This is a genomic window from Veillonella tobetsuensis (genome assembly GCF_001078375.1).
Lineage (GTDB): Bacteria > Bacillota > Negativicutes > Veillonellales > Veillonellaceae > Veillonella > Veillonella tobetsuensis.
This window is the reverse complement of record NZ_BBXI01000022.1, coordinates 1-40,717: the sequence shown is the minus strand read 5'-3', so window position 1 is coordinate 40,717 and position 40,717 is coordinate 1. Positions and strand designations below refer to the sequence as shown.

The window sequence follows — 40,717 nt, the reverse complement described above, 5'->3', positions numbered from 1 at the left end:
AATCTTACCCTAAAGGAGTAACTTTTCGAAGACGCAACGCTAAAGCTTTTACTGAACCCCCGGACTATCCGGGGGTTTTCTATATACAAAAAGCTGGTGAAAACAAGTTTCGCCAGCTTTGTATTCTTAATTAAATCTAGAAAAAATATGTAATCGCAACCATTCAAGCACTGAACATACTGCAAATATTAAGATTGATACACCAACCATATGTAAAAGAAAAAATGGTGAATCAAAATAGTTATTTGCTTGAATTACCGTATTCCATAACCAATCACTAATAATAGGATTATTATGGATTAAATATACTGCAAATGTAGTAGATGCTACTGTATTAATAAATGGACTATATGAAATTTTTATATTCTTAAATATTGTAAATATGCCAATAGCAGTCAATAATCCAACTACAGAGTTTCCTTTATGGGCTAAATACATAATATACAGACCCTCATACATATGAATATCATTCCACAAGATAGAGGCCAATATAAGTATAATACTCATAATACCAGCATATATAGATATCTTATCTAATTTTGCATCTCCATATTTACGAATATAAGCACCAATCATATACATAATGCCAAATGTAAAATAGGATGTTAGATATCCACCACCACTGATAAATGTACTAATCAGTGTAGGAACGGTATAGAATATAGTGGTTAATACAATTATGATTTGCCCCAATCGAGCTTTACTAACACTATTAATGATTTTATTAAATAAAGGTATTGATATATATAGTAATAAATACGATCTAGCAAACCAGTTTAGTGGTGTTAGTGGGAATAAGGATTTATATATATAATCTGTTTTTATTGAAAGCCCTAATGCAAAGCCCAATAGTAATACGATAATTCCCCAAAAATATGTACAAGATAGTAGTTTTAATACCTTTTTCCATCTAAACGTTTGATTCACGAGAAAATAGCCTGTAATGATGACAAAAATATCAACGGCTACCTTACTCCATGCCCCTAAAAACTGCATGCCAACTAAATTAAACGATACAGTATCAATATCTCCAAAATAACTTAGTACATAATAGTGTCCCAACAACACCATAAGCATACTAATCACTCGTAGTAACTCAATGTTAGATTGACGTTGAGTTACTATGTCTCCCTTATTCATGTTTTCCTCTATCCCCTATTTCAAATATAGTTTTAAATTCTCTTGTACTTCCTCTGCATATTGATCTAATAAATCATAGCGTTTTCTATATTGACTACGCTTTTGAGATTTAATTTCTTCAATCGGTTTACGGTATTCCTCTAATGGAACAATGTAAAATCTTGGGTCTTGTGAAAGCTCTCCACCGCTTTCTTGCCACAAGGAATCTAGCTCTGCTACTTTCGCACGATGCCCGCGTACTAAATGTGTATTTGCATAAAACCCTTCATCAGATACTGCATAGATAGTTTCTACTCCACATTGCTGTGCAATCAATCTAAGCAAATACATAATAAAGTTTTTAGGACGATAACCAAACATCTTTTTAGTAGCTGTTTTTGCATTGGCTAAACCGTCCTTATATCCCTGAATGGTGCCAATCCACATGGCTTTTTCCCCACTAAGACCTTTACCAAATCGGAAATTAGCATGATATACACCTTGTGATTCCAAGGTTAATAATAATGTTAACAATCCTTCCTTGCGTTGCCCTGCGCCGTAATATAGTTGAGCTTTCATATTAAGATCTTCTGATTGCCATACTGTAAGACCACGCTTAATACGGCTCACATCATCTAGAAAATTATCCATATCCACAGAGTACATGGACTGAATAGCTTGATTAGTGAACACATTTTGTATGTAATCAAAGTGATTGATGATAGCATCTAAGCGCTCATCTACTGTAGAATCTTTATAGAAAAAAATACGCGTCATCAATTCATATAAACCAATTTGGCGTTGTAACAGCTCTGGATCTGGTTTATAGTTAGCAAAATAGTTTTCTAAACGATTCATTTGCTGACGGCGACTCATAGAGCGGACGGTATGTAATACAACACGACGTGTTTCTCTCCAGCTACGCTTACCATATATTTTTCGGCCTTTTGCCCATTGATTTTGTATATACTGTAACACCTTATCACCTCAAATTACGAATAATTGTTACTATGGAATCCACCATCTTAGCAATGGTAAATGTAGATTTCACACGCTTATACCCCTGTTCTACCATAGATACGCGAATTACATCATCCTGCATTAACTTTTGAATAGACTTAGCAATTGCTTCACTATTAACCGCATCAATAAGAATACCTGATACGCCATTCTCAATAATTTCTTCCTGTGCTCCTGATGTACTTGCTATAACAGGAACTTTACAATACATAGCCTCACATAATACAAGGCCAAATGCTTCTCGTACTTTTGATGGAGCCACTAGACAATCGATAGACCGATAAAAACTATTCATATCCTGCTGAAAACCAATATATTCCACATAGTCTTTCATATCATATTGCATAATATAATGATGCAATTCTTGAATATCATCATGAATACCATCACCACATATACGCAATCGAATATTATTATTACTATTATGTATTATTTTAATGGCTGCTAATAACTCATATATACCCTTGTTTTCTGTAATACGACCCGCATATCCTACGATAAACTGCTTTTGTTCTTTATGTTCACACTCAATACTAGGAAAGCGATGCGTATTAATACCATTATAAACTAGATGATATTTCTGAGAAATCGAAGGTATAACTTGTGCATCATACACTTGTTTAGATACGCAAATAAAAGCATCTACATGAGATTGAATCCAACGATGGTATATATCGGTTTTAGCCTGTACCACATTATGTTTATAAAAAATTAGTTTTGCACCCGTTAAACGTTTTAATGCCAAGCATAACAAGATATATTTACCAGAATGGCATTGAATAACATCAATACCATATTGGTTCATTTGTTTAACAATAGAGCTAATAGATAAAAAACCTTTACACGAATAAAGATTAGCTGTAATGATTTCTGCTACTAATGTAAATCGGTCTTGTAGTTCCTGATTTGTTTCATCTACTAAAACAAAAGAGGGTATCTGCCATCGATGTAGTTCGTCGCACATATCATATACATATTGCTCTCCGCCGCCCCATACTTTGGCGCCTACTACATTTAGTATCGACATAGATACCCTCCTTAAAATATATATTGTAATTAACTATATATATTTAATCATATATGTATTTATTTTTCATCTACTTTTTAGAAAATAGTATCTTTTCATGATTGATCAACCAAGTTGTTAGTAAAGTCCAATCACGTGCTTCATCAGCATGATTATCGATAGGTCGAACTTGTTCCACAGGCTCAGTTGAAGGCATATTACTTTCACCATAATCCATACGGACATCACCCATCATAGTATCAGTCATCCATTGATAAGGAGTTACTAAGGTTTCAGGCTGCTCCTCAAATAACGATGGAGTAATAGAATAATACTCAAATCCTTTAGGTGCAATAGCCTCGATAATCGTTGGCATAATGCTCATATGGGTACCTTTTTTAGTAACAATCATATTATCTTCTAACTCAGGATGTTGTAATAAACCAACCGTACAGAATGTGTCACGCAATGTATAATCACGATGAATAAGCGACGTATTATTCAAAGAACCAAATAGATTAGAATGATCACCGGTCACCACAAAGAGACTGTCTGGATAGGCATCTTTCATAGATTTAACGAAATTAAATATAGCCTTATCACTATAACGGTAAGTTGCCAGTTCCTTATTACGTGTTTTATTAGAACGCAAATCTTCCCCCACATCTGGCATAACTTTTTCTGGAGCATAATCGAGTAATGAGTCCTCCATCTTATACGGACCATGATTAGAGGTTGTATAAATAAAATGGAATGTAGGTTCATCAATTGATTTAATTTGTTGCTCAATATTCTCTAGGAATACATGATCATAAACACCAACCCATGTTTTAGGAGCATCAGGTCCACAGAAAATAGAAGCACTTTCTACTTTATCAAAACCTTGTGCTTTACCAAAGTGATTAAAGTTACCATACGATGCATTACCACCATACCAATATATAGTTTGATATCCTAATTGCTTCATTTGATGTGCAAAGGATGTAGGAAATGCACCCTTCCAGAAACTTTCTCTTTCATTGATTTCTAATCCCGCATCATAGATACCACTCATAAGGCTTACGATAGATGGTCTTGATACATTACCTGCCGGTAAAAAATTAGGAATTTGAACTGTATGCGATTGCTCTTTAAAATTCCATAAACCGGTGCATACATTAAGTAATCTATGTGTTTCGTCTAACGACCACTGTGTGATACTTTCACCAACAATAAAGAAAATATGTTTAGGTTTCGTAATCTTAGGTCCTTTAGCAATTTTTTTGAAAGCATATAACGGATTATCTAGCTCATGCCAATTCTCTTTATATTCACTAGGTACAACACGACTAACAGCGTGATTAATAGCTTCCTCAGATGCAGTATATTCTGAGCGTAGAGGATGTTTATAAACCGTTTCCAATGCACATAAATCAGGTACTGTCGCACGAGCAAAGAAAAGGTCTTCTTTTACTATGGTAGGAATCGTATCCCATTCTGGCTTATCATCATGAGATAAAGTACCACCATAGCGGAACCAATAAAAACCAACAACCGATACAATGACTAAGAATACATTCCACAATACTGTCATCCATGTACTCTCAAAAGCAGGATAAGGGATAGATGGTAAAGATAGAAAAGCACTTCCTGCCAACCATGAAATAATAGCTACTGGAATAAATCCAACCAATACCAATAGGCCTCTATCTTGGTTGAAAAATACATCGATAAGATTATTTTTTTCTGCATGTTTGCCATAGTGGACCATATAGTTATACGTATCGTGAAAATGCTTGTAAAATATCATCTTACCTGCAAACGCAGCATATAATACACAAGAGTAAAGAGTTAATCCAATAAGGCGCACTATATCTTCATATTGATGATATGTACCAAAGAATAATGCTGGTATAGTAATGAGAACTAAAGGTACTAAAAATACATAGGCATCAAAGTCCATGCCCCACCAAAATCCATAGCGTAGTGCACCTAGAACAGATTGCCAACGTCCTTGCCAAGTAGGATATGGATTATAGCTACGCATAAATATTATACGGAATATAGTACTTAATATAGGGGCCCATATCATTAATTTTATATTTTGTTGTAATGATAAGAAAAATTGTTCACTCATTATATTTTACAGCTTTCTCTATCTTACATTTTTGTATATTTTCTAAATACTTTTTATAAATAAATCACAATATCCCATTAGATTTATTTAAATAATACAGTTTTACATATTTTGTTACAGTATACATATAATGATATAAAGATAAGATGAAACCTATTTTGCCATCAAGGAATCCCTTTTGCAAAATATATATCTTAAAGAATGCCCAGTGAGGGCGAAGTATAATATCCTTCCAAAAAGAACAGGATTTACCTTGTTCATGATATTTCTCAGCAGCTGCTGATGTATATTTATTGAACTTATTGAAATACTGAGTCCAATTATCGTAGGTATAATGAAACAGTTTTCCTTTTAACGAATCTTGTGGAAATGGGCTAATAAAGGTTTCATGTACAAAACCTTCAACAGTCGCCCCTTCTGTTGGCATCAAACGTAATACCTTATCTGGTCGCATAGAGCCATGAGTTGCAGAGTTATGATGAAATATATTATGACGAGATAACCAATATGCTTTTTTCTCTCTACATTGTACAGCTTGTCTTATTTCATCATTTAATTCAGGCGAAATCCGTTCATCAGAATCAATAAATAGTATCCAATCACATGATGCCTGACTAATACCAAACCGTCGTTGTTGAGACCAGTCATTGTTTAAAGGATGTGGTATCACCTTAGCTCCTAAGCCTTCTGCTAATTCTACAGTTCTATCCGTACTACCATCATCTATGACGAGTATTTCATCTGCACATTGAATGCTTTTTATGCAGTCTGCTATATGCTGTTCTTCGTTGCGAGCTAATATAATAGCTGTAATTGTTGACATAAGTTGCCTCAATATTCATATAATTTCAAATATATATATAAAATTACATATTCAATTATAAAGATTTTTTAATTCGTTCTAATCCAAACATCATATGCCCATACAGTTTTGAGATAAATGGAGCATGGAGTGCACCGTATAATAACACCTGATATTTGGCACCAATAGCAGGCATATCAGAAGACTGTTCCTCTTGTTTTAAATACTCTAGCATATGCTCTACCTGTTTTTCTTGTAGTTCTGGTTTCGCTAAATTAAAACCAATTCCCCCTACAGCACTGCGAATGGCTCTATGACGACAGTATTGTACAAAGTCTGTCATACCTAATTCTTCAGCTAATGGTTGACGATATAAATAGGAACAGAACAATCCATATTTACTCTTTGCACTCCAATTACTCGTGATAGAGTTTTCATTATCACAGTTATAAAAATAAAGCGATTTCTGTAAATAGTATACAGATGAAAGGTTTTTAAAAACCAACGGCATAATCATTAAATCCTCAAAATCTGTATTTTCTTTTAATCGAATTTCTTTCCAAGCATTTGCTTTAAAGAATTTATTACATAAATAATTTGGAATTTTGTCCTCTATCAAAGCAGTATATGCACTTTTTATATCTACAAAATAGTTTTCATCCATATGCCGAGGACTAGTCTTACCATTTTCTACAACAGAAATATCAAAAACCACTACATCTACTTGCTTTTCTTGAATGGATGTTAAGCACTCTTCAATCATTGTAGATGCTACATAATCATCACCATCTACAAAAGCGATATAATCACCTTTTACAATTGCCAGTCCATCATTACGAGTCTTACTAACACCCATATTCTGTTTATGATGTATAACGGTAATTCTATCATCCTTAACAGCATAATCATCACAAATACGCCCACTGGAATCGGGTGATCCATCTTCAATTAAAATAATTTGTAAATTACTATATGTTTGATGCTGTAAACTTTCAATACATTTACCAATATAGTTTTCTGCTTTATACACAGGAATAACAATTGATACTAATGGTCTATTCTGATTCTCCATAATTATATACCTCCTTGTTTATATGCCTGTGCCGCTTTATATCCCTGTTTATATTTCGATTTAATCCTTATATAAGCCAATTTATCTTGTAATTGATTCCATTTTAAAGAACACCAATCCTTAAAACTGCCCTTACGAATCGTAGACTCACAAAATACCAATCCATCACTAGACTCTAATCGTAATTGTAAAAGACTAGTACTTAATTCTCGCTCAATTGTACTTTGTAAAGCAGAAATATCAACATATTTATTATTAATTAGCCACCTATAAGAGTTTTCTCGTATTGATTCACCATATGTAATCATATCTTTTCTGAGACTTTCAATATAAGGGGTAATCATCGGAATTTTCTCACCAGGATATACAACCCAATCATACATAAACTGATTATCTGCTAATATATGACAATAATCATATATATCATTATTATTACTATATAACTCTATTTCAGATAAACCTAGGCATTGTTTATCTATATATATATCAATCCATTCTAAAGACACAGGTTCATCAAAAACATAAGATATACCTTGTCCCATATAAGTAATTTCTTTTAATAAAATCTGCTTACCATTACTCATTTCTATACGAATAGAGCAATAATTATAAGTATTATATACATTACCAAATAATTGTATAACCTGTATAGCTGTAGTTTTGTTAAACGCAATATGGACCTTACGTTCCATATCATCTATCGTTGGTATCCACATATAATCCTCAGGATTATATGAATTTAATTTTACATTTGCTATATTAAAACGTAAGAAATCATTAAGATATGAAGCCTCGCCAGAAGATACAGTTATATCTGCATATAATACTAAATTATCTGTTCTTCTCCTCCAAAATACTTGATCACCATTTATAAGGCGTACCCCCCTTTTATAACCTTCTTGGCTCATATGGGCCGCCATTGCCTTAAAAATAGGATTAGTTACTAATTCTCTATTTCGACAATCATAAGGTACTGGAATTCGAAGGCGATGTACCCAAGATAGAGTAGGATTTCCCGTACTAAACTCATTCGATGGCAATGCCCGCTTATTAATCACTGTAGATAATAGATTATTTTCATAGTAATCATCAACTGTTTCATATCCTGTTGAATAAGCAAAACCATTAAGAAACTGAGGTCTAAATTCGGTATATTTTATAATCCACTCTATCGCACACGCCACTGTAAAGGTACATAATCTATGATCTACATGAGTATCATAATCCGTGGCAATAATTGTATCTGGTTTAAAGTGCAGTATAACATCAATTAAAGACTGAATAATACCAGACCAAGAATAAGGTTGAGTCTCATTCATAACAAGACTAGCAAAATCAAATCCATAGGTTTTATTATGATTAGCACGACTAGTGATAATAGCCGATTTATTCTGAATAATTTCATGACCTATAAAATCGCCAAATCCTAAGAAAATAATATTCTCTTGAGGTAATCCAATTTCTTTAGCCATTTGATATGTCTCATTACATCGCACATCAAAAGTATATTCATAATCACCATTTGTGAGAAAAACTACATATACCTCTAGCCCTTCTTGTATCGCCCCATATATAGTGGCACCAGCCATATTAATCTCGTCATCTTCGTGAGGAACAATAAACATAACTGAATGACCATGAAAGAATTGTTCATAAGAAAAACTAGATATATTCATAAATAGAAAAACTCCCGATTACTAATTCTATATATTATTTACAATTACTGTATAACATCCCCATGTTTCAACCGCCAAGCCGTTAATTCTCGCATGGTTTTCATAGAGTTAGCATAGTCTTGTGGCATTTGCTCATTTTCTAAATAAATACCATTTGTATCCATCCACAAACGATGGTTAAACACGAACGACCCTTGATTAAATAGACTCGGTACCATAGCCTCATAGGTTTGCCCCGTGCGACCTACGAGTTCCGCCAAGGTCGGAATGATTTGGATGCTCATACCGAATGCATCTTGTGAAAGCCATTCTTTTTTGATGCCTTGTCCATAGAAAATAATCGGAATCGTAGAGAACACATTAGAACTTTGTTCACGAGCAAAGGTAAAGCGTTCGCTATGGTCACCGGTGATAACAAATAATGAAGTTGGATCAGATTGTTCCTCTTTGCTGATAAATTCGCCCATCACATGGTCTGCATACCAAATATGACCCATTTCGTTGATTTGTTTATCCGTATTGGCAATGGAATCTGGCAAGTTCTTACGAACCTTATCCGCATCATAGCCTTCCTTCGCCACATTCACACTATATGGAGGATGATTCGACGTAGTCATGATGACATTGATGATCTTTTCGCCACGATGTTTGTCCATATATGTACTGATAGCCTTGAACATATCTCCATCGGCTACGCCCCAAGCATTTGTTTCGTTGCTCGGCATTTCAGATGCATCGTGGAATTCATCAAAACCTTGTTCTAATGCAAAATTCTTAACATTTTGCCAAGTACTAAAACCGCCATACCAAAATACGGTCTTATAACCTAGTTTTTTCATAACCGATCCAATACCTAGGCCATACGGTTCTTGTAACATACCTACGCTATAATTTGGATACATCCCCGTATCCGGCATCCCCGTTAATAAACCAATAATGGCAGGCATCGTACCTGTTCCTTGGGCCAAGGCCATTTGTGTACCCATCGCCTGAGGACTGCCTGCGTATTTACGACCTTGCTCTACAAGATAAGCACCAGGTTCATTGAATTCAGCAAGGAATGGCCATAAACCATAGGATTCACCGAGAATGATATTAATAGATTGCGGTTGTTGTTGTAATCGCTCTGTTGTTATCGTTTTTGTGAAAGCTTCATCAAATCTTGTACTATTAGGATTACCGCCAATGGATTGTATTTTTTCATGTAACTCAGCAGACGTTAAATGAATATCCTCTAGCTCTGAAGTCCGTTTCGCAATAGATTTTACACGGTATAACGCTTGTGCATCGTCTAATATTGTTTCATTTAATAGATTTGAATTAAGTCGAGCTGCACTTTCCCAGTTAATGGAATTCGTATAGCTCAAAGCACCACCGAAACGGAATACTACAAATATCAAACTAAATACAATCAATAAACCTATTCCTGTTATCCACTGAGCAAGTTTTGTCTTTGGATACCATTTAGTGCTAATTACCTTATTAATACTATATTTTTTTGTACTAGTAGATAGTACTTTTAACAAAAACTCTGTTAATATAACACTTATAACAATAGCACAAATAAAATAAAAAAAAGCATTATACTCATTAATAGCTGTGTTGACAATAGCGCCAATATCATCATGTTTACCATTAATAAGCATCATATTATAAGAAGAGTTAAAGATTTTATAAAATGGAATTCGTCCCAAAAATAAAAATGTCAGTAAAATAGTTGCAATTGAATATATAATTTGTTTAAGACGTAAAGACGGCCATTTAGGTACAAAAGTTTGTACTAATGTACCTAATATAAATCCAAATAAACAGATGGTACCAACTGTTTTAAGGCTTAATCTAAAACCAAACCATAGGGATTTTAGTATTTCCTCTATAGGAACCGTAGCTAACTGTGACTGAAATATCCAAAGAAATACCACTCTAAAGATAGTTAATAAAACAGAAAAAAATAAAAAAGCCATAATTTCTGTTTTTATACCTTCAAATAACCGTTGCCATCGATTCATAACTACCTATCCTCTTTAACCTAATTATAGTAATTAGTAATTTAAAATATTATTTACTAATTACTAATTATCTATGGTATTTATTTTCCCTCTATAAATTGTTATCTATAAAATTATTTTAGTAATCTAAACCTTCAAACATCTTGTAACATGCTTTTTCAAATCGTCTATACTGACTGATAATTTTACTTTTTAGAGACAATTGTCTATATAATTCTTTATAAGCACTATTTTTCTTTGCTGTACGTTGAGACTCACCACTAGAATCTGAACTTGTCCCAGAATCTACAGTAGATGCCATTACTTCTTCGTCCTGTTGTAGTATAAGATCTTTATCTAAACAATACAATTTACAAAGATTTAACCAATAATAAAACTTAAACGCATCAATTTCAAAGCGCACAGGATTTTGAATAGATGTAATATTATGGGCTGCAGCTCTATTAATAATATAGCCATGAGTACAAAATAAATTTCTAGCAGAGTAAATATTCATATTCTCAGATATATTTTGTACGCGTTTATGATGATAAATACTTTTTTGTAGTACTACTAAACGTGGCTCATCACTAAATTCAACAAATTCTCTAATTTTTTCTATAACAGTTTTATCAAAGTATTCTGTAATGAATATATCATCTTCACAAATCATAATACTTTTTTGATTAGACTCAAGAAATTTCTTATATACACCAATATGACTTAAAGCACATCCAATTTCGCTAGGAGTCAAAAAAGTGTCTTTCAATGCTTTTGTTGTAAGCTCTTCTTTTGACATTTTATTCGCCATAATAGCATCAAAGAAACTGAATTCTAGATTATATTTACCAAATTCATTACAAACATTTTCCCTACGTTCAGCATTCTCTTTATCAGATATAACTATGATATTCATATGTTCCTCTATTCATACTAATATCGACAATCGATTTAATATCTTCTACACCGCGGCCCCTTGCACCGCTTGCATTTTCCACAGCCTTTATCCGTAGTTTTCTGGCCGTGGTTATTTATGAAATCTACGGTTAGTCCTTTTTTCCAGATTTTTTGGATTCCTTTTTCAAGGATTTTTCAAGTTTCTTAGCCTCTTTATCCTTCTTGGATTTTTTATCTTTATTCTTATCCTTGTCTTTTTTGTCTTTCTTTTTGTCCTTGTCTTTCTTTTTGTCTTTATCTTTCTTTTTCTTATCTTTTTTATCCTTTTTACCTGAAATCTTCGCCCATTCTTCTTCTACGCGTTTCAGTTGTTTTTTGATAAGCTTGTCGATTTCCTTTTGTTGTTTAGTTTTATCCTTATCGCTCATGGATTGTTTGGAATACAACAAGGAATTTACCATATCATAAGGATCTAAAGACGTACGTATATCTCTGTCTAATAAGCTTTCATCATCAAAATTGTCCTCTTCGTCATCAAAGTCATCATCATTGACGTCATTACGACTAGATGTTGTTTTCTTATTGGCTGAATGCTCATTAAAATAAACAGCATCTTGATTATCTATAGGATATTCCTTAGAAAGGTCAATATCTTCGAGGTCATGATCTATATCATGTAATTTAATTTGCTCCATCGTATAATCTAAGTTATCTTGATTTGATGCACCGTAACCCATCGGTTTATCAAAGGAAAGAACATCGCCAAATAAATCGCGTTCCAAGCTTTCATAAGAATTAAGCATGCTCATGCGATCCTGAACGACCTCAATTTGATTCCACAATTCCATCAAATTCGCCGTATACTGCATGCGTTCCTTAACCTCTAAATAAGCCTGGTGAATAATAGACAATTCTTTTTCGTTAAGACCTTCTTCAGCACCGATTTCTTCAATCATTTGCTGAATTTCTTGATCACGATTATAACGTTCTATTAAGGCACTGCGAATTTCTTCAATAAGACTTGCTGACACGCGTTCCATACGTTCCTCCTTTATGGTATATACTCAGCCCTAATCACTACGATTAATCATTACGAATCAATACATACCATGGTGAATAGAAAAAATAAATTTTTATACTCTCTAATCTATTATTATATCAAAAAATACGCGGATTTTCTGCGTGTTTTAGTGAAAGTACTAAAACATATTCACCCTATACACCAATATTCGTTCTTTTTCATCAGTTTCTTGAAATAAATCACCACACTGTATAGGTTTTTCTGCTTCGAGGCGCACGTGGTTATTTAGGAAATTCTCTACTTCTTCGTTAACATAATAGAAGAATAGTAAAATTTCTCTTGGATGATGATATAAAGAATCAAAGATATTACCTAGTACGCGTTTAATGGTGTGAAGTGCAAAAGGATTAAAGAAAAAGCATCGATCTGCATTGTCTGGCAATGCATAGGTAGCAGCATCGCCAAGGACAAAAGATACGCGGTTCTTGGCAGCTGGGCTTTCACCATTTACGATGGCACGTTCATACAAACGTTCATCGTATTCGATACCAATGGAATGGCACCGCGTCTGATTCGCCATAAATATGCTAACGCGCCCCTTGCCACTGCCGTAATCGATGAGGGTATTTTGTTTCGTAATATAACCGCTATTTGCAAGGCGCTCAAGAACACAATAGTCCGTCGGTTCATATGGATGATGCTCTGCATCCGAACGGCTATCATCACGGCCTGTAGTTTTGATTTGTAACACTTGTTCCCATTCCTGTTCGCTTGTCATCGTATCCTTCTCCCTATCGCTTATATGCATGTACATTATAGTTCTTATCAATCATTGTATACATAGATAACATCATTTACAAATGTTAGATAATCATGTATCATAATATATGACAAAGGAAGTCAATGTGAGACACGTTTTCACGCAAACAAAAAAGGAGGGTGTCGGCCCTCCTTTTTTTGTGCTAGTTACTGACGAAAGTATCTATCTAGCCACTTGCAGATGTAGTGACAGGTTACACCTGCTATGATAGATACTATTAAAGAAGTCAAAGTGTCAAACACGTTTTCACCCCCTTTCTGTTACCAGTATGGGGCAGTAACACCTATAGTATACAACAAAAGCACCTTATATGGGTGCTTTTGTTGTATTTACCATATATAATTCGAATATGGTATACTAAAGAGTAATATTTCAATTTTCTCATGTGCAGAATTATATCTCATAAAAAGGAGTATTTACTTACATGGACAGTGATCTGACCTTAGATTTTATAATTATTATAATATTAATCATCGCCAATGGCTTATTTTCCATGACAGAGTTAGCCATTGTTAATGCTAAAAAACGCCGTCTCGAAGAGATGGGTGAAGCAGGTAATGAACGAGCTAAAAAAGCCTTTGAATTAGCAGAAAATCCTAATAATATGTTTTCTACCATTCAAATTGGTATTACCCTCGTTGGTATTTTAACAGGTTTGTATTCTGGTGCAACCTTTTCCGCTCCATTAGAAGAATTTTTAGTAGCTCATGTTCCAAGTATTGAACCGTATGCTACATCTCTTAGCTCATTTATCATCGTTGCGATTATTACCTATTTATCCCTCGTTATTGGTGAACTTGTGCCAAAACGCTTGGCTTTAAATAGTCCTGAAAGTATCGCAGTAGTGGTGGCAAAACCAATTTACTGGCTATCAGTAGCATTAAAACCAATCGTTAGCTTCCTCGGTGTTTCTACAGAATTTTTATTAAAATTATTAGGCGTTACTATTAAAGAAGAAGCTCCTGTAACAGAGTCTGAAATCAACAAAATGCTCACCGAAGGCGTAGCCATGGGTGCTTACGAAGAAGAAGAACCTATCCTCGTAGAAAATATCTTTCACCTAGCCGACATGGACGCATCTGACGTCATGACACCGCGGACGCAGCTTAAATGGATTGATTTAAACGCTTCCGAAGATGAAATCATGGAGGTTCTTAAAACGGCAAACCATTACCGCATTCCTGTAGGTGAAGATTCCCTCGATGAATTGCAGGGTATGATTAACGTAACAGATGTTATGGTTGAATGTTTGCAGGGTGAAAGCCCCCTTCACCACGTCATCCGTTCCTGTATGACAGAACCATTGCTTGTACCTGAAAGCATTTCTCTTATGAAATTGCTCAATACATTGCGTAATGAAGGCGTTCACGAAACCATCGTCCTCGATGAATACGGTGGCTTTAGTGGCCTCGTAACATTACATGACATCATGGAAGAAATCGTAGGCCTCATGCCATCTGGTGAAGATGAACGCCAAGAAGAAGAAAACCGTATCATCGAACGCGGTGACGGAACATGGCTTGTAGATGGTCTACTCAACATAGACGAATTTAAAGAATTCTTTCACATCGACAAAGAACTTCCTCGCGAAGAAGATGATCTATACAAAACATTAGGCGGTCTCATGAACCTACTATTCGGTAGAATCCCACGAGAAACAGACAAAACCTATTGGGAAGGATACACCTTTGAAATCGTAGACATGGATAATACGAGAATCGACAAAATTTTGGTTAGTTATGTTGAACCAGTTGTGGAACAAACAGAAGAATAAAAATGGATGAGAGAACCCCTCTTGAAAGCCGACACGCTACTGCGCTACGCGGAGCCCGAAGTCGTTTTCAAGAGGGGTTCTCTCATCTTCTATTCTACGTTTGTTGCACAACTATCATCTAAAGCTCTTTTTAGTTCTTCTAACGTTTTATAACTAGGGTATTTCAAATCTCTAGCTATTTTCTTTGCTTCTTTCATTACTTCTAATGTTTTTTGATTATATACTTCTCTGTCTTTTTCTTGTTTCATAATTCCACCAACCTTTATCAAAACTATTATAACCTAAATTTCTCCCCGAAGGTCCCCTCTCTCCAATTATTAGAAAATATATATGTTTGTATAGGCTCTGGTTTATGATATTTTTTAACGAAGAGGCACCTTTCTAAAACCGACTTTACTAGGTCAAGCCATCAGGCGCAGACCGTTAAGGTAGCTGGAGGTTTTAGGAAGATGCCTCGCAGTTACTAAATTTAGAAAACATATATATTTTCTAATATAATTAATATACATATAGAATTTTTGTTTAATATATAGTATTATTTAATTGTATAAAATATATATTTCATAGTAGTTATTGCTTTCACAATAATCTCTATAATGTGTGTGAAGGAGAGAATTATGAATCGTAGTGTATTAGGATTGACCACGGCGCTACTGATGAGTGCACTAGTCATCGGCGGTTGTGGTTCGAATCAAGAAGAGCATGATACGAGTCTCAAAGTACGGACGATTACGATTGGCGAGGAGGCTGGCACAACGAGTGCTGGGTATTCGGGAACAATCCACAATAAAACGGAAACAAATTTAGCGTTCCAAGTTGGTGGCCGTATTATTAATAAATTCGTCAGTGTAGGTTCCCCTGTTCAAGCGGGTCAAGTTATCGCCCAAATTAACGGCGCTGATACGGCTAGTCAAGTACAAAATGCACAAGGAGCCGTTACGGCAGCTCAATCGGCATATGAGCTAGCCAATACGAATGCGGAACGATTCCGTACTTTATATGAACAAAATGCGGTTAGTAAATTACAACTAGATCAAGCAGAAAATCAATTGAATGCTGCCAAGGCTCAGTTACAACAGGCTCAAGCAGGTCTCAATTTGAGCAATAATCAAAATAGTTATACTACTCTTGTTGCTCCAGATAGTGGCCTCATAACGGCGCTTAATCTCGAGGTCGGTCAAGTGGTCTCCGCTGGTCAACCAGTAGGCACCTTGGCGGCTGGCCATGAACCAGAGGCAGTTATTTCGTTGCCTGAACAAGAAATGAGTAAGATTCGCATAGGTAGTACTGCTACCATCAGTTTCTGGGCTTTACCTGATGTGAAAGTACAAGGGATTATCCGAGAAATTTCACCAGTACCAGATCCAATTGCACGGACCTATACGGTAAAAATTGCCTTACAAAATCCACCAAAAGAGGTACAGCTTGGCATGACCATCAACGCGGTCATCAATCAAGTAGAGACAACGGATATTTCTATTCCATTGACAGCTTTGGTGAAAGACAAACAAGGTAATAATGCGGTCTATATCATTCGAGATAAAAAAGCGCATCTTGTACCAATTCAAACGGGCGATTTCGGTAATAATTCGGTTATCGTTAAAAGTGGCCTCGCTAAAGGAGATATCGTTATCACCGCAGGCACCCAACAATTACAAGAAGGGACGGCGGTGCATGAATGAAGAACTTTAACTTAGCCGATTGGGCGTTACGCCACAAATCTATTATCTATTACTTCATCGCCGTACTCCTCACCTTTGGTATATTCTCGTTCACCCATATGGGACGCATGGAAGATCCAGACTTTACGATGCGTACCATGGTGGTCGGCATTTCTTGGCCAGGTGCATCACCGCAAGAGATGTCTGATCAGGTAACGGATAAACTGGAGGAACGACTACGGGATCTACCGGGTGTAGATTATACTAAGTCTTTCACAGATGGCAGTAAATCTGTTATATACATCAATCTAAAAGAAGATTTACCATCAAGTAAAATTCGTCCCGCCTGGGAAGAAGCACGTAACATGATCAATGATGAATGGAAATCCTTACCATCTGGCGTTCAAGGTCCAGCTATCAACGATCGATTCGACGATGTATACGGCACGATTTATGCCCTTTCAGGTGACGAATTTAGTTACGAAGAAAAACGGCAACAAGCGGAAAATTTAAAACGACAATTGTTATCCGTTCCAAATGTAAAAAAGATTACCCTTATTGGAGTGCAAGAAAAGTCCCTTGATATAACTATCAATAAGGATAAATTGGCCTCCTATAAGGTAACAGTTCAACAAGTATTAAACGCGCTCAAACAGCAAAGCGCCATGGTGCCAGCTGGTATGGTTAACACCGATACGAACAATGTATATATCCGTGTAAATGGTGTATTCGATAGCGTCGATGCTGTCAAAAATATGCCAGCCCGCATCAACAATCAAATCGTACGACTTGGCGATGTAGCGGATGTAACAATGACCTATAAGGACCCATCTAGTCCTCAATTTTACTACGAAGGCAAGCCTGCTATCGGCATCGCTATTTCCATGGATGCTGGTGCGAATAATATCGAATTTGGCGAGGCTATCGATAATAAACTAAAGGAATTTAAAACGACGATTCCCGCTGGTTTAAACCTCGATCAAGTATCGAATCAGCCGCACATCGTTAAGGAATCCATCGGTGATTTCTCACAATCTCTATTCGAAGCCATCGCCATCGTATTGCTCGTAAGCTTTGCATCCCTTGGCATTCGTACCGGTGTTGTAGTGGCGCTCACCATTCCTGTCGTTGTATCCACCGTCTTTGTGTTGATGTACGAAAACGGTATTTATCTACATAAGGTTAGCCTTGGTGCCCTCATCTTGTCACTGGGCCTCCTCGTAGATGACGCCATCATCGTTGTAGAAATGATGAGCGTTAAGCTTGAAGAAGGCTTTAACCATTGGCGTGCAGCCACCTTTGCTTATGAATCTACAGCCTTTCCGATGCTGTCCGGCACGCTCATTACCTGTGCTGGTTTCTTGCCTCTCGCCTTGGCAGAGGGCATGGTTGCAGAATTTACTAAATCCTTGTCCATCGTTGTGTTCTTAGCCCTCGTCCTATCTTGGATTGCATCTGTTCTGGTCAGTCCTGTACTGGGCTATAAAATCATCGAAAACAAGGCTGAAAAACCCGAATCCGAGTGGACTCGTCGCGATCATATTATGCATCGTCTGAAAACGATTTTTTATGCACGTTTTGAAAGTCTCCTCCACTGGGCACTCGGTCATCACAAGACCATATTACTCGCCACATTAGGGGCTTTCATATTGTCCCTCCTATCATTTCCGCTCATCAAACAGGAATTTTTCCCATCATCAACGCGGAATGAAATCATTGTATCTATGCAATTTCCTCAAAGCTCATCCATCGATTATACGCAAAGCCAAGCTAAATTATTGGATGCTTTGTTAAAGGACAATGAGCATATCGATCATTACACAACCTATGTAGGTGAAGGGTCGCCGCGGTTTGTATTGACCTTAGAACCGGAATTACCACGTGCTAATTTCATGCAAACCATCATCGTCACAAAGTCCTTAAAGGATCGTGATGCATTGTTCAAGGATTTACAAGATCAGTTAAACGATCAATATCCATCTGCCCTCATCAATATGCAATTCGTTCAAATTGGTCCTCCATCTAAATATCCTGTTATGCTTCGTGTATCGGGACCTAATGCATCTGAGGTAAAAACGATTGCTAATGATGTGAAAGCCATGATGCAGCAAGATAAGGACTTACAAAATATCGCCTTTGACTGGCCGGATACAGAGCCTGTTGCACAGGTTCATATCGATCCAGATAAGGCTCGTATGCTTGGCATCAATAGCTATGCTGTATCGCTTCATTTACAAAGCTTGTTAACGGGTACAAAAGCGGGTGAATATTACGAAGGTAACCAAACAATTCCTGTTACTTTCAAATTAGGTGGCAATGAAAACCACAATCTAGCGGCACTTTCATCACTACCAATCCAAACAGGCAATGGTTCCTATGTACCGCTCAGCCAAATTGCCACGATTTCTATGACCCAAGAGGAAGGGATTATCTGGCACCGCAACATGATGCCGACCATCAGCATCCATGCTAATGTTGGCCCTGGCGTACTTGGCAATGCTAAGACGAAAGAAATCTACAAGAACCTTGAAGAATATCGTCAAAACTTGCCAACTGGATATACTATCGAGCTCGATGGCGCCGCTGAAAAGAGCGTTACAGCCGTTAAAAAATTACTCGTCCCAATTCCTATCATGCTTTTTGTGATTATGACCATTCTCATGTTCCAATTGAAGAAAATTGCACTCATGCTCATGGCCTTATTCACGGCTCCTCTAGGACTCATCGGTGTTGTACTAGCCCTAAACATTACACGTACACCACTTGGATTTATGGCCATTCTCGGTGTTATTGCCCTCTCTGGCATGATCATTCGTAACTCCATCATCTTGTTGGACCAAATCGAAATCCACCGTGCTGAAGGCCAATCTCCACGAGAAGCCATCATCAACTCTGCTACATTGCGGTTTAGACCAATTATGCTAACTGCTATTGCAGCCATCCTTGGTATGATACCACTCATGGGATCCGTATTCTGGAGCCCACTAGCCATCGCCTTTAGCGGCGGCCTACTCGTGGCAACGGTACTCACACTCATCGTATTACCAGTTATGTACGCAACATGGTATAAGGTAAAATAAATAATAGATATGTATTATACCTAACAATTGATTGACTACTAATTCTGATAGTATTAATATATCTTTGACAAGGGAAATAAGTAAGTTGCAATGTATTCACGCAACAAAAAAACAGCAGGGTGGCGGCCCTGCTGTTTTTATATCACATAAAAATATAATCAATTTAATTTATCTATATTCAATACATAGGTTTGTAATTCATTATATTGAGTATTTGTAAGTAATTCAAAACCAAATTTCTTATAAAATTGAGTTAATGAATCTATATCTTTACACTCAATGGCAATAGCTCTACCTCCTACAATATTACTAGCATTTATAATGGCCTCTAGTGCATAACACATTAAATCATCTCCATTAATCTGATTATGATTAATATTAAAGTTTTTACCTATTTGCCCAATTAGATAAACAGTAGTTTCTTTTTTATTAGAATATCCAGATACTATTTTTTTTAATTTATTTGATACACTAGAATCTAAATTTAGTACTTTTAAAGCTAGTGTAAAATATCCTAAAAGTAATTGTTCTGTATAAGTATTATGTATAATTAAATATGTTCTAGAAAAATTTTTTTGTTCAAATTTTATAGATTTCTCTTTAAGAAATATTTCAATATCATTATTTACAGGACATGAAAATGTACTCATAAAATGTTTAATTTCTGATTCATTAGCATAAGTTAAATAAGAATTTAATGGTACAACATCATGTTCCATTTAATTATTCCTCCGCATTTTCTCAACCAATGACTTTACTTCATTATCATTTAAAAATTTATAATTTTTATTGGTTTTCCATTTTACTTTTTCTTTTGATTCAAAAACTTTAATCATAGCATCTTCGTCCTCAGGTTTTACAACCAATGGCGTAAAAAAACTTGATGTTGCCATAATATACCTCCTAACATAATTATTTTGATACGAACTAAACTATTGATTAATTATAGCAAGTCTATCATATAAAAATCTAGCTATGTGATGTTACTAATAGAGTCAAGGGTGATTAATAGGAGCATAGGTGACTATTAGTCACCTATAAATCAATCATAGAATCTTATATACACCTATTTTGAAATAGTACACGCCTATTCTATTTCTTAAGAGATACTTTATTACATACTAAAAGGTAGCAGATCACAAAATCTGCTACCTCATACCCTACTTATGGCCCTTCTCACTCAAACCCGACCGATGGAAATTTTAAGCAAAATAGAATAAGTAGTGTTTCCGAACGACTTTTTCTTTTTCTAATCCAGACTGTTGTATTTAATAGAAAATAGATGGGACCACTTGTTTCATGACTTTGGCCCTGCGGAGGCCGTAGGCCGGAGTCAGACCCGGCCGGTGGAATGAAACAAGTGGTCCCATCTATGAATTCTTATTAAATTACAACGGCCGTCCCATTACATGTCACCATAAGCATGCCATTTTGTGCTCCTACGGTACTGTATTGGAATGATACGCCAATAACGGCATTAGCGCCGATTTTGCTAGCTCGTTTTGCCATTTCATCGATTGCTGCTTGGCGTGCATTCATTAGTGAATCTTCATAGCTACCGCTACGACCACCAACAATATCACGAATACCAGACATAAAGTCTTTTACAAAGTTACGGCCTTCTACGACCTCACCAAATACGATACCTTTGTATTCTTGTACAGGTTTATTTTCAACATGCATAGTTGTAGTAATAATCATAATTGTATCCTCTCTAATTGACAACAATATATTTTGATTCATTATAGCAAGGCTTTTATAGAAAAACAATCTCATAATGATAGCTTTCATATAAAAACAATTACCTAATACTGCATGTACAATAAAAGACCTATTCACTACTTTCATAATGAATAGGTCTAATTGTATTACATTTTTATTTATCAAAATCGCGATCTAAGTTTACTTCTTTCAACGGAACGAGTTTAGTTTTGTTGATATATTTGTAACCTAGGTATACAGCGAAGAAGATTGGCAATCCGATGTAAGCAACGGATACGCCGTACCAGTCGATTGTATCGCCTGTGAAAGCGGAGTAGTTTTGACCAGCAATGATGAAGATACATAGAATTAACGCCAAGATTGGGCCAATTGGGAATAACCACGCTTTGTAAGGCAATTCACTAAGATCTCTACCTTGTGCAATGAATGCACGGCGGAAACGATAGTGAGAAACTGCAATACCAACCCATGCGATGAAGCCACAGAGGCCAGAGATATTAACAATCCAAGTGTATGCAGTACCTTCACCGATGAAGCTTGTAAGGAATGCAAATAAACCGATGGCTGTAGTTACTACCAATGCAGGAACTGGAACACCACGTTTATTAAGTTTAGCGAAGATTTGTGGCGCTTGACCTTCTTTAGCCAATGCGTAAAGCATACGAGTTGAAGAATACAAGCCGGAGTTACCAGCACTCAATACAGCTGTTAAGATAATAGCATTGATAAAGCTAGCGGCAAAAGCGAATCCAAAACGGTCAAATACGAGTGTAAATGGAGAAATGGATACGTTTTCAATGCTAGAATTCAATAGATTTGGATCAGTGTAAGGAATGAGGAAACCGATTACTGTGAAAGCCCCAATATAGAACAATAGGATACGCCAGAAGATGGAATTAATCGCTTTTGGCACGTTCTTTTCAGGGTCTTCTGCTTCTCCAGCGGCTACGCCGATAAGCTCAGTACCTTGGAAGGAGAAACCAGCTACCATGAAGATAGCAAGGATGGATTCCCAACCACCTACAAATGGAGCATCACCTGTTGTCCAGTTTACAAATCCTGGAGATGTGCCACCAATGCCTAGGATAAGCATTGAACCACAGAATAGGAATACAAAAACTGTAATTACCTTGATGGATGAGAATACGTATTCACTTTCACCAAAGGAACGAGTGGACAAATAGTTGAGTCCAAATAGAATTAATAAGAATAAAGCGGACCAGACGATGGCCGGCACATCAGGAAACCAATATTTCATGATCAGCGCCCCTGCCAGTACTTCGGCAGCCAATGTAATAGCCCAGTTAAACCAGTAGTTCCAACCTAAGGCAAAACCAAAGGCAGGATCTACATAGCGTTTTGCATAAGTCCCGAAGGAACCAGGAATCGGCAAGTAAGTAGCCATTTCCCCAAGAGATGTCATGAGGAAATACACCATGAGGCCAATGAGGCCGTAAGCTACGAGAGCACCACCAGGGCCTGCAGTACTTACTACTTCACCACCAGCTACGAATAAGCCAGTACCGATAGCACCACCTAGAGCAATCATATTCATATGACGCGCTTTCAGGGTACGTTTTAGATGTTGATCTGTGTTAGACGTAAACTCTACGTTATTATTTTGATTATCAGCCATGGTGCACCTCTTATAAGTCTAGATTACGCACATATTTTGCGTTATCTTCAATAAATTTACGACGAGGTTCAACCTTATCACCCATAAGTACGGTAAAGATTTTATCAGCTTCGATAGAATCTTCTAAGCTAACTTGTAAAATTGTACGATTTTCAGGGTTCATTGTTGTCTCCCACAATTGTTCAGGATTCATTTCACCTAAACCTTTATATCGTTGGATTGTAATACCATCGCGGCCTACTTCATCAAGTTTTGCTGTGAGCTCTGCATCAGAGTATACATACCAATGGGATTTGCCTTTTTTAATTTGGTATAAAGGCGGTTGAGCAATATAAATATGTCCTTCCTCTACCAAAGGTTTCATATATCGATAGAAGAATGTGAGAAGCAATGTACGGATGTGAGCGCCATCAACGTCCGCATCTGTCATGATAATAATTTTATTATAACGGGATTTAGTAATATCGAATTCTTCACCAATACCAGTACCGAAAGCAGTAATCATAGAACGAATTTCGTTATTCGCCAAAATCTTATCAAGGCGTGCCTTTTCTACGTTTAGGATTTTACCACGCAATGGCAAAATCGCTTGGTAACGACGGTCACGACCTTGTTTTGCAGAACCACCCGCAGAATCACCTTCGACTAGATAAATTTCAGTCATAGATGTATCTTTTTCGGAGCAGTCCGCCAATTTACCAGGAAGGCTAGATACCTCTAACGCGTTCTTTCGACGTGTCAAATCGCGGGCCTTACGAGCAGCCTCACGAGCACGGCTCGCCATCGTTGCTTTTTCGATGATCTTCTTCGCATCTTGTGGATGTTCTTCAAAGAATGTTTTAAGACCTTCGGACACGATAACGTCAGTAATACCTTTTACTTCGCTATTGCCAAGCTTAGTTTTAGTTTGACCTTCAAACTGTGGTTCTAATACTTTCACAGAAATAACAGCAGTCAAACCTTCACGTACATCCTCACCGGAAAGATTGCTTTCATTTTCCTTGATAAGACCAGATTTACGGCCATAATCATTGAGTGTACGCGTCAATGCGGCACGGAAGCCAGATAAATGTGTACCACCATCAACGGTATTGATGTTATTTACGAAGGATAACAAGTTTTCGCTGTAACTATCATTATATTGCAATGCAACGTCAACAACTACGTCATCCTTTGTATTTTCAATGTTGATAACAGTTGGGTTAACAACTTCCTTGTTTTCGTTCAAGAATGTGATGAAAGAACTTAAACCACCTTCGTAGTGGAAGCTTTCAATACGAGGTTCCTCTTGGCGCAAATCGCTCAATGTAATGCGAAGGCCCTTGTTAAGGAACGCCAATTCTTGTAAACGGAACTTCAATGTATCAAAGTTGAACACTGTAGTTTCAAAGATTTCTGGATCTGCTTTAAAAATAACTGTTGTACCGGTGCCTTCAGCTTTGCCAATTTCATGCAATTCAGATGTTTTATGGCCACGAGCAAAGGAAATTTCTTGAATGATGCCATTTTGAGAAACTTGAACCTTAGTCCATTCACTCAATGCATTTACAACGGAAATACCTACGCCGTGAAGACCACCGGACACCTTATAGCCGCCACCACCAAATTTACCGCCTGCATGCAATTTAGTTAATACCAATTCCACTGCGGACATGCCAGATTCATGCATGCCTGTTGGAATACCACGGCCATCATCTACAACGGTAATACTATTATCTTCATTAATGGACACTTCGATATGCGTCGCATAACCTGCGAGCGCTTCGTCCACTGAATTGTCTACAACTTCATAAACGAGGTGATGCAAACCACGCACAGACGTACTACCAATGTACATCCCCGGGCGTTTACGCACCGCGTCTAGACCCTCAAGAACCTGTATATTCTGAGCGCCATAATTTTCTTCAGCCATTAAACAAACTCCTCCTAACGACATAAACCGCAATATGCTTATGCACAACACGTCTACGGTTATAGTTTATCTCATTATTATACTATATATTGCTAATAACTTGAAAGCTATATATTGCTAATTACTTATTCTTCAAAATTGAGTAAAACTCATCAATACGTTTTTTCAAAGTTTTTAGTGATATACCAGATGCATACACACAATCATCTGTTACGATATATGTTTTTATCTTGTCTTCAGGCACCACGTTTATAACCTCAGCATCATAATACGATATGCCCGTCCTATGCGATTTTCCTGAATCCGCATGAATCATAGTAATGATTGAATTCATAGGGATACTCAAATTATCGCCAATATGAAGATACATATTTCTCCTCTTATTTTCATCTAAGTAAGAATGCTAAATAAACTCCATTTTTCTCTGTCCTACTATTGAATAGATGACCATTAATTTCGCAGCGACTTTGGCCCTGCGGAGCCCGAAGGGCGTAGTCAGACCCGGCCGGTGGAGCGAGAAATAATGGTCATCTATTCCAATATCCCCCTAAGCATATTGAGCTCTTTTTGTTTTTCTTCACTCAAGAATTTTGATCTATGTTTATTACACAGGTTAATCACATGTTGATCTGTTAATTCTTCAGGTGGTTTATGGGTAATGAGCATGGCTGCCATATACATGTGATTACGGCTAGTTGAACCATGATATACCTTGTCTAAATAAAAATAAATAAGTTCTCTCATAGCCATGGCAAAGTCATCAAAAGTGCAGTTTATATATTTACAACATTCTTTGTATTTTATATAAGGAATCCGTCGAATTTGCCGTTTAATATTGTTGATATGCTCACGATGAATTTCATATTCACAGGTAACACAATGTTTAGTAGCTCGATTCATCAGAATTCGACAGCGTTCACAACGATGATAGCCATGTTCTAATAAATAAATTTCTTTTTTGCGACTGCTAATAATTACGTTTCTGAAAGTATCTTTTAATGTGTCATCAGAGATTTTGTTAACCATATTGTCGATAACATTTATATCATCATCGGATAAGATGATTTTTGACATATCTATATAGCCTTCTATATCAGGCATTTCTATATGATATATCTCCGGACCAGACGATTCTTTCACAAAGCTCTGACGATGCATCATAAGGCCCATTTCGGTGATAATCTCACCTTGATAATAATCATTAATGGCCTTAAGAATGCGTTTTTGGTTCATCTTAACCTCTTGCATCCATTGCGAATTATCAGCGCTAAGCACAATTTTAGGAGGTTTAATGTCGATGATGCGCGTATGGGCTGCATAAATTGGACCTACCACATCACGCCAATGATGAATCAGAGTATTCAGTTTAAATTTTTCAAGTATACCTAGCTCATCAAGACCACCAGCTAAGCACATATTAAGGCTTTCCATAATGGACTTGCCCCTCCTGACATTGAATAAATTGAACACCTTGTAGGTTTTCAAAATCGTGTATATCCGTCGTAGTTATGACGGTTTGAATGCGTTTATGGATGAACTGCAATAAATTATTCCGTCTCGCCTCGTCAAGCTCGCTCAACACATCGTCTAAGAGCAATACGGGATATTCGCCTACTTCGGATTTGATAAATTCTAATTCGCTCAATTTTAGTGACAGTACCGCCGTCCGTTGCTGTCCTTGAGATCCAAATCGCTTTAAATCAATAGAATCCGAAAAGAACCGCAAATCATCACGATGAGGACCTACGCTTGTGGTCATGCGATGACGATCCTGCGGCAACGACTCTTGTAATAAATCATAAAAGGCTTCCTTTGTATATACAAGATGATTGTCCTTCCCATAGGGTTGTTCATAACCGATGGTGAGATTTTCAAGACCGCCTGTCAATTTACGATTCATCAAATCGATGAGCAAATTGATTTTCTTTAAACTTTCCATTCGTTTTTTTACGATGAAAGCCGCCATATCCGCTAGCTGTATATCCCATTCAGCAAGAGGTATATTCTGCTTACCACGATATTCCTTCAACAAGGTATTGCGTTGTTGTAATAAGCGATTATATTGCAACAATTGATGATAATAAGTAGCGCTGGTCTGAGATATTTCCATATCAAGAAATCTACGACGCCCCGATGGGCTGCCCTTGATGAGCTGTAAATCTTCCGGACAGAATATAACTGTATTTAAGGTACCAATTAATTCCTTCTGAGATATTTTAGTATCATTTAAGCGAATATCTTTTGGTCCTTGGCGAAATAGCTTAATATTTACCTTCTGCGGCGTATCCTTTTTCTCAAAGTTCACCACAATGCCTGCTTCATCAGCATTAAATAAAAGCATATCCGACGTATCATTTGTACGATGACTTTTACCAATGGTACCAACGTAAATCGATTCCAATATATTGGTTTTACCAGACCCATTGGTGCCGTATAAGACGATGATTTCAGGATGTAAGGATATATTTAATTCCTTATAGTTGCGAAACTGGAACAATTGCAGTGAGTTGATTCTCACCGATTATGCCTCCTCTTTGGTAACGATGAATTCTACATCGAGACCATCTACACCTATCACATCGCCAACGCGACATTTTTTGCGTTTTTCTGTAACGATAGTGCCATTTAATGTAAGTACTTGATCATCGATAAGTCTTTTTACTTGCCCCCCTGTTTCGATGACACCTTCTAATTTAAGTAGTTGATCGATTTGAATGTACTCCGTATGGATAGGTACATGTTGTTGTTTCATAACGTCCTCCTATGGTGGACAAATTACTGTATGTGACGATTAAGCATTCGTACGAACAGGTGTTACTACGTACGTATAGTTCGGATTATTATCTTGGCGAATCACAACAGGACCATTTTGTTTTAAATACATATGGATATTATCGCCTGTGCTGTGACGCAAGATATCAGAAATGTAGCGACCATTAAAGGAAATCGTGAATGGTGTGCCCTTAAATTCCACAGGAATTTCTTCCTTCGCCATACCGATTTCAGCATTTTGGCTGGACAAAGTCACTTGTACCTCGGACCAGTCATAGCGAATTACGTTGTAACTCATATCTTTTGCCAATAAGGATACACGATCAACGGCGCCTGCAAAATCTTTGCGGTCTACAATCGCACTAGAATCGAATTGAGCAGGAATTACCTTTTCATATTCTGGATATGTACCTTCGATTAAGCGAGAAATAATATAGATGGATTCAAACATGAACACGATTTGTGTGCGATTCCAAATGATTTTAATAACAGATGGATTGTCTGTTGGCAATAAACGAGATACTTCTGCTAAAGCCTTTGTTGGAATGATAACGCGCATTGGATTAGTTGCTGGTTCATCGATAGTTACTTTCTTAACCGCCATGCGATGTGTATCTGTAGCAACCATAGTTACTTCTTTGTCGTTTGCATCTTTAATTTCAAGTAAAGCACCAGCAAATACAGGGCGATCATCATCGCTGGCTGCTGCATAGTTCGTAAGGTCGATAAGTTCTTTCATTGCTTGGCTGTCCATAGTTACATGATCTTGGTCATGAATTTGTTCAACTAAGGAAAAATCGTCTGGATGCAATGTGACAAGATTAAATTCAGAGGAACCTGATGTGATTTTTAAGGAATTGCCATCTTCTGGTTTGCTCAATTGAATTGTTTCACCTGGCAATTTGCGGATTAATTCTTGGAAGTAACGAGATGCAACCACCAAAGTACCTGGTTCTAAGATTTCTGCATCGATAGTAAGTTTGATGCCCAATTCAAAATCGTTACCTTGTAGTTCCACTTGATTATTTTTTGTAGTGATATAAATGGAACCTGGTAGATTGGAACTTGTTTTGTTTTGAGATACTTTTTGTAAAACGTTAATGGCTTTTTGGAGATTGGCCTTTGGAAATTTGATATTCATATCGTAAATACTCTCCTTGTTTGTAATATTCGTTGTGTGATTTACGTTGGTCCTCTATAGATAATCAACGATAGATCGGTTTTCTGATATGTTTTTGATTGTTTTGTAAGTTTAGTAGTATTTGTAGTAGGCGTTGTGAATGTGTGCAAATGTGAAAGTTTTTTAGATTTTATGCCTTTCTACAGGTGTGGATAAGTGTGTGTATACATTGTTTTAGGTTATCCACATACTCACAGAAAATCTTAAATTCTGCATTATCCACAGATTTATACACAATCTATCCACAGAGTTATCCACACCCATTTTAGTTGAGTGATGAAAGCTTGGCTTTGATGTCTAGGATAATCTGTTTTGTTTCAGGATTCTTGTCGATTTCTTTGCTAATCTTATCGTACGCATGCAAAATCGTCGTATGATCCCTCGAAAAGGCTGCTGCGATTTGTGGATAGCTTTCATTAATCACATCGCGACACAAATACATGGCAATTTGACGTGGGAATGCAAATTGAGCCTTACGTTTCTTGCCTAACAAATCTTGTTTCTTAATATTGAAATAAGTACTGATAAAATCTTGAATGGACTCGATATCAATCAGTGTCACCCGTTCCGTCGTGATGATGTCGGATAATGTTTTTTTCGTGTATTCTAGGTCGATACTGCTAGTTCGTTGTTCAAGGGATGCAGTACCAATAAGCTTGTTGAAAGCCCCTTGCAGTACGCGGATGTTTTCATCGAATTGCAATGCCACGTAGTTGATGGCATCGTTGTCGATAACGAGATTCCGATTCTTGTTGTTTTCCTTTTCAACGAGGGCTTTCAAAATGGCGATGCGCGTTTCCAAATCTGGATTTTCCATGGTCGCTACATAACCTGCTTGGAACCTAGAACGCAAGCGATCTTCGAACTGATCCATGTCGTTTGGCATGGTATCGCTGGTGAGGACGATTTGCTTGTTATTGTCCAATAATTCGTTGAAAGTATTGAAAAATTCTGTTTTCGTACCCTCTTTATTTTCCAAGAACTGAATATCGTCGATGAGCAATACGTCGATATTGCGGAAGGTGTTACGGAATAGTTCGCCTTGTCGCTTGCGAATGGATTCGATGAACAAATTCATGAATTTTTCGCTCGTTGTACACATCACCTTAAGATTTGGATATCTTTCGACAATGGCATTGCCAATAGCGTGCATAAGATGCGTTTTACCGAGGCCAGACGGGCCATAGATAAATAGCGGATTATAGTCGCCACCTGGATGTTCCGACACATTTTGAGCGGCTCCAAAGGGAATGCGGTTCGAGTTGCCTGTAATGTAATTATCGAATCGATAGCCATGGTTGAGCTGAGACGACGACAAATCGATAGGAATATCAGTAGACTGTAGCGTTTGCGCAGTTTTTGTCTGTTCCATAGGGAACATCGGCTCATCAGGAATTAACTCATACGTTTCTTTTCGTTGAATATACACAGGTTCATCATAGACCGGCGTGTAAAACTCCTCTTGATAAGGAACCTCTTGTTTCGTAGGTTTTGTAAGTTCCGTACCATTTTTCAGCGTACTCAATGCAGTACTTACGGAGAAAGTATCCGTTACTTGCGGTGGCTCTACCGGTGTTTCCTCTTTGGGTGGAAATAAATCAAGTAAAACCATATTTAATTGTTTGCCCGTCACTTGCTGGATGGCATCTGTTAACATCTTACTCACCGTTTGCTGAGATTCAATGACATTTTTTATAAAACTCTGCATAACCACAATGTGAATAGAATTGTTATCTATACTCATCGGTATGAGAGATGTACTTAAACTTGAATAAATCGCAGGTGGCAGTGTTTGTTTCGCTACTTGTAATATATGTTCCCATATATCATTAAGATCAGTTGCTTGCATTTTATGCCTCTTGTGTATAAATTTTACTAAAAATGTGGATAACTTTTGTAATTATGTGTATAACTTATTCAAAAGCTGTGGAAAAATTAAAAATACCTGTGAATAACATGTGCACAACTTGTGAATAAGAGAAAATAAAATTCCCTTCCAACCTTATAAACACTAGGTTTTTACTATTCATAGGTTAAAAGAGAAAAAATGTGGATAACTTTTGTAAGCTATCTATAAAATACTTATAAAAACATATATTTTTTACCAATTTCAGTTATAATTGTACCAAAAAATAGGGGGATTGTCATTTAATCTGTGGATAACTTTTATGGAATTTGTTTATTTTAGCATTTTGAGTGAAATCCGGTTTGGTGGTCACTTTTTAGCTCCACCGGCCGGGTCTGTCTCCGGCCTACGGCCTTCGCAGGGCCAAAGTCGCTAAAAAGTGACCACCAAACCTACTTTAATCTAAAATTAGCTAAAATAAACAAATTTCATATGGGTAGAAGGACACCGGCCGGGTCTGACTCCGCCCTGCGGGCTCCACAGGGACATAAGTAGGGTGTTTGGGAAAATAGAACAGGCCTGTTTTATTTCAAAAGAGGTGTATGTATGTTGCTCTAAAATAGTAGATTCTGTCTTCCCCGCCAAGGGAAGGTGCGCGCAATCTGTTTCAATAAAAAAACAGGTATTTTATTATTTGTTTTTATTGATGCGAAACCGATAGGATGATCTTTGAATGGAATATAATTTGTTTGACGTTTTCATAGTTACAGTAGAATGAGGAAAGGGCCATAATTTTGCAGAGACTTTGGCCCTGCGAAGGCCGCAGGCCGGAGACAGACCTGGCCGGTGGAGCGAAAAATTATGGTCCTTTCCTCATTACTAAGTTATGAAAATGTTGGCAGCAAACAAATTATATATTCAAAAATAGTGTGATATCGGTTTCGCACATACTAAAAATGCTAAGAAAACACCTGTTTTTTATTGACAGATTTGCGTTTTCCCTCTATAATTACCCTGTTATGGTATAAGTAAAACAAATATATAACGAGGAGGTGTTTTACTAATGAAACGTACATATCAACCAAATACTCTTTGGAGAAAACGTACCCATGGTTTCCGTGAACGCATGAAAACTATTGGTGGCCGTCTCGTATTAAAAAGAAGACGCGCTAAAGGCAGAAAACGCTTATCTGCATAATATAATGGCTCAGCAAGAGCTTTCAGAAAACTTGGCGCTCTTGCCAAGTTTTTCTATTCTATAGGACTCGGACGATACAATGGATTACCGCTTAGATAAAACGAGACGTATTATAAACAATAATGAATATCGCCTTGTGTATAAGCATGGTAAGTATGAGGTAGGACGCCTATGCGTTCTATATCGTATGCCTGTAGCGAAGCAAAAGACTCGTATCGGATTTGTGACGGGGAAAAAGGTGGGCGGTGCTGTACAACGCAATCGTGCACGACGCCTTATGAAAGAGGTGTATCGCCTCAATCAGCATCAACTTCGCGAAGGGTATCATATTGTTATCGTTGGACGTGGCCCTCTGAAGGACGCAACCTATGAACGAGCGGAAAAGGAAATACTGTACTTATTGCGTAAAAGCAAGCTCTTAGTATAATCCTATATAGGACCACAAGCATGGACAGCGCTATGCTTTGGTCCTATTCGCGTATTATGAGGCCTATGGTTTAAATGTATATGCAATTTTAGACCTTAAGCCTAAATGGTGAATTCTATGAAAGATACATGTATAACTATATCCAACCTTATAAAACGAGGGGTAACCTTTGTTTTATGGCTCGTTATCCGCTTCTATCAGATTGCCATATCCCCTCTCAAACCGGGATGTTGCCGATATTATCCCACTTGTTCCGCATATACTCTGCAGGCCATTGAAAAATATGGACCCTTGAAAGGTAGCTGGCTTGGGCTAAAACGCATTTTGCGTTGTCATCCATTTCATAAGGGCGGCTATGATCCCGTTCCTTAATTTGGTATTAGTGAAAGATAAGACTAGTACAACTTTCACAATTGACATTAGTTTGAGTTAGCACAGTTTTGGAAATACCTGAGCATCTGTATGGATGAAATTTAGACCATACCATAACGATATATGGATGCGCAATGGTGTCCTGTTTAGGCCTACATTCGAAGGAGAAACAATGGAAATTTTTAACTATTTAGTTGAATTTATGCGCACGCTTGTGACATATGCATTCAACTTGACTGAAATGGTCGGATTCCCAAGCTATGGGATGGCTATCATCATCCTTACTGTTTTTATCAAAGCGATTCTAGCGCCGTTGACAGTAAAACAAATCAAATCTATGAAAGCTATGCAAGAGTTGCAACCTCGCATGAAAGAGCTTCAAGATAAGTACAAAAATGATCCTGCAAGAATGCAAGCTGAAATGGCTGCTATGTACAAAGAATTGGGTGTAAATCCACTAGCTGGTTGCTTGCCTTTATTGGTTCAAATGCCTTTCTTGATTGCTATCTTCTATGCATTGCAAGGGTATCCTTACAATCCTGCATTCGAACATTTCCTCTGGCTTCCTAGCCTTGGAGAAGCAGATCCATACTACATCTTGCCTGTATTGAGTGCTTTGTCCACATGGGTTATGTCTAAACAAACTGGTATGGGCGCTTCTGGTGCCGCTGCACAACAACAAAAGATTATGACAATCTTTATGCCATTGTTCATCGGTTACATTTCCTTGAACTTCCCATCCGGCCTTGTTATTTACTGGATCGTATCCAATGTGTTCCAATTTGTGCAACAACATTTCATTTACAAAGGCTTAGAAGCTAATAAATAGGAGGCACTATGGAATTTATCGATGTATCTGCTAAAACAATTGAAGATGCCATCGCTAAAGGGGTTGCAGAACTCTCTATAGATGGTCGTGAATTGGTAGAAACAAAGGTTATTGAACAACCTTCTAATGGTTTTTTAGGCATTGGCCGTAAACCAGCCGTTGTTCGTTTGTTTTATACAACAGTAGCTGCTACGGCTACAGTAGAAGAAAAAGAAGAAATCGCTGAAACTTCTGTTGCTGTATCTAATGAGCCTGTGGCTACTTCTGAAAGTAATGTTACTGTTTCTGAAAGCTCTGCTGATGATTCTGAAATCGACGAAGTTGAAGATGAAACAGAAACTACTAAAGAAACGAAAAAAGAACTTTCAAAAGAAACACAACAACTTATCGCTGAAAAAGGTAAGAAATTCCTTGAAGATATGTTCGGCCAAATGGGCCTTGTTGTGATGATTGAAAAAATGTTTACCGCTGATAAAATCACGTTCCAAGTACATGGTGAAGACCTCGGTATCTTGATTGGTAAACATGGTCAAACTCTTGATGCTATCCAATATTTAACTAATTTGGTAGCTCATAAAGAAGTGTCTGGCCACTGTCACATCGTGGTTGATGTGGAAAATTACCGCTCTCGTCGCGAAGAAACGTTGATCAATCTTGCAAAACGCCTTGCTTCTAAGGTAAAACGCAATCGTCAAAAGGTTTCCTTAGAACCAATGAATGCATTTGAACGTAAAATCATTCACACTGCGTTGCATGATGATAAACATATCGTCACAGAATCTGCTGGTGATGAACCATTCCGCCATATCGTGATCTCTTACAAAAAATAAAAGTGTTTGGTGGCGATAGCATTCTGATAACCTCCACCGGCCGGGTCTGACTCCGGCCTATGGCCTCCGCAGGGCCAAAGTCGGTTTTAGAATGCCACCGCCACCACCATTTTATTTATACGTAATACGATAGGTTATGGTGAAAGCTAACCTAAGGTAATCTTCGCGTGCGTAGATTGGTTTAGTTTAACTTTCACAGGCGAAGAAGATATAAAAGTTAATCGAAATACGGAGATTTTTATGTATATAGATGATACAATAGCGGCCATTGCGACTCCGCCCGGCATCGGCGGGGTTGGTATTATTCGGGTCAGCGGCAAGGATAGTTTTCCTATTGTAAATAGCCTGTTCAAGAGCGCTGGCATCGTTCCGTTAATGGACCGCCAAAATAGAACGATTCAATACGGGACTATTGTGGATCCAGCGACGAACAAGACCATCGACGAGGTTCTTGTGTTATTAATGAAGGGTCCTCATTCCTACACGGCAGAGGATGTGGTGGAAATTCAATGTCATGGCGGTATTGTGCCGGTTCGACAAATCTTGAAATTGCTCGTCAATCATGATGTGCGCATGGCAGAGGCCGGCGAATTTACGAAGCGTGCCTTTATGAATGGACGTATCGACCTCACCCAAGCGGAGGCGATCATTGATATTATTGAAGCAAAAACAGAGGACTCCCTTTCTCTCGCTGTATCGCAGCTGGACGGCACAGTTTCGTCCTTTGTAAAAGATGTGCGTGAACAGCTCATCGCTATGATTGCTCATTTAGAGGTAACTATCGACTATCCAGAAGAGGATATCGAGGATGTAACGAGCCAAGAGGTTCGCGAGCAGCTAGAACCTATTTTGAAAGCTATGGATGAACTCTTGTCCACAGCGAACACAGGACGCCTCATTCGTGACGGTATTACGACGGTTATTGTAGGCCGTCCAAATGCAGGTAAATCGAGCCTTATGAACGCTCTCTTGCGCGAAAACCGCGCTATTGTAACGGATATTCCGGGGACGACGCGGGACAGTATTGAAGAATATATGACCGTAGAAGGCATTTCATTGCGCCTCATCGATACGGCAGGTATTCGAGACACACAAGATACGGTGGAAGCCCTTGGTGTGGAGCGTGCTCGCGATTATATTAACAAAGCAGATATCGTGCTCTGCGTTATTGACGGGTCTACCCCATTGACCCCTGAAGAAATTGAAATTTTGACCTCTGTTAGCGGTTTGAACACTATCGTACTCCTCAATAAGTCCGATGTGGCACAAGTCGTTACAGATGAAACTATTAAAGAACACGGTACTTTTACAGCTATCGAACGCATTAGTGCCAAAGACGGCGAAGGCTCTGCAGTTCTCTCTAAATGGGTGCAAGAACTCGTCTATGGCGGTCGTGTAAAACAAGACAATAGCGCCATGATCAGTAACGTGCGCCATATCAGCCTCATGGAACAAGCGAAGGCTCAAGTCGAAGAAGCCCTCTCCTCCATCGACATGGGCATGCCGGTGGACTTTGTCGCTACCGACCTGCGCAGCGCCTGGGAACTACTAGGCGACATCACGGGTGATACAATTCGTGAAAGTATGATAGATGAATTATTTAGTAGATTTTGTCTCGGTAAGTAATGTAGATATGGAATGATGGCTTTCAAAAAACGACTTTGGCCCTGCGAAGGCCGTAGGCCGAAGTCAGACCCGGCCGGTGGAGTTTCTTGGAAGTTATCATTCCATATACATTTCATAATAAGTAGTAAATATAAGGAAATTCATATGTACACAGTAGATAATTATGATGTCATCGTCATCGGTGGCGGTCATGCTGGTTGTGAGGCGGCCCTCGCCTGCGCCCGCATGGGTCATCGCACGTTGATGGCGACCATCAGTTTGGATAATATTGCACTTATGCCGTGCAACCCTGCCGTTGGCGGTCCTGGTAAAAGCCATCTTGTGTATGAGCTCGATGCGTTGGGCGGTCAAATGGGTATCAATGCGGATGCTACGGCCATTCAAATGCGTATGCTTAATATGGGTAAAGGACCTGCCGTGCATTCTTTGCGTTGCCAATCTGATAAGGTTAAGTACCAACATTTGATGAAACAAACTGTAGAGAATACAGAGAACCTCAATGTTAAGCAAATCATGGTAACTGAGCTCAAGGTTGAGGATGGCAAGGTAACGGGCATCGTTACTGAGCTTGGCGAATTCTATGGCGCTAAGGCTGTTATTCTTTGTACAGGTACCTATTTGAAAGGCAAAATCCTCATCGGCGATATCGACTATGTAGGTGGCCCAAATGGGCAACGCGTAGCGGAACAATTTTCTCAATCCCTACTAGATAATGGCGTTGAATTGATGCGCTTTAAGACTGGCACGCCAGCCCGCGTAGATAAACGAACGCTTAATATTGAAAATATGGCCGTTCAAGAAGGCGATGCACATCATCATGCCTTTTCCTTTATGGACGAATGGATCAACCGCAACGAAGATGTGTGCTGGTTGACGTATACGAATAAGGAAACGCATGAGATTATTAAAAGCAATATTCATCGTGCTCCTATGTACAGCGGTAAAATTGAAGGTGTTGGCCCGCGCTACTGCCCTTCCATCGAAGATAAGGTGGTGCGCTTTGCTGATAAAGAACGTCATCAACTATTCGTGGAACCAGAAGGTACAAGCACAAACGAAATGTACGTACAAGGCATGAGTACATCCCTTCCTATGGACGTACAATACGCATTCCTTCGCACCATTCCTGGTCTTGAAAACGTCGAAATCATGCGTCCTGCCTATGCTATTGAATACGATTGCTTGAACCCAACACAATTGACGCCAGCTCTTCAAGTGAAACATATTGAAGGCCTCTACTCTGCAGGTCAAGCCAATGGCACATCTGGCTATGAAGAAGCCGCTGCACAAGGTCTAATGGCTGGTATTAATGCAGCGTTGTGGCTTCAAGGAAAAGAACCTTTCATCCTTGCTCGCTCCGAAGCATACATTGGCGTTCTCATCGATGATCTCGTAACAAAAGGTACCAACGAACCATATCGCATGATGACGAGCCGTAGTGAATACCGTCTATTGCTTCGTCAAGACAATGCGGACATGCGCCTTACCGAAAAAGGTCGTGAAATCGGCCTTGTGAAAGATGATCGTTGGGCTAAATTTACAGCTAAAAAAGCGGCCATCGAAGAAGGCATGGAATTGTTGCGCAACACACCTGTCAATCCGTCCAAGGAAACGCAAGCCTTGCTTGAAAGCTTGGGCACAGCCCCTATCAAAACAGGCATCCACGCATATGATTTGGTAAAACGTAACGAACTCTCCTATGCTACCGTAGCTGATGCATTCGGTTTGAAACGCTTTACACCTGACGTTGAAGAAGCTATGGATATTGCCATTACCTACGAAGGTTACATCAAAAAGCAAATGGACCAAGTCGATAAGGTTCGTAAATTAGAAGAAAAAATTCTTCCAAAAGAATGGGACTACACACAAATTAAGGGTATCTCCCTTGAAGCGCAACAAAAGCTCAACAAAATTCACCCTCACTCCATCGGCCAAGCAAGCCGTATTTCTGGCGTATCCCCAGCGGACGTGTCTGTTCTGTTGATTCAACTAGAACAATATTATAGGAACAAATAGAATATGTGATTACATAGAAAAAAGCTAGCTAATCGTTTGATTAACTAGCTTTTTTCTATTGGTTTATGTTGTATTAGCTTAATGGTTTAGACCAATCTTCTACATTTAAATGATTAACTCTTTTGAATTCTTTTGTATTGTTAGTTACAATAGTTAGACCTTTCGATTTAGCATGGCTAGCTATGAGTAAATCCATAGGACCAATAATTTTTCCTTGTGATTGTAAATCAGCTTTTATTTTTCCATATTCCTCAGCAGCATGACTGTCAAAATCAACAATTTCTATAGGCGATAATAAAAGCGTTAGTGCTAACCTATTTTTATCTTTGGCTTGGCTTTTTTCAACACCATGCATTAATTCAGCATATGTAATTGATGAAATGCATATGTCTGATGGATGATGTTTTAAAATTTTTTGTAGTACAACTTCTGGCTCTTGTTTGATAGCATAAATACAAATATTTGTATCTAACATATACTTCATAAAGTTTCACGCTCCTGATGATCGATTTCTTCCCGTCCGTTACACATAAAATCATCTGTAAATAATGATAAGCCTGCTACAAAACCTGTCCACTCATCATCTTTTGGCATTAGTAAGACTATATTGCCTACTTTGTTGATGATTACTTCATCACCATTAAACCGATACTCTTTTGGTAATCGTACAGCCTGGCTACGGCCATTTTCAAATAGCTTTGCTGTGGTCATACACATCACCTCCTTGTTAAGAAAAGTATATACCTTGATATATATTTTTACAAGTATTAGTTTTACAAATATAACAGATAAATCTTTGCATAAATATATGGATATTTATAACTGTAATATATGTAAAAGTAAAATTTTGTACATTCTAGACGTACATAAGGTGTACACACAGAAAAGACAAATTATAAGATAAAATAAAGATATTTTCATATAGGAAATAAAATTTGGAGTATAGTATTTGGTAAGTGTTAAAATACGAAGAATTATAATTGATAGTTAATTGAGAATATCATTAATGGGATCATATTGATATAAGATTTTTATGCGTACCTCCTCTTTTTGCATTTTTATCTATATAATAAATGAGAATATATTGAGAATATGGTATAATAGATACAAATATGACTCTTATATTTCGCTTGTATGCTCTTTTTTAAGTGCTTTGTATATAATTTATCCTAGAAGTACATAAATAGGTCTTATAGCGCGAATAAATGAATTTTAGCCTGAATTACATACATATAGTTAGGAGCACCGATGAAAGAAAAATATGATGTGCCTATCGCTAGTGAATCTGAGTTTGTAGAATATATGCTTTCACAAATGGTATCATTTGGATTGCCATGCACACTGCAGCAAGCAAAAGATTTCTACGTGTACTATGCACGCATGATCGAAACAAATAAATATCTTAATCTGACGGGTATTACGGATATGAAGGAAGTCGTGGTTAAGCACATGATTGATTCTCTATCTTGTTATGATCCGAAAATTATCAAATCTGGATCCTCTATTATCGATGTCGGAACCGGTGCTGGTTTTCCTGGCATTCCATTGGCCATCTATGATAGAACCTTGCACGTGACCTTGTTTGACTCTCTCAAGAAACGCCTTACTTTTCTTGAGTCCGTTATCGACGAATTGCAATTGACGAACTGCAAGACCTTACATGGACGCGCTGAAGATTTGAGTCATCAAGATTTTCGTGAAAGCTTCGATATCGCCACGAGTCGTGCAGTGGCACGTTTACCAATCCTATTAGAATGGACTGTTCCCTATGTAAAAGAAGGTGGTTACGTAATTGCTTTAAAAGGCGCTATCTACGAAGAAGAAGTCGGCGAATCTGATAAAGCCCTTAGCACATTAAAAGCATCCATCGAAGATGTAAGAACCGTTACACTCCCTACCCTAGATGATAAACGAGCTATTGTGTATATCAAAAAGACTGGAAAAACACCTGGAAAATATCCTAGAAAACCAAAAGAGATAAGGGATAAACCGTTATTATAATATGCTACAATCTTTTTCATTAATGTAAGCAATCTAAAAACACCTTCCAAAAAGCCTCCACCGGCCGGGTCTGACTCCGGCCTATCGGCCTCCGCAGGGCCAAAGTCGTTTTTTGAAAGGTGTTTTTAGATTAAACTTATATTATGAGTAACAATAAATAGGAAAAGATTGTGGCATATTAATACTAACGGCTATAACGAAAACAAGGGGCTGTAACAAAACAGCCCCTTAACTTTTTTATATTTCTAAGCAAAAAGGGTCCCGAGGGACCCTTTTCGTTGGTATAATTAAATTATGA

The 40,717-nt window shown here is 37.7% G+C and carries 36 protein-coding genes; 11 read left to right on the top strand and 25 right to left on the bottom strand.

Annotated features, from left to right (window positions below):
- Positions 1-126: 126 nt before the first annotated feature.
- The 11 genes from VEI_RS09200 to VEI_RS09150 form a co-directional block, all read right to left on the bottom strand.
- A complete protein-coding gene (locus VEI_RS09200; RefSeq protein WP_059364576.1) occupies positions 127-1,140 on the bottom strand; it encodes an acyltransferase in 1,014 nt (337 codons plus the stop codon).
- Between the two features lie 15 nt (positions 1,141-1,155).
- Positions 1,156-2,097, bottom strand: a complete 942-nt coding sequence (locus tag VEI_RS09195) for a VirK/YbjX family protein (protein ID WP_059364574.1) — start codon at positions 2,095-2,097, stop codon at positions 1,156-1,158.
- A gap of 4 nt (positions 2,098-2,101) precedes the next feature.
- On the bottom strand, positions 2,102-3,166 hold the full coding sequence (locus VEI_RS09190; RefSeq protein ID WP_059364572.1) for a glycosyltransferase family 4 protein: 1,065 nt from the start codon (positions 3,164-3,166) through the stop codon (positions 2,102-2,104).
- Between the two features lie 70 nt (positions 3,167-3,236).
- Complete coding sequence (locus VEI_RS09185; protein ID WP_059364570.1) at positions 3,237-5,261, bottom strand: LTA synthase family protein; 2,025 nt, start codon at positions 5,259-5,261, stop codon at positions 3,237-3,239.
- 64 nt (positions 5,262-5,325) lie between these two features.
- Positions 5,326-6,084, bottom strand: a complete 759-nt coding sequence (locus VEI_RS09180; protein WP_059364569.1) for a glycosyltransferase family 2 protein — start codon at positions 6,082-6,084, stop codon at positions 5,326-5,328.
- A 55-nt stretch (positions 6,085-6,139) separates the two neighbouring features.
- Complete coding sequence (locus VEI_RS09175; RefSeq protein ID WP_059364565.1) at positions 6,140-7,135, bottom strand: glycosyltransferase family 2 protein; 996 nt, start codon at positions 7,133-7,135, stop codon at positions 6,140-6,142.
- 2 nt (positions 7,136-7,137) lie between these two features.
- Entirely contained in the window at positions 7,138-8,811 is a 1,674-nt protein-coding gene (locus tag VEI_RS09170; RefSeq protein ID WP_059364564.1) for a PIG-L family deacetylase, read from the bottom strand.
- 44 nt (positions 8,812-8,855) lie between these two features.
- Entirely contained in the window at positions 8,856-10,820 is a 1,965-nt protein-coding gene (locus VEI_RS09165; RefSeq protein ID WP_059364562.1) for an LTA synthase family protein, read from the bottom strand.
- A 118-nt stretch (positions 10,821-10,938) separates the two neighbouring features.
- The gene (locus VEI_RS09160; protein WP_059364560.1) at positions 10,939-11,715 is read right to left on the bottom strand and encodes a glycosyltransferase family 25 protein; all 777 of its coding nucleotides are present in this window, start codon (positions 11,713-11,715) and stop codon (positions 10,939-10,941) included.
- Positions 11,716-11,845: 130 nt separating this feature from the next.
- The gene (locus VEI_RS09155) at positions 11,846-12,736 is read right to left on the bottom strand and encodes a hypothetical protein (protein ID WP_059364558.1); all 891 of its coding nucleotides are present in this window, start codon (positions 12,734-12,736) and stop codon (positions 11,846-11,848) included.
- 159 nt (positions 12,737-12,895) lie between these two features.
- Positions 12,896-13,495, bottom strand: a complete 600-nt coding sequence (locus tag VEI_RS09150; protein ID WP_059364556.1) for a class I SAM-dependent methyltransferase — start codon at positions 13,493-13,495, stop codon at positions 12,896-12,898.
- A gap of 466 nt (positions 13,496-13,961) precedes the next feature.
- Between VEI_RS09150 and VEI_RS09145 the strand changes: the two genes are divergently transcribed.
- Positions 13,962-15,311: a hemolysin family protein gene (locus VEI_RS09145; RefSeq protein WP_059364554.1), complete on the top strand. Its 1,350-nt coding sequence runs from the start codon at positions 13,962-13,964 to the stop codon at positions 15,309-15,311.
- An 89-nt stretch (positions 15,312-15,400) separates the two neighbouring features.
- Here VEI_RS09145 and VEI_RS10400 read toward each other — a convergent pair whose 3' ends face one another.
- Entirely contained in the window at positions 15,401-15,559 is a 159-nt protein-coding gene (locus tag VEI_RS10400) for a hypothetical protein (protein ID WP_162837722.1), read from the bottom strand.
- A gap of 369 nt (positions 15,560-15,928) precedes the next feature.
- On the opposite strand from VEI_RS10400, the gene VEI_RS09140 reads away from it, so the two are divergent.
- On the top strand, positions 15,929-16,993 hold the full coding sequence (locus VEI_RS09140; RefSeq protein ID WP_059364552.1) for an efflux RND transporter periplasmic adaptor subunit: 1,065 nt from the start codon (positions 15,929-15,931) through the stop codon (positions 16,991-16,993).
- Positions 16,990-20,052, top strand: a complete 3,063-nt coding sequence (locus VEI_RS09135) for an efflux RND transporter permease subunit (protein WP_059364550.1) — start codon at positions 16,990-16,992, stop codon at positions 20,050-20,052. The genes VEI_RS09140 and VEI_RS09135 overlap by 4 nt, the downstream gene beginning before the upstream one ends.
- Positions 20,053-20,210: 158 nt before the next feature.
- Here VEI_RS09135 and VEI_RS09130 read toward each other — a convergent pair whose 3' ends face one another.
- From VEI_RS09130 to dnaA, 11 genes are all read right to left on the bottom strand, one after another.
- Complete coding sequence (locus VEI_RS09130; RefSeq protein ID WP_059364548.1) at positions 20,211-20,771, bottom strand: hypothetical protein; 561 nt, start codon at positions 20,769-20,771, stop codon at positions 20,211-20,213.
- Positions 20,772-20,945 (bottom strand): hypothetical protein, encoded by a 174-nt coding sequence (locus VEI_RS10395; RefSeq protein ID WP_162837721.1) that lies wholly within the window; start codon positions 20,943-20,945, stop codon positions 20,772-20,774.
- A 490-nt stretch (positions 20,946-21,435) separates the two neighbouring features.
- Positions 21,436-21,753, bottom strand: a complete 318-nt coding sequence (locus tag VEI_RS09125) for a YbjQ family protein (RefSeq protein ID WP_059364546.1) — start codon at positions 21,751-21,753, stop codon at positions 21,436-21,438.
- A gap of 175 nt (positions 21,754-21,928) precedes the next feature.
- Positions 21,929-23,410: an amino acid permease gene (locus VEI_RS09120; protein WP_059364544.1), complete on the bottom strand. Its 1,482-nt coding sequence runs from the start codon at positions 23,408-23,410 to the stop codon at positions 21,929-21,931.
- A gap of 10 nt (positions 23,411-23,420) precedes the next feature.
- Positions 23,421-25,322, bottom strand: a complete 1,902-nt coding sequence (gene gyrB / locus VEI_RS09115) for a DNA topoisomerase (ATP-hydrolyzing) subunit B (RefSeq protein WP_059364542.1) — start codon at positions 25,320-25,322, stop codon at positions 23,421-23,423.
- A gap of 121 nt (positions 25,323-25,443) precedes the next feature.
- Complete coding sequence (gene remB / locus VEI_RS09110; protein ID WP_059364541.1) at positions 25,444-25,692, bottom strand: extracellular matrix regulator RemB; 249 nt, start codon at positions 25,690-25,692, stop codon at positions 25,444-25,446.
- Between the two features lie 161 nt (positions 25,693-25,853).
- Positions 25,854-26,753 (bottom strand): DUF721 domain-containing protein, encoded by a 900-nt coding sequence (locus tag VEI_RS09105; RefSeq protein WP_059364540.1) that lies wholly within the window; start codon positions 26,751-26,753, stop codon positions 25,854-25,856.
- Positions 26,740-27,840, bottom strand: a complete 1,101-nt coding sequence (recF, locus tag VEI_RS09100; RefSeq protein ID WP_059364538.1) for a DNA replication/repair protein RecF — start codon at positions 27,838-27,840, stop codon at positions 26,740-26,742. Before recF ends, VEI_RS09105 begins: the two co-directional genes overlap by 14 nt.
- Before the next feature lie 3 nt (positions 27,841-27,843).
- A complete protein-coding gene (locus VEI_RS09095) occupies positions 27,844-28,074 on the bottom strand; it encodes an RNA-binding S4 domain-containing protein (protein WP_059364536.1) in 231 nt (76 codons plus the stop codon).
- 39 nt (positions 28,075-28,113) lie between these two features.
- Positions 28,114-29,235: a DNA polymerase III subunit beta gene (dnaN, locus tag VEI_RS09090; protein ID WP_059364534.1), complete on the bottom strand. Its 1,122-nt coding sequence runs from the start codon at positions 29,233-29,235 to the stop codon at positions 28,114-28,116.
- 304 nt (positions 29,236-29,539) lie between these two features.
- Positions 29,540-31,123 (bottom strand): chromosomal replication initiator protein DnaA, encoded by a 1,584-nt coding sequence (gene dnaA / locus VEI_RS09085; RefSeq protein ID WP_059364532.1) that lies wholly within the window; start codon positions 31,121-31,123, stop codon positions 29,540-29,542.
- A 1,060-nt stretch (positions 31,124-32,183) separates the two neighbouring features.
- Between dnaA and rpmH the strand changes: the two genes are divergently transcribed.
- The 7 genes from rpmH to mnmG all read left to right on the top strand — a co-directional run bounded on the left by rpmH (position 32,184) and on the right by mnmG (position 38,418).
- Complete coding sequence (rpmH, locus tag VEI_RS09080; RefSeq protein ID WP_004692946.1) at positions 32,184-32,318, top strand: 50S ribosomal protein L34; 135 nt, start codon at positions 32,184-32,186, stop codon at positions 32,316-32,318.
- A gap of 79 nt (positions 32,319-32,397) precedes the next feature.
- Positions 32,398-32,745, top strand: coding sequence for a ribonuclease P protein component (gene rnpA / locus VEI_RS09075; RefSeq protein ID WP_059364530.1), 348 nt, complete (start codon positions 32,398-32,400; stop codon positions 32,743-32,745).
- A 117-nt stretch (positions 32,746-32,862) separates the two neighbouring features.
- Positions 32,863-33,117 (top strand): membrane protein insertion efficiency factor YidD, encoded by a 255-nt coding sequence (gene yidD / locus VEI_RS10145; protein WP_082161477.1) that lies wholly within the window; start codon positions 32,863-32,865, stop codon positions 33,115-33,117.
- Between the two features lie 172 nt (positions 33,118-33,289).
- On the top strand, positions 33,290-33,946 hold the full coding sequence (locus tag VEI_RS09070) for a YidC/Oxa1 family membrane protein insertase (protein ID WP_059364529.1): 657 nt from the start codon (positions 33,290-33,292) through the stop codon (positions 33,944-33,946).
- An 8-nt stretch (positions 33,947-33,954) separates the two neighbouring features.
- Positions 33,955-34,776 carry an RNA-binding cell elongation regulator Jag/EloR gene (jag, locus tag VEI_RS09065; protein WP_059364527.1) on the top strand — a complete coding sequence of 274 codons (822 nt, stop codon included), beginning with the start codon at positions 33,955-33,957 and terminating at the stop codon, positions 34,774-34,776.
- 240 nt (positions 34,777-35,016) lie between these two features.
- Positions 35,017-36,402 (top strand): tRNA uridine-5-carboxymethylaminomethyl(34) synthesis GTPase MnmE, encoded by a 1,386-nt coding sequence (mnmE, locus tag VEI_RS09060; protein WP_059364525.1) that lies wholly within the window; start codon positions 35,017-35,019, stop codon positions 36,400-36,402.
- Between the two features lie 144 nt (positions 36,403-36,546).
- A complete protein-coding gene (gene mnmG / locus VEI_RS09055) occupies positions 36,547-38,418 on the top strand; it encodes a tRNA uridine-5-carboxymethylaminomethyl(34) synthesis enzyme MnmG (RefSeq protein ID WP_059364523.1) in 1,872 nt (623 codons plus the stop codon).
- A gap of 73 nt (positions 38,419-38,491) precedes the next feature.
- On the opposite strand, the gene vapC is transcribed toward mnmG, so the two are convergent.
- The gene (vapC, locus tag VEI_RS09050) at positions 38,492-38,902 is read right to left on the bottom strand and encodes a type II toxin-antitoxin system tRNA(fMet)-specific endonuclease VapC (protein WP_059364521.1); all 411 of its coding nucleotides are present in this window, start codon (positions 38,900-38,902) and stop codon (positions 38,492-38,494) included.
- Entirely contained in the window at positions 38,899-39,129 is a 231-nt protein-coding gene (vapB, locus tag VEI_RS09045; protein WP_059364519.1) for a type II toxin-antitoxin system antitoxin VapB, read from the bottom strand. The genes vapC and vapB overlap by 4 nt, the downstream gene beginning before the upstream one ends.
- A gap of 537 nt (positions 39,130-39,666) precedes the next feature.
- On the opposite strand from vapB, the gene rsmG reads away from it, so the two are divergent.
- Complete coding sequence (rsmG, locus tag VEI_RS09040; protein ID WP_059364517.1) at positions 39,667-40,419, top strand: 16S rRNA (guanine(527)-N(7))-methyltransferase RsmG; 753 nt, start codon at positions 39,667-39,669, stop codon at positions 40,417-40,419.
- Positions 40,420-40,717: the final 298 nt, after the last annotated feature.

What these genes read in the sequence shown, in the direction of transcription:
- VEI_RS09200 (WP_059364576.1), bottom strand. Translation starts at nt 1,140, where the DNA reads ATGAATAAGGGAGACATAGTAACTCAACGTCAATCTAACATTGAGTTA.
- VEI_RS09190 (WP_059364572.1), bottom strand. Translation starts at nt 3,166, where the DNA reads ATGTCGATACTAAATGTAGTAGGCGCCAAAGTATGGGGCGGCGGAGAG.
- VEI_RS09185 (WP_059364570.1), bottom strand. Translation starts at nt 5,261, where the DNA reads ATGAGTGAACAATTTTTCTTATCATTACAACAAAATATAAAATTAATG.
- VEI_RS09180 (WP_059364569.1), bottom strand. Translation starts at nt 6,084, where the DNA reads ATGTCAACAATTACAGCTATTATATTAGCTCGCAACGAAGAACAGCAT.
- VEI_RS09175 (WP_059364565.1), bottom strand. Translation starts at nt 7,135, where the DNA reads ATGGAGAATCAGAATAGACCATTAGTATCAATTGTTATTCCTGTGTAT.
- VEI_RS09170 (WP_059364564.1), bottom strand. Translation starts at nt 8,811, where the DNA reads ATGAATATATCTAGTTTTTCTTATGAACAATTCTTTCATGGTCATTCA.
- VEI_RS09165 (WP_059364562.1), bottom strand. Translation starts at nt 10,820, where the DNA reads ATGAATCGATGGCAACGGTTATTTGAAGGTATAAAAACAGAAATTATG.
- VEI_RS09160 (WP_059364560.1), bottom strand. Translation starts at nt 11,715, where the DNA reads ATGAATATCATAGTTATATCTGATAAAGAGAATGCTGAACGTAGGGAA.
- VEI_RS09155 (WP_059364558.1), bottom strand. Translation starts at nt 12,736, where the DNA reads ATGGAACGCGTGTCAGCAAGTCTTATTGAAGAAATTCGCAGTGCCTTA.
- VEI_RS09150 (WP_059364556.1), bottom strand. Translation starts at nt 13,495, where the DNA reads ATGACAAGCGAACAGGAATGGGAACAAGTGTTACAAATCAAAACTACA.
- VEI_RS09145 (WP_059364554.1), top strand. Translation starts at nt 13,962, where the DNA reads ATGGACAGTGATCTGACCTTAGATTTTATAATTATTATAATATTAATC.
- VEI_RS10400 (WP_162837722.1), bottom strand. Translation starts at nt 15,559, where the DNA reads ATGAAACAAGAAAAAGACAGAGAAGTATATAATCAAAAAACATTAGAA.
- VEI_RS09140 (WP_059364552.1), top strand. Translation starts at nt 15,929, where the DNA reads ATGAATCGTAGTGTATTAGGATTGACCACGGCGCTACTGATGAGTGCA.
- VEI_RS09135 (WP_059364550.1), top strand. Translation starts at nt 16,990, where the DNA reads ATGAAGAACTTTAACTTAGCCGATTGGGCGTTACGCCACAAATCTATT.
- VEI_RS09130 (WP_059364548.1), bottom strand. Translation starts at nt 20,771, where the DNA reads ATGGAACATGATGTTGTACCATTAAATTCTTATTTAACTTATGCTAAT.
- VEI_RS10395 (WP_162837721.1), bottom strand. Translation starts at nt 20,945, where the DNA reads ATGGCAACATCAAGTTTTTTTACGCCATTGGTTGTAAAACCTGAGGAC.
- VEI_RS09125 (WP_059364546.1), bottom strand. Translation starts at nt 21,753, where the DNA reads ATGATTATTACTACAACTATGCATGTTGAAAATAAACCTGTACAAGAA.
- VEI_RS09120 (WP_059364544.1), bottom strand. Translation starts at nt 23,410, where the DNA reads ATGGCTGATAATCAAAATAATAACGTAGAGTTTACGTCTAACACAGAT.
- gyrB (WP_059364542.1), bottom strand. Translation starts at nt 25,322, where the DNA reads ATGGCTGAAGAAAATTATGGCGCTCAGAATATACAGGTTCTTGAGGGT.
- remB (WP_059364541.1), bottom strand. Translation starts at nt 25,692, where the DNA reads ATGTATCTTCATATTGGCGATAATTTGAGTATCCCTATGAATTCAATC.
- VEI_RS09105 (WP_059364540.1), bottom strand. Translation starts at nt 26,753, where the DNA reads ATGGAAAGCCTTAATATGTGCTTAGCTGGTGGTCTTGATGAGCTAGGT.
- VEI_RS09095 (WP_059364536.1), bottom strand. Translation starts at nt 28,074, where the DNA reads ATGAAACAACAACATGTACCTATCCATACGGAGTACATTCAAATCGAT.
- dnaN (WP_059364534.1), bottom strand. Translation starts at nt 29,235, where the DNA reads ATGAATATCAAATTTCCAAAGGCCAATCTCCAAAAAGCCATTAACGTT.
- dnaA (WP_059364532.1), bottom strand. Translation starts at nt 31,123, where the DNA reads ATGCAAGCAACTGATCTTAATGATATATGGGAACATATATTACAAGTA.
- rpmH (WP_004692946.1), top strand. Translation starts at nt 32,184, where the DNA reads ATGAAACGTACATATCAACCAAATACTCTTTGGAGAAAACGTACCCAT.
- rnpA (WP_059364530.1), top strand. Translation starts at nt 32,398, where the DNA reads ATGGATTACCGCTTAGATAAAACGAGACGTATTATAAACAATAATGAA.
- yidD (WP_082161477.1), top strand. Translation starts at nt 32,863, where the DNA reads ATGAAAGATACATGTATAACTATATCCAACCTTATAAAACGAGGGGTA.
- VEI_RS09070 (WP_059364529.1), top strand. Translation starts at nt 33,290, where the DNA reads ATGGAAATTTTTAACTATTTAGTTGAATTTATGCGCACGCTTGTGACA.
- jag (WP_059364527.1), top strand. Translation starts at nt 33,955, where the DNA reads ATGGAATTTATCGATGTATCTGCTAAAACAATTGAAGATGCCATCGCT.
- mnmE (WP_059364525.1), top strand. Translation starts at nt 35,017, where the DNA reads ATGTATATAGATGATACAATAGCGGCCATTGCGACTCCGCCCGGCATC.
- mnmG (WP_059364523.1), top strand. Translation starts at nt 36,547, where the DNA reads ATGTACACAGTAGATAATTATGATGTCATCGTCATCGGTGGCGGTCAT.
- vapC (WP_059364521.1), bottom strand. Translation starts at nt 38,902, where the DNA reads ATGAAGTATATGTTAGATACAAATATTTGTATTTATGCTATCAAACAA.
- vapB (WP_059364519.1), bottom strand. Translation starts at nt 39,129, where the DNA reads ATGACCACAGCAAAGCTATTTGAAAATGGCCGTAGCCAGGCTGTACGA.
- rsmG (WP_059364517.1), top strand. Translation starts at nt 39,667, where the DNA reads ATGAAAGAAAAATATGATGTGCCTATCGCTAGTGAATCTGAGTTTGTA.